The organism is Amycolatopsis sp. NPDC004169, assembly GCF_040610315.1.
Classification (GTDB): domain Bacteria; phylum Actinomycetota; class Actinomycetes; order Mycobacteriales; family Pseudonocardiaceae; genus Amycolatopsis.
Genome location: NZ_JBEXMD010000007.1, coordinates 53,458 through 106,762 on the forward strand (window position 1 = coordinate 53,458; position 53,305 = coordinate 106,762).

Below are 53,305 nucleotides of genomic sequence, written 5' to 3' on the forward strand. Positions count from 1 at the left end.
TTGCGGCCTGCCATGGTTCCTCAGCCTACACATCTTGCACCGATCGTTCCATCATGGCTATGGTCACCCCCATGACAAGTCGTACCGAACGTTCCAAGATGACGGCGGACCTCAGCTCGCTGCCGCTGCCCGAGGGATTCACCGACGTCTTCACCAGCAGGCTCGTGGAGCTCGACGGGCTGCGGCTGCACGCGGTCACCGGCGGCGACGGCCCGCCGCTGCTGCTGGTCGGCGGCTGGCCGCAGACGTGGTACGCCTGGCGGAGGGTGATGCCCGCCCTCGCCCGCCGGCACACCGTCGTCGCCGTCGACCCGCGCGGGGCCGGGCTCTCCGGCAAGCCCGACGACGGCTACGACGCCGGCACGATGGCCGCCGATCTGGCCGCGCTGATGACCGCGCTCGGGCACCACCGGTTCGACGTGGTCGGCCACGACGTCGGCATGTGGACCGGGTACGCCCTCGCGGCCGACCACCCCGAGCGGGTGGGCAGGCTGACCGTCGTCGACGCCATCATCCCCGGCCTCACCCCGGCCCCGTCGGTGTTCGGCACCGCCGCGGTCAACCAGCGGCTCTGGCACTTCGGCTTCAACCGGCTCGACGGCCTCAACGAGGAACTGGTGCGGGGGCGCGAGCGGTTGTTCTTCGGCTCCCAGTTCGCCACCAAGGCCGCCACCCCGGCCGCGATTCCCTCCGACGCCGTCGACGTCTACGTGGACGCGATCGTCGCGGACCCCCGCGGGCTGCGGGCGAGCTTCGGGTACTACCGGGCGTTGGACGAAACGATCGCGCAGAACGAAAAGCGCAAGGAAACCCCGCTGACGCTGCCGGTGCTCGCCGTCGGCGGCGCGCGGTACTGCGGCCCGCAGGTCGCCGAGACGATGCGGCCGGCGGCCGGGGACGTCACCGAGGTGGTCCTCGACGATTGCGGTCACTACGTGGCCGAGGAACAGCCGGCGCGGTTCACCGAGGTCCTGGAAGACTTCCTCGGCAGCACGACCGCGGGCGCGCTTCGCACGGCCGGGTAGCGGCGAGCCGGCCGTGGGTCCTCCTCGGTGGCGTCCGAAGAGGACCCACGGGACCTCAGCGGGGCAGGACGAGGTGGTCGGCGATGGCGTACAGCTCCGCCTGCGTGCCGGCCCCCGCGACGGCGATCGGCGTGTCCCGGACGGCCTTGAGGACCCAGAGCGTGCCGTAACCCTTCTCGTCCTCGTAGCGGGTCGCGTGTCCCTGGACCGGCCGCCCCGCAGTGCCGCGCACCTGGCTTGCCTCGCCGGTGTGCACCTGGATCGGCGGCATGGTGCTGCACGTGCCCACCGAGTAACCCGTCTGCGTCCCGCCCGAGATGCCCCTTTCGACGTCGAACGTGCACATCCGCAGGCCGCCGGGCAGCTGGCCGAGGCCGAACGTCGGGGTGACCGTGGTCTTGCCCGGGAAGGCGACGTTCTCCGCGACGCGGCGGCCCGCGTCGGTCAGCTGCTGCGCCGTGGCCGTGCTCCCCGGCTGCGCGGCCACGTTGACGTACAACGAGCCACCTCCGGGGTGGGTCAGGTACACCTCGTAGCCGCCCGGGCCGCCGGAGTGCGAGCTCTCCACACCGGCCCGCCCGGCGAGGGTGACGGGCCGGCCCGGGCCGGACTTGAAGGAGGCCTCCTCGGGCGGCATCATCCGCATTTCGGCCACGTCCACGAGCAGCGTCCGGGACCCGGACGTGACGGTCAGCAGGTATTCGCCGCCGTACACCGGCTTGTCGGGGTGGCCGGCAGTGCCACCGGTGTTGATCCGGCGCGCGAGGTAGTCGACCTCGCCCGGCGGCAGCCAGCCGAGCGAGAAGGGCATGGGCAGCTCCGCGACGGCGGGCTTGGCCGGTGCCTCGACGGCGGGTTCGGCCGGTGCACCGGCTCCGGTGGCGACCTGGTCGTCGGGTGTGGGCCGGTTCAGCGCGACGACGGCGCCGGCGGCCAGGACGAGCAGCGCCACCCCGGCGCCGGCCACGAGGGGCGGGCTCACCGCGGCGCGCTTGCGGTCGAGGCGCTGACGCGTGGCGGCCAGCACCCGGTCGCTGTCGGGGGCATCGGGCTCGTGGGCGGTGAAGGTGTCCTTGATCAGGTTCTCGATGTCCATCAGTTCTCCCTCGCCTGGGCCATCCGGTCGATGCTCAGGCCGTGTCGCAGGGTCGTCAGGGCTTTGCGGGCGTGGGCCCGCACGGTGGCCTGGGCGCAGCCGAGCAGGTCGGCGATGTCGGCGTCGGCGAGCTGCTCGTAGTACCGGAGCACGACGACCGCGCGCTGCCGCCGGGGCAACCGCGCCAGCCGCTGCCACATGTCCTCCCGCGCGGCGTGGTCCGACGCGAAGTCGTCCGGCCCGGCCGCGTCCGGCGGCTCCCCCACGGCGATCAGCCGGGCCGACCGGCTGCGCCGCCAGGACAGGTAGTCGTTGGTCACCATCCGCAGGACGTACCGCTCGGGGTGGTCGGCGTCGCTGACCCGCGACCACCGTCGGTACACCTTGACCAGCACGTCCTGCACCAGATCAGCGGCCTGTTCCCGCTCCCCGGCCAGCATCGTCGCGTAGCGCAGCAGCCGTGGCAGGTGCGCGCGGACGAAGTCCTCGTAGTCAGCCATCACTACCAAGACGACGGCCGCGGGCGTCCCGTGTACCTCAGCCCGGAACTTTCTCGCGCACGACCTACCGGCGCGCCCGCAGCCAGAAGGCGATCCGGGCCGGGAACAGCAGAAGCAACAGGACGTAATAGCCGAAGGGCGGCTTGATGAACCCGACCACGACCGCGAGCGCGAAGACGACCGAGCTCAGCGCGTGGTTCCAGAACACCTCGTCCGACACCGGTTCGGCGTCCCCGCGGATGTCCGGGTCCCGGCGGATGAGGAACACCATCGTCGTGTGGCACAGGCTGCTGGCCAGCAGCGTCCCGAGGTAGAACAGCACGGTGAAGCGCTCGGACTGGTAGGCGCCGATCAGCTCGGTCGGGAAGGGCAGCAGCGCGATCGTCAGCAGCCAGCAGAAGTTGACGCGGATCAGCGCGGGGCTGTACGACCGCACGTGCTCGAAGATCCGGTGATGCACGCCCCAGAAGCGCCCGATGACGACGAAGCTGAGCAGGAAGCTGACGATCTTCGACCAGTTGTGCGTGACGGCTTCGACCGCCGGCTTGTGCTCGGCGACCAGCTCGGGCACGAGGTCGGTGAGCGGCAGGACGAGCAAGGTCAGGGCGATGGCGACCACGGCATCGGTGAAGAACACCAGCCGCTCGGACGACTTCTTCTGCTCCACGCGGACATCAAACACCACTGCCGCGGGGCTGTGATCACCGCCGCGCCGCCGATCACCAGACGAAGGGAACGAGCCGCGCCCGGCTCGCGGCGAACTGCCGGTAGCGGTCGCCCAGAACCGCTTCGAGGGCGCGTTCCTCGATGCGGACGCGGTAGAGCAGGGCGACCAGCAACACAGCGCCGGCACCCGCGGCGCTGACCCAGTTGTCCGCGATCAGGCCGCCGCCGGCGAAGACGAGCAGCAGGCCGGTGTAGCTCGGATGGCGCAGGACCCGGTAGGGACCGCGTTGCACGACGGGCTGGTCTTCGCTTGTCTGCAGCGTCACGGTGAAGTGCTTGCCCAGACTGACGAAGCACCACCAGCGCAGGACCAGGCCGAGCCACCCGATCACCGTCCCGAGCGGGAACCGCCATGCTCCGCCGATGCCGGCGTCCGGGAAGACCGCGCGGCCGACCGGCCACCACAGGATCGCGCCGAAGAACATCACCCTGAAGACGATCTCCGCGCGGACATCGACGAGTTTCGCACCGCGACGCGTGCGGAACGCCTGCACCAGCTCGCCCGTCGCGAAGGCGCCGACGCTGATGAAGAAGACCACCCGGGTCACGTCCGACGACTCCCCGAAGGTTGCCAGCACGGTTGCCATTGTCGCACCGAACGCACTGTTTGCGCGGAAGCTCAGCGCACGAGGAGGCCGATGGCGGTGGCCAGCCGGCCGAGGTACTCCTCCCGGGTCTCCACCTGGTGCTTCAACCCGACCGACGCGCTGATCAACGTCTGCGCGACACCGGTTGCCGCCTCGCCGCCCACCGCGGCGACGACGAGTTCTTCGAAACGCTCCGGCGCCGTGCGGGTGATCGGCCCCAGCAGGTCCGGGTTCTGTTCGATCACCTCCGGGACGTCCCGGCTCATCGGCCCGACGTAACGGCCGGCCCACCGGTCGAACGCGCCGAGCAGCCGCTCCCGCAACGGCTTTCCGGGGTCGGCGAGGATCTCCTCGGCCGCGGCGAGGTCCTGCTCGATCGCCCGGGTGGCCGCCGTCCGGAACAGGTCCTCTTTGGACGCGAACAGGAAGTACAGCCCCGGCCGGGAAATCCGGGCCGCGCGCGCGACCTCCTCCATGGAGGTCTTCCGGTAGCCGTGCCGGGCGAACGTCAGCAGTGCCGACTCGAGCACCGCCTCCCGGCGGCCGGCCTCGGCCGGAGCTTCGGAAACGCTCATCCGGCCACTCTACGGCCTCTACCCTCACTATACAAGTTTTGTTCAGTCTGTATAGTCGGCCACGTGACCACTCCCCCGCTCATGACCACCCCGTTCAATGCGGCCAGCACCGCGGACGACGTCCTGGCCGGTGTCGACCTCACCGGCGTCCGCGCGATCGTCACCGGGGCGTCGTCCGGGATCGGCGCGGAAACGGCGCGGGCGCTGGCCGCCGCGGGAGCCGAGGTGACCCCGGCCGTCCGGAACCCCGCCGCCGCGGGACCCCGTGCCGTCCGGCTCGACCTCGCCGACCCGGAGTCCGTCCGCCGGTTCACGCGCGAGTGGGAGGGGCCCTTGCACCTGCTGGTGAACAACGCGGGCATCGTCACCGGCGGGCCGGCCTACACCGCAGGGGGTTGGGAACTGCAGTTCGCCACGAACCACCTCGGCCACTTCGCACTGGCCACGGGTCTGCACGCGGCCCTCGCCCGCGGCGCCGCCGACCGCGGCGAGGCCCGGATCGTCTCGGTCAGCTCCACCGCCCACATGCGTGCCGGCGTGGACTTCGCCGACCTGCACTTCAGAAACCGCGCATACGACCCTCAACTCGCTTACGCACAATCGAAAACGGCGAACTCGTTGTTCGCGGTGGAAGCAACCCGCCGCTGGGCGGCCGACGGAATCTACGCCAACGCGGTCAACCCTGGCGGAGTCGCCACCGGACTGCAGCGAAACTTCACGCCGGCCCAGAAGGAATCCCTGGCCGCGGCCGAAGCAGCGGGAATCTTCACCTACAAGACGGTCGAACAGGGAGCGGCCACGAGCATCGTCGCGGCGGTCGCACCGCAGTTCGCCCACACGGGTGGCCACTACCTCGACGACGGCCGGGAAGCGTACCGGGTGCCGGATGACGCCGAACTCGCCGACCACCCGCACGGGGTGAAGGAATGGGCCCTCGACCCGGCTACCGCAGAACGCCTCTGGACGGTGTCGGCGGACCTGACCAGAGCCTGACCGCAGCCTGACCGCAGCGCGGACCGCGGCCGGTTCGCGTGGCACGGCGGAATACTCCGGCAAGCGAAACGTTCACGACACCGTGGCGGTGGGTGGCGAGGTGAGACGCCGCAGGAGCGCCCGCACTGCCTTCGCCCGCGCGAATTCCGCCGGTGTGAACGGCAGCTGCGGCCTGCGCACCACGAGATCACCGTCGAGATCCGCCAGCCGCATCACCGTTCCGTCGATGCCTTCACCAGCACCCTTCCCACGGCGCCCCCACGGTTTCCTCTCGACGTCGCACTCGCCCAACACCGCCAGGAGAAGCTGCACCGGATCCGGTTCCCGCGCGGCCGCGATCGTCAGCACGCGGGTCGGCAGGTCGACGAACTCGTGCACGTCCGCCGGGACGACGCGGACGTCTCGGCCACCTCCCAGTTCGATGACCGTGGCGATGTCCGCGGCCGTGGCCGCTTTCGGTGCGCGGACGAAGAACTCGTCCACCACGCCGCCCGGGACCGCCAGTACCTGCAGCGAAATGATGTCGTAGCGGTGGGCCGCCAGTGCGGCCGTCACGCCCGCCAAGCTGCCCGGCACGTCACGCATCGTGGCGCGCACCCGCCACGCCACCCCGGCCCGCAGCGGATCAGCGCCGCCGCCCGGCTCCCGTTGCGCCCGTGGGCGGTGGGTCCACCACCGCCGCCACGCCGCGGTGACGACCATGAGCCCGCCCAGCGCGAACAGCAGGACCGGTCCGACGCGGTTGTGGGACAACGTGCTGACGAACAGATCGGCCACGCCGGTGGCCACGAACAGCGCCGCCAGCTCGATCAGCTCGCGGCTCATCGAGCCCCTCGCCCGCTGGGCGGTCTTCGGCGGTACCTCGGCTTCGCTCATGCAGCCAGCATCGGCCGCTCGCTTTACCTCCGGTCTCGCCCTCCTGTCACGATCCAGTTAACCGGACGAGCGCCGGATCGAGGCGGCGCAGGTCGATCACGGGGCCGTCATCACCGCTCGCCGCACGGTCTCCCGCAGCAGGGCGCGGCGTTCGTCGTGCCGCTCCCGGGGCTCGTCCGCGGTCGCCGCGTAGACGTTGCTGACCGGCGACCACGCCATCGACATGGCGATGACCACCGCCAGCACGTCGAACGGGTCGCCGGGCCGCACGAGCCCCTCGGCCTGCGCCGCGGCGATCGCGCGCAGCTTTTCGTCGTCGAGCCGGTCGGCGTCCGCGACCAGGTGACCGGCCGGGCGCCGTTCCAGGCGGGCCCACGTGGCCAAGCGGATCAGGTCGGGGCGGCGCAGGTACTCGTCGTAGAGGCGCACGGCCCAGTCCGCGAGGTCGGTGGCGTCGATCGGGACGACGTTCACGATCCGCTCCAGCGAAGCGAAGAAGATCGCGTCGAACAGCCCGTCCTTGTTGCCGAAGTACGCGTAGAGCTGCGCCTTGTTGGTCCGGGCCGCGCTCACGATGCGTTCGATGCGGGCGCCCGCGATCCCGTACTCGGCGAACTCCCGGGTCGCCGCCTCGAGGATGCGGTCGCGAGTCGCCGTGCCGCGAGCGGTCGTGGGGTGGTCGGCCATCGGGCGACCCTACCAAACAGAACGGTTGGTTTGCTTTCTCCCGAAGCCGTCGCTACGGTGAAATAGACCGAACAGTCTGTTTGCTGGAGGAGAAGTCATGCGGATGACCACGGCCTGGGGAACCGACGGCGGTGCCGCGGTGCTGCGGCAGGTGCGCCTGCACCGCCGGGACCTGCGCCCGGACGACATCGCGGTCCGGGTGGACTACTGCGGCGTCTGCCACACCGACGTCCACTCCCTCGACGCGCACACCGGTGGCCTGCTCGTCCCGGGGCACGAGTTCACGGGCGTCGTGACGGACGTGGGCTCGGAGGTCACGCGGTTCACCGTCGGAGACCCGGTCGCCGTCGGCAACATCGTCGACTCGTGCGGGGCCTGCGTCATGTGCGAAGCCGGCCAGGAGAACTTCTGCCGGGAGTTCCCCACCCTGACCTACGGCGGCACCGACCGCCGCGACGGCTCGACGACCGCGGGCGGGTACGCCCGCGAGTACGTCGTCCGCGACCGGTTCGCCTACCGCTTGCCCGCCGGGCTCGACCCGGCGGCCGCCGCGCCCCTCCTCTGCGCCGGGATCACCGTGTGGGAACCGTTGCGCAGCCTGGAAGCAGGCAAGGGCACGCGGGTCGCGGTGGCCGGCCTCGGCGGTCTCGGGCACCTCGCGGTCAAGTTCGCCGTCGCGCTCGGCGCGGAAACGACCGTCATCAGCCGGACGGCGGGCAAGGCCGCCGACGCCCGCCGGCTGGGCGCCGAGGACGTCGTCGTGTCCACGGACGCGGAGCAGCTGGCCGCCGCCCGGGACCGGTTCGACGTGGTGATCGACACGATCTCCGCACCGCACGACCTCGGTCCCTACCTCGGCCTGGTCGCCGTGGACGGCATCCTCAGCCGGCTGGGTCACCTCGGACCCGTCACGGTCGACACGATGGACCTGCTGGTGGGCCGCAAGAAGCTGACCTCGGCCGGCAGCGGCGGCCGCCCCGCGACCGCCGCCATGCTGGACTTCTGCGCCGAGCACGGCATCACCGCCGACGTCGAAGTGCTCCCGTCGGCGCAGGTGAACGAAGCCCTCGATCGGTTGCGGCGCAACGATGTCCGCTACCGCTTCGTGCTCGACCTGTCCGATCTGCCGGAGTCGCCGGACTGACCGTCAGCGCCGCAGCCGCGCGAGCAGGAGGTCCGGGTTGTCACCGGCCAGGTTGGCGCCGTTGGTGACGTGGACCCGGTTCCCCCGCACGACGACGGCGGTGGTCCCTTCCATGCCGTCGTCCGCGTCGAGCAGGGTCTCCTGGGCGCCGTCCGGCCCGACGCGCACGAGCTTGCTGCTCTGGTTGATCGCGGCGAGGATCTCGGTGCCCCGGCCGGTGAAGTCGAAGTCGTCGATGCCGGCCAGTCCCGTGGCCCGGACCCGGGCCGGGCCGGCGCCGCCGCCCGCCACCACCGGGACGCGGACGAGGGTGCCGCGGTCGGAGTTGCTCGCCCACACGGCGCCGTCGTGGACTTTCAGGCCGTTGGCACCGAAGAAGCCATCGGGCGCCAGGGCCGGGTCCGCCGACCACACCGACGCCGCGCCGCCGCGCAGCGGGGCCTGCCAGATGCGGCCGCCGGTGGAATCCGTGACCAGGAACCGGTCCCGCTCGCCGTCGATGACCAGGGCGTTCGGCATCGTGTCGGCGGGCAGCGGCACGACGAGCCGGGGCGCACCGGCGCGCACCTGCCAGATCCCGGTCAGCCCGCCCTCCCCCGCGGAGTAGAGGAAGTACACGTCGCCGCGGTCCGACCGGGCGACCCCGGTGACCACGGGTATCCCGACGACCGGGGTGGTTCCGCCACCGCCGGGCGGCAACGGCATCGTCACGAGCACCCGCACTGCCCCGTCCGGCGCCACCCGGACCACTTGGCGGGCGGGGATCATGCCGATGACCACACCTCCCCCGGGTTCCACGGCGATGCTCTCGGCCGCCTGGCCCGCTGACCGGTCGAAGCGGGCGACGACCCGCACCTCACCCAGGTGGGTGCGGTGCGCCGCCAGGGCATTCGGAGCGGTGGCGCCCGCGGCGAGCAGGGCGAGGCCGAGCGCGGCGGTGAGCCGCCGCAGAGGAGACACGGCTTCCTCCGGCCGGGCGTGCCCGGTCACGAGGTGAACTGCTTTCGGCCGAGCACGGCCAGCAGTTCCAGCCGGGAGGCGGCCGCGGTGCCCGGCGCCGGTGAGAACACGATCAGGCGCTGGTCCTGCCGGTCGGTGGCCAGGACGTCGAAGTCGAGCTCGACGAGGCCGACCGCGGGGTGCAGGATGCGCTTGCGGTCGCTGCGCCGGACCGCGACGTCGTGCCGGTCCCAGAGGACGGCGAACTCCGCGCTCTCCCCGCGCAAGGCCTCGACCAGCAGTGCCGCCGCGGGATCGGCGGGACGGGCCGCGAGGGTCGCCCGCAGGTCGTCCACCTGCGCCCGGCTTTCGTGCTCGTGGTCCTCGGCGGGGTACCGCCCGCGCAGGTCCGGACCGGTGAACCACCGGTAGGTGCAGCTGCGGGCGAGACCACGGAACCGCGTGTGCTCCCCCAGCAGCGCATCGGCCATCGGGTTCTGCGCGAGCACGACGTTCAGATCGGAGGCGACCAGGGCGGGCAAGCCCTCCAGCCCGTCCAGCAGCCGCAGGAGGCCGCGGCTGACGTGCTCGTCACCGCCGGCGCGGGGCGGCGCGTGGTGACCGGCGAGGCGGAAGAGGTGGTCGCGTTCGTCGATCGCCAGCCGCAGTGCCCGGACCAGCGCGGTGAGCAGCGCGACGGACGGCTGCGGGCCGCGTCCCTGCTCGAGCCGGGCGTAGTAGTCCGCTGACATGCCGGCGAGCTGGGCGACCTCGCAGCGCCGCAGCCCGGGTGTCCGGCGCCGGGCACCGGCCGGCAGCCCGACGTTCTCCGGCCGCAGCAGCGCGCGCCGGCGCCGGAGGAAGTCCGCGAGTTCGTTCCGTTCCACCGATCCAGCATGATCTTCGGGCTCGGGGCCAACCAGGACTTGCCGATACCACCTTGCCCGGGCGAAAGTGCGTCTCCGGGCGTTCCCCGGTGTACCGCCGTGAGGGCGGCACACCCACGGCGTCAGTCGGCGGGCTGGGAACGGGAGTTCTGCTGCCTGGCTTCGTGCAGCTGGTCTTCGAGCGACACGATGCGGCACGCGGCGTCGATGGCGGTGCCCTCGTCGACCAGCGCCCGCACGCGGGCGGCGATCCGCAGCTGGTGGCGGGAGTACCGGCGGTGCCCGCCGGCGGACCGCTGCGGGGTGATCAGCCCGGCTTCGTCGAGGCTGCGCAGGAATCCTTGCGTGGCGCCGAGCAGGTCGGCGGCCCGGCCCATCGTGTAGGCGGGGTAGTGCTCGTCGTCGAACTTGTCGGCCGCACCGGGCGCAGCCGGTCTTGGTCGGTCAGGAATCATTCCACCTCCGCATCACAGAGGACCCCGGGCGCCACTGCGGCACCCGGGGTCCTCGAAGGTAGGGATTTTCACCATTGTCAGCCGACGCGACCGCCGGCGTTCTGCACCCGCTTCCGGCCGGGAACCGGCCCTCGCGGGGATCGCTCATTCGTGACCGAGCACCACCTCCGAACTCGATGGGACTGCGGCACCCGCGCGGCACTACTCCGCCGCCGCGGGCGATCCAATGATGTTCCCGTTCCCTTCTCTCCGGTACTTCCCACTTACTCGGTACTGCTGCTCAACTTCGCGGGCAGTTTCGTCCTCTCCCGCGCCTGTATGACCTTTTCTCTCTCACTACGAGCAGAAGATTACACCCGCCTGTCATCGAATGTCTACTCCGGCCAGAGGAGATTTTCTGCCACGGACGGGTGCGGCCAAGACGACAACCCTCCGCGCCCTCCGTTCACCCGAACGTGTGGCGACAGCCCTCTGCGGCTTCCGCCACTGGCCACGCCGGTGATCCGGGGAGCAGAATGGCGGCAAGTCGCCAGGCAGTGGCCCTCAGGCCCGAGTTCCGGAGGCCAGGTCCGTGGCGGTTCAGACCAGAGCCACCGCAGACCGCCCACCGGACCCGACGGGGTGAACGGCGGCAGACCGACGCCGGAACGCGTACCGCACGCCCGGGCGCCCGTCCCCGCCGGCCGCACCGGCCGCCCGGCACGCGCGTCGATGAAGTTCACCGCCCGCCGCAACGCCGCCGGCGCCACCTACCCCGGCCCCGCCGGGATGGCCGGTCATCTCACGGCGAACAGCACCACCCCGCCGGAGAGGGACCGGCCGCTTCGCCCGGCACCGCCGCGACCTCCGGACACCTGGGACCGGTTGCGGAGGCCTGTCCGGCGGGCCGAGGTTTCGCCGTTCGCGAATCCGGGTAGGCGTGTAGTTCCGGCGTCAGGAGATACGCGTGGACCGAGCTGAGCGCGGGGTGCGGACTCCGCTGTGGTCGGCCGAAGCCGTTCCCGCCGGCGAGCGGCCGGTCATCGTCGTGACCGGTGAGCTGGACCTGAACGCCGGACCCGGGTTCGGCGACCGGGTGCGGGACCTGGCCGCCGGCGTCCCGGACCCCGTGCTCGACCTCAGCCGGGTCACCGTGCTGACCGCGCCCGGCGTCCGGCAGCTGCACGCCGTGGCCGACGCCCTGGCGGCCGACGGCCGGTGCCTGCGGGTGGTGACCGGCGCCGGCACCGTGCTGCGGGTCCTGCGCGCCGCACAGGCCACCGACGTGCTCGACACCTACGTGACGCTGGAAGCGGCGGAGAAGGCCTTGCGCAGCCTCGCCCCGGACGGACCGGCGGAGCTCGACCGGCTGCGGCAGGAACTCGCCGACCTGCGCACGAAGCTCGCCACGCGGCCGGTCATCGCGCGGGCACTGGGCATGGTGCAGGAGCGTTACCGGCTGGCCGACATGGACGAGGCGTTCCGGCTGCTGCGGTACGCCTCGCGCCACCACAACATCAAGCTGCTCGTCCTGGCGAAAGCGCTCGTGGAACTGCCTCGCCCGCGCGACCGGACCTGGCTCATCGGCCCGTTGCAGCGCCCGGCGCCGCCGTTGCGCTTCGACGGCGACCGGCCCGGGAAGACTCCGGCCACCGTCCTGGAACTGCTGCTGCACGCCACGCTGGACTGCACCGGCGCGGCGGCGGGGTACGCGCAGCTACCGGGGGATACCGACACCGGGTTGCGCCTGGCCGCCTGCCACGGGCTCGGCGCGGAGTTCGCCGAAGCGTTCGCCCACCTCGAAGGCGAGCAGTCGACGTGCACGGCCGCCTTGGTCAGGGGCGCGACCGTGACCAGCGCTCCCATCGCCCGTGACCCGCTGTACGACCGGCCGGCCACCCGCCGCGTCCTGCTCGGCGCCGGGTTCGCCACGGCCCGCAGCATCCCGCTCCAGCACCGCACCGCGGGCTGCGCCGGCGTGCTGACCACGCTGCACGAGGCCCCGGGTCCGGCCCTCCGCGGTCCGGAGTGGGACCGGGTGCACGAGCTCTGCCGGGAGGCCGGCGCCTGGTTGCACTGGTACCGCCGGCACGAAGTGCTCACGGCCCTGCAGCACCTCCACGCCCGGGTGACGACGGGGCAGCTCGGCTGAACCACAGCGCCCTTCCGGCGGGCCCGGTGAACCGGTCGATCCCGTGCGTCGCGGCCCAGCGCACGATGTCCACTGCGGCCGGCACGCCGATTTCCGGCTCTCGCAACGAGTTCCGGTAGTGCTGACCGGACTTCGGGGGCCGGCCGCCTCATCGCCGGATTACGAACGCGCCATGCCGGGTATCCGGCCCCTTTACCAGGATGGGCAGGTGAACCATGAGTACCGGAGCCGAGGTCGTGGCAATGGACGCCGAGCAGGCCCTCCTCCTGCGGGTGAGCGGGACGCTCGGCGCCGAAACGGCGCAGGCGACAATGGGCAAGCTGCTCGACGCGACCGTCACCCTCCCATCGCCGCACCTCGTGGTGCTCGACCTGCGGAACGTGGACTTCCTGTCCGCCGCCGGGGTCCGGGCCCTCGGCGAGTTCGCGGCCCGCCGCGCGCAGGACGGCGTCCACGCGGCGGTCCTGCTCGACCCCGGCGCGCTCAACGCCACGATCCTGCACCGCAGCCTGCCCGCAGGCGCACTCCCGGTGCACGCCAGCGTCGAAGCGGCCCTCGCCGCCGCCCCGGCCCCGACCGGCGAACGGCACCTCGGCGAACAGCTGGCGGAGCTCACCCGGATCCTGCTGGACGCCACCAGCGTCGGCCAGGCCATGCAGCACGTGGTCGCGGCGACGACGATCGTCGTGCCGCACGCCCGTCTGGTCAGCATCACCCTGCGCGACCCCGGCGGGCGCTACTTCACCCCGGTCGAAATCCCCGACATCGCGGCGGACCTCGACGGCGTCCAGTACCGCACCGGATCCGGGCCCTGCCTCGACGCCGCCCACCCCGGCGGCCCCGCCTACGCCCTCGAGCAGGACCTCGCCCGGACCTCGGCCTGGCCCCAGTTCGCCGCGGTCGCCACCGCCCACGGCCTCGGCGCCGTGCTCTCCACCGCCCTGCTGCCCACCCGGCGCGCGGGACTCGGCGGCGCCCTCAACATCTACGCCCACCGGGGCGGCATCACCGAAACCGACCGCCACCGCGCCCTGCTCATGGCCACCCACGCATCGCTGGCCCTCCAAGAAGCCCGCGGCGCCGAGATCGCCGACCTCGAACGCACCCACCTCCGCCGCGCGATCGCCTCCCGCGACGTGATCGGGCAGGCCAAGGGCATCCTGATGGCACGCCAGGGCATCGACGCCGACGCCGCCTTCCACCTGCTGCGCCGCGCCTCCCAGGACCTCAACGTCAAACTGGCCGACATCGCCGCCACCCTCGTCCGCAAGCACACCACGCTCGCGCCCGTCGAAAGTGAGTGACGCCGCGGATCAGAACGCACGCATAGTCGGGCTGGAACCGGCTATTCTGGATCGGACGAAGACGACGACGTGCCACTCCCCTGGCGTCCCGCTGCGGCCGGATCGGACGGCTGCGGAAAGGCGAGGGTCATGGCTGAAGTGCAGCTGGAACTGATCCGGCGGGAGTGTTCGACGGTGCTCACCCTGACCGGCACCCTCGACCTGGGCTCCCACTCCGCCGTGCGCGACGGCCTGCTCAAGGCCGCCACCGAGGCACCGGACGGCCTGATCGCCGACGTCTCCGGGCTCGGCTTCGCCCACGACGCGCAGCTGAGCGTCTTCGCCCTCGTGGCCATGCGGCTGGGCGACTGGCCGGGCATCCCGCTCGCGCTCGTCACCGAGCGGCCGGAACAGCACGCGCTGCTCGCCCGGTTGCCGATGGCCCGCTACGCACCGGTGCACCGGAACGCGGCCGAAGCCGAGCGCGGATTCAGCGATCCGGAGCGCCGGCGGGTGGTCCGGAGCTTCCCCCGCTCCGAGAAGACCCCCGGTCTCGCCCGCGACTTCGTCACCGAAATGTGCGAAGCGTGGAGCATTCCCGAACTGATCGACAACGCTCTCGTGCTCGTCACCGAACTGGTGGAAAACGCTCTTCAGCACACCGGCTCCTGCCCCGAGGTCCGCGTCGACCTCCGCCGGGGCATCTGCACGATCGCCGTCGCCGACGACGATCCGCGGCCGGCCGAGCTGCACGAGCGGTACACGCCGACAGAACCCGGGCTGGGCCTCAAACTCGTGGCCCAGTTCGCCCGGGCCTGGGGCTGCGGCCGGACGTGGGCGGGCGGCAAGGTCGTCTGGGCCACCCTGCTCGCGCCTCGGACCGTCGCCGGAATGACCGGCACCCGTCCCGGAGAAGAGCCCCGGTTCCCCTGAAACGGTGAGGCGGGCATTCGTCGGCTCCGATTCACTTCTTCGCCGGACGAGAATCGCCTATGGTGAGCCATTCGGTTCAAGCACGAGCTGTCTCACATTCCTCGAGGCCGTTCGACGGAATTGGAGCGTTCCATGCCGCAGAAGAGTCCTTCCGGCGCCCCGCTTGCCGCCGCGGTCGCGGTGCCGTTCGACGCTCGGATCACCGAAGACGAGCCCGGTGTGGTGACCGTGGCGGTGTCCGGGGAACTGGATCTGGCGACCAGTCCCGAATTGCGGGCCAAGGTTCGTGAAGTGCTGACGGCCCGGCCGTGGCGCCTGACGATCGACCTGACCGCGGTCACGTTCTGCGGCTCGTCCGGACTGCGCACCCTGCTCGCCCTGACCACGGCGGCCGGTGAGGCGGGTACCCGCCTGAAGCTCCGGCCGACCGCGGCGATCGCCCGCTTGCTCGCGATCACTTGCTTGGACAGCGTTTTGCCGCTCACCGAGCCCGCTGCGAAGAACACGCGGAACTAGCGCGGTCAGGACTCCGTGCGTTCGGACTTCAAGACCGCCCACACGATCTTCCCGCCGGACCAGCGGTGGCTGCTCCCCCACGCGCGCGCGGCGTCGGCCACGATGCGCAGCCCCAGGCCCGGCTCGCGGATGTCGGCCCGCTCGATGAGCACCGCGGGCCGGTCGCTGTCGTCGGCCACGGACACCGACAGCAGCCGGCGGCGCAGGTCGAGCCGGATGTCGGGGTCGGACGTGGTGTGCTCGAGGACGTTGCGGACCAGCTCGCCGGCCACCAGCGTGCCGGCGTCGATGAATTCCGGCACCTGCCACTGCAGGGCGTGGTCCCGCACGAACGTCCGGGCCAGCGTCGTCGCGTCGTCGACGCGCGGCAGGACCCGGCGCGCCGTGCACCGGATCGGTGTCTTCTGCGCGGTTTCCGCCGCGGCGACATCCGGGTGAACCGGGACGAACCGCTCGATTCCGTGGCGGTGGAAGGCGTCGAGCTGCTGCGGCTGCCGGGTGACCACGGCGAACGGGATGCCCGGCCACTCCGCGATCCGCTTCGCGACGAACGGGAACACCGTCGACGGCGACAGTTCACCGATCGCCAAGGCGTCGAGATCGGCGACCAGGCGCGGCGGGCCGTCCGCCGCGACCTTGAGCAACCCGTCGCGGAGAAAGCCGTAGCCGGCCAGGTCGAGGGCACCGGACACCGTCACCAAGGCGCTCGCCGGTCGCTTGCTCACCTCGAGCGCGACCCCGATCTCCACTGCGCCTCCGTCTCGCCGCGGGCCGCCGGCGGGACGCAGGGGGCCGGAAGTCCGCGCTGGCCGGCACCGACGCCCCCGATGACCCGACGCTAGCCCACCGGACCACCTCCGGCCAAGGTCGGAGGTGCCATTGCCCCGCACCCGTGACATCGAAGGCGGTACCTACGAGGGCCGACCGGGGCAGGGTGCCGCAAAGGCCCGCCGCGAAGCTTTTCCTGGCTTTGATCAACGGATCCGCTCCCCTGACAGCGTTTTGCGCCACCCCCGATCGGGTAGTCCAAGCCGACGACCTCCATACCTGACTCAGGGACGGTGTGGCACCATGACCCACGACTTCGCGACGAGCGCCGGCGCCAGACCGAAGGAGTGGCGGCCATGACCGGGCCCAGCCGGCACGAACGGCTCGATGTGGTGCAGTCGCACCGCGACTCCCACGGCGTCGTCCTCGTGCTCTACGGCGACCTCGACGCGGGCACGGCCCTCAAGCTCGAACAGGCCGCCGCCCAGCTGTTCAACACCACATACCCGCCAGAAGTGCTGTTCCTGGACCTGTCCGGGCTGTCCTTCCTGTCCGTCGGCGGGGCGCGCGCGATCCTCGCCGTGCACGAAAGCGCCGGCATGTCGCGCGTGCGGGTGGTCACCGGGGACCGGCCCGCCGTCCGGGAGTTCCTGCACGCCACCCGGTTCGACGCGGTCCTGGACTGCTACCGCACCCGGATGGGCGCGATCGCCGCGGGCAGCCGTTCCGAGTTCATGAGCCGCGTCAAGACCATCTGGGAAGCCGGCTGACGAGGCTCAGCCCAGGTCTGCCGGTCGAGCAGGACTTCCCGGTCGCCCGGCCCGCCGAGTTCGGGGAAGCGCTGCTCCCGGCCATCGCCGAAATCCAGGCCGAGACGTGATTGAGTTCCCGGCAACCTGGGCAGTACCCGTTCGGTCTGGAACACGCTTCGGGCGTTCCAGGCCGCGGTTGAAACCACCAGCCGCCCCCGAACCGGTCCGGCCTGCCCACCCCGCGGGCCGCCACCGCGGGAGGCGCGGCGTACCAACCCTCTCGCACCGACGAGAGGTCCCCATGCCCAGCACCGTCACGAGCCACCACCGCGACATCGAAACGGGCCGGCACGCGCGCACCCGCATCACCGTGACCACCACCGCGGACGCGACGGCGGTGACGGTGACCGGCGACCTCGACCTGGCCACCTCACCGCGTCTGCGAGACAGACTGGACGACGAACTGAAGCTCCGGCCCCGCGCGCTGATCATCGACCTCGACGCGGTCGGCTTCTGCTCCTCCGGCGGCCTGTCGGTCCTGCTCGAAGCCGTCACCAACGCCCACGCCCGCGGCATCCCGTGCGCGATCATCGCCACGCAGCGCGCGATCATCCGGCCGGTCAAGCTGCTGCAGCTGGACCGCGTCCTGCCCCTGCACAGCGACCGCGCCGAAGCGGAAACCTGGCTGGCGCTGGTGGCCCGGCTCCGCTGACCCGGAAGCGAAATCACGCGCATGGCCCGCCCGGCCACCGGGTAATCCCCGCGACATCGGCTCCACGGAACGCGTGCGGCCGCGATCAGGAAGAGGTCCCGCCCCGATGCCGACCGAACAGCAGACGACCGACGTCGACGACTCGTTGCGCGTCATCGCCCTCGAGGTCGCCGACGACCTCGCCGAGCTGGCCAGGGTGCGCGCCTGGGCCGGCCGGCTGCTGCAGGACCTGCCCGAAGTCCAGCGAGCCGACGCGCTGCTGGTGGTCGACGAGCTGACGTCGAACGCGCTCCGGCACGGAAAGCCACCCCGTCAGGTCCGGCTCCTGCGCAAACGCGACTGGCTGTCCGTCGAAGTCGACGACACGTGCGTCGACCCCGCCTGCCCCCGCCCGGCCGCGGTCGACGGCGGGCACGGGCTCAAGCTGGTCAACGCGATGAGCGTGTCGTGGGGTCAGTGGCAACGTCCGACCGGGAAGACGGTGTGGGCCGAGATCGACCTCAGCCGCGCCGCCGGCTGAGGAGGCCGCCCTGCACGCCGAAGCACCCCGGCTGCCGACGGTGGGCGAGCGATGACCGGGTGGGACCTGCTCATCGGCCTGGCCGCCGCGTTGCTGCTGGCCTGGCTGGTGCTCGTCGCGGCGCTGCTGGTGGTCCGGCCGCGCGGCGGGCTCCTGCGGGAAGCACTGCGGCTGCTGCCCGACGTCCTGCGCCTCATCCGGCGCCTGGCCGCCGACAGAACCCTCCCCCGCGGCGTCCGCGTCCGGCTCGGGCTGCTGCTGGCCTACCTCGCCCTGCCCGTCGACCTCGTGCCGGACTTCATCCCCGTCCTCGGCTACGCCGACGACGCCATCATCGTCACCGCCGTCCTGCGCAGCGTCGTCCGCCGCGCCGGACTCGAGGCCGTCCGCGCCTACTGGCCCGGCACCGACGACGGCTTCGCCGCCCTGACCCGGCTCACCGGCCTGCACGAGGCGGCCCCTTGAGCTCACCCGAGGCCGTGGACCTTCTTGTACTCCAAGGCGTAGGCGAGCTTGCCGGGCTTGGCGTCGGTGTAGGGCTTGCTCAGCTTGCCGAACTCGCCCTTGGCCTCGGCCGCGCCGTCGTTCCAGGCGTCGAGGGCGTCGAGGTCCGCGGCCGTGAAACCGCTGTCCACCACGGAGTCCTTGGGCAACGCGACCATCGCCTTGGTGACCGACTGGACCGTCGCCAGGTAGCTGGCCAGGTCGCCGGGGTGCCACGTGCTCAGGTCGACCGGTTCGGCGTCGCGCAGCCAGGCGCCCCAGTAGAACTCCTGGAACGGCAGGGTGTTCTGCGTGTACCCGATGTCGCGGCCGAAGTAGAGCAGGCCGCGGAACCGGTCGTCGCCGAAGTTGTGCAGCCCGACGGATTTCGGGAGCTTGTTCACGGTGATCGGGTTGCCGTCCGCGTCACGCAGCCACACCCACTTGTGCTCCTGCATCCGCGCCCAGAAGTCCCGGCGGGTCAGCGTGCTGTAGTTCGCCAGCACCCGCAGGCGGACGTGCAGGTTCAGGCCGCCGTCGGGGGTTTCGGCGAAGGAAGTCAGCGTGTGGTGCCCGTCGGTCAGGAACGGCTCCCCGCAGGGCCCGATCACGACCGTCTTCATCGCCGCCACGCTGTCCGCCGTCTCCGCGCCGACCGCCAGCTGGCAGGTGAACGACGAGGGGTCGTCCAGGCGAGCCCCGGGCGACACCGACGCCGCGGCGATCCGGCCGTCGGCCTCGCACCAGTCGTCGAACTTCTTGTTGACCGCGTCCTTGCCGAGCGTGTAGCGGCCCAGCTTGTAGTAGACCTCGTCGTAGCCCAGTGACGGCTGCGTCGGATGCACGTCCCCGATCCGCACGTCGAGCAGGTCGCCGGCCCGGGCGCACAGGTACCCGGCGTTCGGCGTCGACCGGTGGTCGTGGCCGCAGAACGACGGTCGGCCGCCCGGGGCGGCGGTGGCCGCCGGGCTCAGCAACGCGGCACCGGCGGCCGCCGCGACGACGACGGTGAAGAACCGGCCGAACTTGGCGCGACTGCGCATTTCCACCCCAGGGCGTGCGACGGACATCGGCGAGATCCTGCGTTGCCCCAGGGAACACCGTCCGACCTCCAGGTGTCCATCCTCCGACACCGCCGTGAACGGACAACCTCGGATCAGGCCGCGAGCCGCCCCGGGAACCCGAACGTGCCGACCAGCGCCGGATCGTGGAATTCGACCACGCGGGAGATGCCGGTGGCGGTCGGCGTCAACACCACGATGCCGTGCGCCCGGAGCACGCCGCCGGTGTCCCGGTGGTACACCGCGGCGGCCGGCTGGCCGTTGGCGGTCGTGGCGCTCATGCGCCAGTCGCCCGGCTTGCCCAGGACATACGTGTCGAGCAGGTGCAGGCACCGCACCCGCCCGGAATACCACTGGCGGAACGGTGTCGCCTCCAGCGTGGCGTCGGCGCGCAGCACCCGCTCCAGCAGGACGGCGTCGGAGCGTTCGAACGCGGCGACATAACCCTCGAGCAGCGCCCGTGCCCGCTGGTCGGCCGGTTCGAGCAGGTCCTCGGGCGACGGTTCGAGCTCGGCCAGGCGCGCGCGAGCGCGCTGCAGACCGCTCTTGACCGCCGCCGTGGTCGTCCCCAGGATCCGGGCCGTTTCGGGCGCGGTGAACGCCAGCACGTCGCGCAGGATCAGCATCGCGCGCTGCCGTGCCGGCAACTGCTGCAGGCTGACGACGAGCGCGAGCCGGAGTGACTCGCGCGCGACCACGGTCGCCGCCGGATCGGCGACCCAGTGGTCCGGCACCGGTTCCAGCCAGGACACCTCCCCCGGCGCGGCCGGGACCGGCGGGCGATCGGGTCCGTCGTGGGGACCGGCCAGGCCCGAGGGCAGCACCCGGTTCCGCCGCGGCTCCAACGCGGTCAGGCAGACGTTGGTGGCGATGGCGTAGAGCCAGGACCGGACCGAGGACCGGCCCTCGAAGCCGGCGTAGGACCGCCACGCGCGCAGGTAGGTCTCCTGCACCAGATCCTCCGCGTCGTGCGCCGAACCCGACATGCGGTAGCAGTGCGCCAGCAGCTCCCGGCGGAACCCCGCGGTCTCGGCCTCGAACCGGTCTTGGTCGCGCGCCGTCGCGGATCGTCTGCCTGCCATGCGTTGCTCCTCGTTCCCGTGGGTCGACGTCATCCTCCGGTATGACCGGCACTCCACGGAAAAGGAATCGACGCGCGGGTCAGGGCAGCAGCGCCAGCTTGCCCGTGGTCGTCCGGGCGGCCAGTTCCGCGAGGGCCGCGGGCCCGTCGGCCAGCGCGTAGGTGACCGGGCGCGCGGGGGCGAGCACCCCGGCGGCGACGAGTGCGGACAGCTCGCCCATGAGCTCACCGAACATCCCGGGCGCGCTCCGGATCAGCGTGCCGATGTTGAGCCCGATGACCTGCACCGGGTACCGGTACACCAGCTCCCAGTTGGTCAGGGAGGCTTCCCCGCCGGCCAGGCCGTAGACAACGACCCGGCCGGTCACCGGCTTGGCCGCGGCCAGGCTCGCCGCGAAGCCCGGGCCACCCACCGACTCCAGCACCAGGTCGACGCCGGCACCGCCGGTCAGGGGCAAGACGTCGGCGGCGAGGTGACCTCCGCGCGAGTCCAGGACGTGGTCGGCCCCCAGCGCCCGCACGGTGTCGTGCTTGCCCGTCGACGCGGTCCCGATGACGGTCGCGCCGTAGTGCTTGGCCAGGGTCACCGCGGCCTGGCCGGTCGCGCCGGCCGCGGCATGGACCAGCACGGTCTGCCCGGCTGCCACCCGGCCGAGCGGCTTGAGGGCGGCGAGCGCGGTCGGCCGGTTCACGACCAGGCCCAGTGCCTGCTCGGCACTCCAGCCCGCCGGCACCGGCATCGCGGCAGCGGCGGGAAGGACGAAGTACTCGGCGAAGGCCCCCTCGCCGACACCGGCCACGCGCGTCCCCGGTGGCAGGCCGGTCACCGCCTCGCCCACCGCCACGACCTCCCCGGCCGCCTCGAAACCCGCCCGGTACGGCGGCTGCGGGCCATTCCCGAAGGTGCCGCAGGCTCGGGAGAGATCGGCGAAGTTGACCCCGGCGGCCAGGACCCGGACCAGCACCTCGCCCCGGCCGGGCACCGGCACGGGCGCGTCGGTGATCAGGCGCATGTCCTGCGGGCCATCGAGGGAGGTCTGCTGCAACGCGCGCATCGTGGCGGGAAAGTTCACGGCTGTCGGCTCTCATTCCGGGACGGCCGCCTTGGTGGGCCGTCGGGGTCCACAGGAAGACCCCGGGGAACCCGGAAAGGAATCGGCTGCGATCAGCAGCGCTGTCGGACCGGCCGCGGCGATACGGTACGACGTCCGGGTGAACCTTCGGCCGCCGAGTTGCATATCCCGAACGGTCGGCGGTTCACAGCCGTGGCCATCGAACCCAGCAGGCGAAGATCCGACGACGAAGGCACCACGCACAACAGCCATTTCCGGCGCACCGCGGCGTGGATCGGCGGTATTGTCGGCGCCGCCCAGATGATCGTCTTCACCTTCCCGGTGGCAGTCGCGTCGTGGCGTCGAGAGCCGTGGGTCATGGACCTGGTCGATCACCACTTCCCGGCCATCATCGGGCTTCCCGCCGCCGCGGTGGCGTCGTTCCTGATCATCACGGCGTTCGAATCGAGGTTCGACAAGATCAAGATGAAGATCGGCAACCTGATCGAGTTCAGCGGGGCGTCCGGACCGATCGTCCTGTGGGTTCTCTGTTTCTGCGCAATGGCCTCGTGCATCAGAATCGTCTGGTGACGCGGGCGCCGTTGCCCGTCCTCCCGTCCGCCGCGGAATTCGCCGAATGCTCCTCGATCGGCCGAGGCCGGGTGCTCAGATCGGCTCCGGAACCCACACCCTGAACGTCAGGCGCGAGCACGGCATCCCGATCGGGCCCGTCGAATCGGTGCTCGACCGCCGCGGTGAGCAGCTCCACCTGCCGGTCGAGCGGCGGATGCCGTTCCGGTGGTGCGACAGTCTTGAGGTCCTGCAGCGCGGCGAAGATCCGGCGTGGGATCTGCGGCGACGCGGCGCCGGCGAGCCGGAGCTCGTCGAAGGCGAGGCGGACGTAGCCGTCCCAGCCGAGGACGCGCTCGATGAGCCGGACGTCGCCGTGGTCGTCGTGGTGCCGTCCGGTCGGGAACGTCCGGGTGGCGAGCTGGCGGAGGCCGTCGTGCAGGCGGTGGATGACCATGACCGCCGTGGTCGGATCGGTGAACGGCTGGGCGATGCTGCGTTCGGCGATGTCGACGAGCTTGCGGAAGCCGTACGCGGGGTCGTCACCGTGCGTGCGTTCGGCGGCCAGGACGACGTACCCGGCGAGCTGCGCGTGATCCGGCCCGGCAGCGGTCCCGTGAATCCGGAACAGAGGCGCGCCGGCGGGCACGAAGTCACCCATCATGGGAACCAGTTCGAGCACGCAGCCGGCGTCGCGAGCGGCGGCGACCAAGGCTCGGCGGTCGAGGTCGACCACGCTCCCGGCGCCGGGGCAGACGACGACGTCGCGCGGGGCTGGCGCGGGGTCGTCGTCGGCGTAGAGCCGGTCGATCTGTTCGTGGAGGTGGTCCCCGACCAGGTCGATCAGGCCGGCGGCCCGCAACGAGTTCCCCGAGTGGTGCATGTAGACGAACAAGGTGACGATGCTGGCCAGCATCAGCAGGTAGGCCACCAGGACCGTCAGGCCGGGCACGGTACCGCCGCCCGCGACGTCCAGCTCGCGCAGCGCCAGGATGGCGAAGGTGAAGGTCGAGGCGAACAGGCCGTAGGCGAGCTGGCTGGCCCGGTCCTGGAGCAGGGCCCGCACGATCCGCGGCGAGAACTGCCCCATGGCCAGCTGCACGGCCACCGTGGTGATGGTCAGCACGAGCGTGGTCAGGGTGACCATGGCCGACGCGATCGTGCTGAGGATGGTGGACACCGCGTCCGGTTTGCCGGTGATGGCGGTCGGGACGAGGCGGTCGCCGAACGCCCGGTCGATTGCCACGGTGATCAGGGACAGCGCGATCGAAGCGAGCACGCAGAGCAGCGGAACGATCCAGAGCTCGCCTCGGAGACGGTGCCGGGTGCGCAGCGACAGCATGGTCGGTTCCCTCTCGGTCGGCAGAACGGGCTTCGACCGGAAGGCCTACCCGTGCCGGAGTGGGATAACCCCGAACGGAGGACACGCTTCTTGGTAGCCGGGCCGGAGGCTTCGGCGCCGTTGGCCGTTCCGGCGCCGGGCGCGTCCCCGAACAGTCCAGTTCGGACACACGGGATCGTGCCGTCGGAACTGCTGCCGTTGTCACCGCGTGGCGGTGGTCGAGGCCGGGCCGCTCCACTTCTGGTTCTGGCCGCCGTTGCACGTGCCCAGCCGGACGGCGGTCCCGTTGGCCGTCGAGCCGGCCGCGGCCTCCAGGCAGAGCCCGGACTGGGTGCCGGTGATCGTGCCGTCGGCGTTGGTCCGCCACTTCTGGTTGGTCCCGCCGTGGCACGCCCAGATGATCACCGCCGTGCCCGGGCTGGTGGCACCGCCCTCGGCGTCGAGGCAGCGCAGCGTGTCTCCGGAGTAGACGGTCAGCTCGGTGGCGTCCGTCGCCGTCCACGTCTGGTTCGTCCCGCCGTTGCAGTCCCACAGCTGCAACCGGGTGCCCTGCGTCGTCGACCGGGCCGGGACGTCGAGGCAGCGCCCGGCGGCGACCGAGCGCACCGGACCGCTGCGGCTTCCGGTGCTGCCGCCGCTGTCGAGGCCGAGGAAGGAGATCGCGTACGCGAGCATCCCGGCCTGCGGCAGCGTGTGCCCGGTGCCCGCGATGACGACGCCTTCCACGGTGGCGCGGGTGCCGATGTCGCCGTAGCGGGTCCGCGTCCAGGACGACTGGGGGTGGTCGGTGAAGGACGGCGTCGTGGTCAGCGAGTGCAGGGCGGTCCACTGCTTCAGCTCTTCACCGAAGTTGCGGTACGCCAGGGTGGTGTCCTGGTCGCCGTGCCACAGCTGCATCCGCGGGTAGGCGCCGGTGTAACCGGGGTACATGGCGTGAGCCTGGTCGGCCCACTGCTGCGCCGTCTTGACGATGTTCCCGCCGGAGCACTGGCTGTTCCACAGCGAGCCGTCCGTGGTCGCGAAGCAGCCGGCGGGCACGCCGGAGAACGCGGCCCCGGCGGAGAAGACGTCCGGGTATTCGGCCGCCAGGACGTTGGTCATCATGGCCCCCGAGGAGAACCCGCTGACCACGATGCGGCCCGGGTCCACGTTGTAGCGCTGGCGCGCCCAGGCCACCATCGACATGATGCCGGTGGAGTCGCTGCCGCCGTTGCGGGTCAGGCCCGCCTTCGTCGACACGTCGAAGCAGTGCCCGTCGCGGGTGGCCTCGGGCACGACGATGACGTAGCCGTACCGGTCGGCCGCCGTCACGTAGTCGTGGCCGTTGCCGTTGAAGATCGCGCCCGCCGAGCCACTGCAGTAGTGCACCAGCAAGAGCAGGGCCGGCTTCGCCGCCACCGTGTCGGGCACGTACACGTACATGCCGAGGTTGGTGGGGTTCGCGCCGAAGTCGGTGACCCTGGTCAGGGTGGCGGCCGCGGCGGACCCGGTGTTCAGGAACGTGACCGCCAGCGGCAGCATCAGGACCAGCGCCAGCAGGCCGCGGATCAGCCGTTTCATCATTTTCCTCCGCCGTCGTCGCCGGATGCGCTGCTTCAGGAATGCGGCTGCTCCGCGCCGTGAATCGGTCCGATTGCCGAACCGGAGAGACGTCATTCACGATAAGAGCGGGCGACGAGCAGGTCAATGATCACCCGATTCGCCGATGAAAGTTACTTTTCGGCCCGATTCCGAAGTGCCCGATTCGGCGTTGTCAAGGATTATCGGAAAATGCCGCGGACGATTCCGGTCCCCGTCGTATCCGCCCGTGCAGCTTTCCTGTCCGTCCGTGCACCCGGGTGGGTCGCTCTTCTCAACGCGGCGGGCATTGGCCAGGATGGACACCCTGGGCGGCGAGGAGGACCTTGATGGCGACGGTGCGGAACGAGGCCGACGCGCGGCGGCAGCTGCGCGCCGAGCGGCAGCGCGAGACGGACGAGCTGGTCGTCACGGGGCCGGTGACCACCGTGAGCGCCGGCCGCATCGAACTCCACTACGACGGGGTCGAGGGCCTCAAGAAGGCGATCGACGAGCGCTACGACGAGCTGAGCCGTCACCTCGAGACGGCCCGCGTCCTCGACACCGACCTGGCCGACGGCAAGGGCCCGGTCGCGCACTGGATGCGCCGGTCGTTCGCGGTGCGCGGCGGCGCCGAGGCCGGCGGGGTCCAGGCCGCGCTGCAGTCCTACCTGGCCGAGCTGGCAACGCTGCGGCAGACGCTCGAGACGGTCGTGACGATGCACCAGGGCAACGACGCAGAGGCCGCCGCGGGCCTGCCGACGGGGGACGTCGATGCCTGAGTTCCACTCGACGCACCACGCCCCGACCGCGCGGCAGCGGGCGAAGGCCCGTCGTGTCCGCCGCGAAAAGGCCGTCAACGACCGCGAAGCCACGTTCGGCCGGATCAACTGGGACAGCTACGAGCACCGTGAGCTGTGGGACATGGTGCAGTCGGCCGTCCCGGCGAAACTCGACCAGCACGCGGCCTGGTGGAAAGAGGTGGCCGCCGGCGTCAGCGCCGCGACCGACGAGGTGTCGGCGCTGGTCGGGAAGCTGAAGGAGTCGTGGCAGGGGCCGTCGGCGGACCAGGCCGTGGCCTCGGTGGATCGGCTGACCGGCTGGGCGGCGACGGTGGGGGAGAACGCCCACCGCGTCGGCTCCGGCCTCGACGAGTACACGTCGGTGGTCAGCGAAGCCCGGCACCGGATGCCCGAGCCGGTGCACTACTGGGCCGAGCGGTGGTTCCGGCAGGGGTACGCGGTGAAGCGGCTCGACGGCCCCGAGGGGACGTACATGCTGGACCAGCTGCTCGACGACAAGCTGCCGACGAAGAAGGAAGCCGCCGACGCCAAGGCCGCGGCCGTCCGGGTGATGGAGCAGTACGAGAGCGCCAGCCACGAGGTCCGCCACCGCCTGCCCCCGGAGTTCGACACGGCCCCGCCGGTGACCACCGGCTCCGGACCGCGGCCACCGGTGACCCACGACCCGGCTCCTCCGGTCGCCCACGACCCGGGCCCGCCTTCGGTCCCCCACGAGCCAGGGCCGCCGGACCGGCCTGGCACCGGACCGGACGACTCGACGTCGACGGCGTCCGCGCTGCCGCCCACGTTCACCGGCGCCGGGGTCCCGGGCGTGCTCGACGGGGTCATCGGAGCCGCCGGGCCCGCCGGCTCCGGTTCCGGCTGGGGTCCCGGCTTCACCGGTGTTCCGGTGGCCGGAATACCGGGTTCCGGGACACCGGGTACCGGGACACCCGGCTCCGGGACGCCCGGCGAAGGCGGCCGAGCGGGGGCGGGCCGGTTCGGGGCCGGGACGTCGGGCTTCGGCCCGGGCGGGACGAACGGCCGCGGCGCACCGGGCGGGTACGGCATGTACCCGCCGGGCCAGGGCCCCCGGCGCGAGGAGGACACCGAGCACCGCGACAAGTACGCGAAGGGCTACGACCTGCTCGACGACCTCCCGCCGGCGTATCCCCCGGTGTTCGGCGAATGACCGGCTTCCACGCGGACCCGTCGGCCCTCGACGCGTTGGCGCGGCGCTTGGCGGACACCGCGGACGAGTACCGTTCGGCCGCGGACTCCCTGGAGCCACCGGAAGACCTCGGACCGGGCCCGGTCCCGGCGGCGCTCACCGCGCTGACCGCCACGTGGTCGGGCAGGATCCGGGCGGTGGAGCAGAACTTCGCCGACGCGGCGGCCGGAGTCCGGAAGGCCGCGCAGGCGTACCGCGCCACGGACACCGCGGCGGCCGAGGAGCTGGGCCGGGCCGATGACTGACCGGATCCCCGAACCCGGCGCCCCCGCAAACCGCCATCCGGCCCACGTGCCCGGCCGCGATCCCGGCCGACGGGACCGCACCCATGGCTGAGTTCCGCGGCCTCGGCTTCGACCCCGCCCCCGGCCACCCCGACTCCGTGGCCGAAGCCGCCCGTCGCTGCGCCGCCGTCGCAACCAGCCTCGCGGAAATCCCCACCCCCGCCACGATCCCCGAGTGGGCCGGCCGGTCCGCGCAAGCCCTCGCGGACCGCGCCGGACGCGCCGCCGCCGGTCTCTCCGCCACCCGCGAAGCCCTTCGCGCCGCCTCCGAAGTCCTCGAAAGCTGGGCCGGCACCCTCCTCGCGAACCGCCGCCGGGCCGAGGACCTCGACCGCCGGGCGACGAATGCGCGCCGAGCCGTCGCCAGTGCGCGCGACGATGTCGAACAAGCCGAAACCGAAGCCCAGTTCTCCCCCGTCACCCAGCCGAACCTCGCCGCCGCCCGCAGCCGGCTCGCGGACCGCCAGGACGAGCTCGATCGCGTCCTCACCGAAGCTCGCGACCTGGAACGTGCCCACCACGTCGAAGCGACCCGCGTCGCCGAGCGGCTGACCGCCCTCGGCGACGGCGGCCCCTCGCCGGAAACACCCGACCTCGCCGGAATCGCCACCCACCTGGAGACCTTCTCGGCCGTCGGGCGCGAGCTGGGCGCGATCGTCGCGAAGACGCCCGCCGTGCCGGTCACGCCGCCGACGGGGGCCGTCGGTGCCTTCGCCGCCGCACTGGGTGGCCGGTGAAACTCCCCGCCGTTCCGGGGATCACCCCGGTGAACTTGGACTCGCTCGAGCGCACCACCGCCGAGCTGCACGCGCTGATGGCCCGCCTGCGCGGCCCGGACGCCGCGCGCGATCTCGGCCTCGAAGCCGCCGCCGTCCAGTGCGCGGAGGTCGCCCACGAGCGGCGGGCCGGGCTGCTCGCCCTCGTCGAACACCGCGACGCCGATCCCGCGCTGCTCATCGCCGGGGTCGTCCCGGTCGCCCACCCCGGCGAGGCCGCCGACCTCGGCTACTTCATCGCCGACACCACGCCCGGCATCCGCGAAACCAGCTCCGCGCGGACCGCCCGCGGCTACCCGGTGGTGATCGTCGAGCGCATCGGCCTGTCCGGCGCGCAGCTGCAGGCCGTCGTGCTCGACCCGGACCGGCCGCGCGCGGCCGTGTTCACCCTGCACTCCCCCGGTGGCCGCGGCTGGCTGGAGGTCGCTGGCCTGGCCGGGACGCTCGTCGCCGGCGTCGACCTCACCCCCGCAGCGCCCGCTCCCGGAACTCGCGCGGAGTCCGGCCGGTCGCGTGGCGGAACGTCCGCGAGAAGTGCGGGGCGCTGGTGAACCCGCAGTCCCGCGCGATCTCCGCGATCCCGCGTCCCGCCTTCGCCGGGTCGGCCAGCAACGCCTTCGCGCGCTCGACCCGCAGCCCCTTCAGCCGTTCCGACACGCCTTGGCCGTCGTCGAACAGCTGGTACAGCCGCCGGCGCGAGATGTACAGCGCTTCGGCGATCTTGTCCGCGCTCAGCGACTGCTCGCCGAGGTGCGCGCGCATGTACTCGAGCGCTTCACGCCTCCGCGCCGCCAAAGCGTCGACGCGGTCCAGTTCGACGCGCAGCGCGCTCCGCAGCACCAGTTCGGCCAGGCCCAGCAGGTGGTGGGCGAGCCCGTGCGGGTCGAGCCGCGGACCGGCCGCCACGACGTGCGCGACGGCGCCGGCGAACAGCGAACGCAGCGGCGCGTCCACCTCGACCGGCCGGAACATCAGCGGCCGCAGCTCGGCGAACGAGATCGACAGCTTCGCCGCCGCCACGGTCAGCATCACGACGCCGGACGGCTCCAGGTGCAGCGTCGCGTCGGCGAACGTCAGCTTCGCGCCGGCCTCGGCGACCGCCCGCGGGACGGGACAGCGCACCAGCAGCTGGACGTTCTCGGGGCCGCCGCGGCCGCCGAGGATCGCCGCGCGCGCGGCCGCCGCGCCGGACGCGCGGACGACGAGGTACCCGCTCGCGGGGACGTCCATCGACTGCGGCTCGGCCATCGGCACCATCGTGCCCGACGGCGGCCGCTCGGCACGGGAAGGGGGACCATGGCGCGGCGCACCGCGACGGCGGCGGGAGTGATCCTGTCGCATCTGGAATTCGATCTCCTCTGGGAGGACCTGGGACCGGGCGGGCCGCCGCCGTACCCGTTCGACGTGCCGTCGCACGGCGCGACGCACGCCGAGCGCGACGACCTGGGTGTCCAGGTGTTCGCCGGCCTCGCCGACGCGGGCCTCACCGACGGCGACGACGTCGACCCGGAATTGGCGGACCTGGTCGTGCTGCTGGGTTCACCGTCGCTCAGCGTCGACGGGCTGGTGCTGGGCGAGGCACCGTGGCGGCTGCTCGCGGCGGCCGGGGACGGCTCCGGCGTGCTCGCCGTGCTGGACGACCGCGACCTGGTGCTGGAGCCGGTCCGCCCGGACGGCCTGGTCCCCGCGGTGGCCCGGATGGTCGGCGATCTCGAAGCCGGGCCCGGTGACCAGCTGCGTCTCCCCCGCGCCGCGTACTCGGCGGCGATGGACGCATACGCGCGCAGCGGCTACGACGCGTTCGAGCGGGCGTTGAGCACGGCCGGGATCACCGGCCGCGCGGTCCGGCCGCTGGCGACGCTGGTGACGGCGCAGCGGTACGCGGCCGGCCAGCTGGCGGCCACCGGCCCGGCGGGCCGGAGCCCGGTGCTGGCCTGGTTCGACACGGCGGCCGGCCGGTACGCGGTGACCCCGGAGGACGTCGGCGGCGAGCCGTGGGTGATGATCACGCCCGCCGACGGCGCCTGGCTCGCCGACCGCCTGGCGCGCCTGGTCGACGACGTCCGCTGAGCCGCGGCTCGTCACGTCGCCCAGGTCGCCGGGGCCCAGGACTCGGGTTCCGGAGGGCGGTGCGGCCGCGCGGCCGGCTCGGGCTCGTCCGGGAGCAGGCCGCCGAGCAGCTCGCGCCCCTGCCGCAGGGCGTCGGCGCCGGCCTCCGCGGCCAGGCGCCGGATCAGCCCGGCCAGCTCCCCCGGCGGCTTGGTCAGCGCCCGCCGCTCGAACCGCAGGTCCACCAGCGCGCCGTGCAGGTCGACCACCACCGCGACGCCGTCGTCCGCGGCCGCCGCGCGGATCGCCGCCAGCCGGGTGCCGTAGCCGGGGTCCGGCGCCGCGAACGCGTCGTCGGCCGGCTCTGCCGCCGTCCGGTTCACTGGGCCCGCCAGCTGTCCGGCGTGGTCTCTTCCGCGGCCTCCCCCGGCTCCGGCAGGCCGAGGGCCTCGACGCCGTCGTGGGCGTGCCACAGGGACGCCGTGGCCCGCGCCGACGCGGCCGCCGTCAGCAGCAGGATCCGGCGCGCCAGCTCGTCCGGCTCCAGCCGCAGCGCCGCGGCTTCCAGGGTCAGCTCCTGCAATGCCCCGCCGGGCGCGACCTCGACGGCGACCGTCCGGTCGGCGGCTTTTCCGGTGATCACGGGTGCACCCCTCCGTAGAACGTCGACGCCGAGAGCGTGTGCGTGTTCCGGCGGACGGCGTCCCCGGAATTGCCCTCGATCAAGGTGACGCGGTTTCCTTCGACCTTTTCGACGATGCCGATGTGCGTGCTCGTCGACGTGTTCTGCGGGCCGGTGCCGAAGATCAGCACGTCCCCCGGCTTGGCTTCGTGCAGGGAATTCTTGCCGTAGGCGTGGCCGTTGCGCTGCCCCCAGTGGTAGACGTCGCCGCTGAAGGGCAGCACCGGGATCCGCACGCCGGCCTTGCGCCACATCGCCGTCGCGAACGACGAACACCACGCGGCGGTCGGGCCGTAGGGGTTCCGGTTGCTGCCCGGCGGGTTCTCGCGCGTGCCCAGTTCTTTCCGCGCCGCGTGGACGATCTCCGTGCCCCGCCCGGAAACCTTGGTGTGGTGCGTCTTCTTCGTCGCCTGGTCCACGACCCCGTCGTGGGTCAGGTCCTGCCGCAGCTCGCGCAGTTTCTTCGCTGCCGCCTTGAGTTCCGCGTCGACGTGCCGCAGGGTCGACGCCGACTGCCGGGTGTACCGCGGCGCCAGATCGGCGGCGTGCCCGACCGCCCGCATCAGCGCCGCCTGCGTCCCGGCCGCGACACCGGCGTCGAGCACCTGCTTGGCCTGGGCGGTGTACTCGTCGACCAGCCGCTGCACGGCCGTGTGCCCACTGTCCACTGTGGACGCCACGTGCGCGACGACCTTCTCCGCCGCCGCACCCGCCTCACCGGTGATCCGCAGCTCCTTGGTCAGCTTCGCGCTGTGGTGGCGGAAGCCGTCGGCGCCGCGGCCGTGCCAGTGGTCCAGGACCGTGGCGCTTTCCTTGTGGTAGGCGTCGTGCTGGGCGTCCAGCACCCGGGCGACCTGGTGCAGGGCGTATTCGGCGCGGACGGCGTCTTCGGCCTTCCCGGCGAGCTTGTTGCGGTGCGCGATGAGGTCCTCGGCGAAGGAGCGCGCGAGGGCGGCGGTGTCCATGTCAGCCCTTTCCGTTCAGCGCGGCGGCGGTGGCCGTTTCGTGGTCGCGATAGGACTTCGCGGCTTTCCCGGCCGCGGACGCGAGCCCGTCGGCGTGCGCGCCGACGCCCTTGACCTGCCGCTGCAACGCCAGGCCGAACCCGGCCAGCGCGTCGGCGAACCCCGACTCCTCGCCGATCTTCCCGAAACTGTCCCGGGCGATCTCGCGGACGTCACGCAGCTGCCCGGTCGCGGTGCCCAGCGCGTCGGCGACGTGCCGGGTCCGGTGCACGTAGGAGTGCAGCACCGCGTCGTCCACCCGCAGCGGGCCGCCACCCGAGCTCGCCCCGGTCTTCCCGTGGTGCCCGGTGACGTCGCGGGCGGCCTGGCGGGCGGCCGTCAGGTGGTGCTTGTACGCGCCGTTGGTGTACGTCGACCAGGGCGTGAAGTCGTGGCCGTCGCCCGAAATGCGGTTCGCGACCCGTGCGTTGGTGTCCGGGTCGAACAGCTGGTCGTCGGACTTCAGGTGGTACTGGCGGCGGCGCTCCGGGCCGAGGGCACCCAGCATGTTGATCTGCCAGAGGCCGTAGGAGTCGTCCGGCGGGGTGGCGTTGTGCGCGGTCGTCCGCCCGCCGGACTCGGCCAGCGCGACCGCGACGGCGGTGGTCAGGCCCTGACCGCGGAACCCGGCCGCGTAGGCGTGCCGGGCGATCTGCTCGGCGCTCAGCTTCGTCATGGTCCGAGCTTGTCCGTCCGGGCAGGCCTTCCGGTAGGCGCGCTGCACGCAGGGACAACCCCGGTGCACGCGCGGCCCGCTCCCGGCTGATCGGGGCGGGGAAGCCCACCGATCGGGCGATACGTGCCTGCCGCTGACCTCAGGGCCGGCGCGAAGTCCCGCCGGAGAACGGCGGCCCGAGGTTCTCCCCCTCGACCTGGACGGCGATCTGGCGGCCGATGGCGGACAGTTCGGTGACCTGGCCGGGCCGGAGCGCGTCGAACACGTACCGCCGGACCGCCGCCACGTGACCGGGTGCAGCCTTCTCGACCACCGCCATCCCCGCCTCGGTGAGGGTCGCCTCGATGTAGCGGCCGTTCTCCTCGCTGGGCGTTCGCTCCAGCCAGCCGCGCTGCTCCAGCCGTTTGGCCACATTGGACAGCCGGGACACCGAACCGTTCACGTGCTGGGCCAGTTCGCTCATCCGCAGCCGCCGGCCGGGAGACTCCGACAGGGTGGCGAGCACCAGGTACTCGAAGAACGAAAGGCCGCTGTCCTGCTGCAGCTGCGCGTCGATCGCGCCCGGCAGCCTGATCATCAGCCAGGCCAGGGCGAACCAGGCGTCGCGCTCGTCCGGCGACAGCCACCGGGTTTCGTCCTGGTCGTCCACACGGGGATCGTACCCATCGGCCGACCGGCTCCGGGCGCACCCGCCGAACATATTTCAAGCTTGATTTCACGCTTGAACTGTCGCTACGCTCGACGTCGGATGTTCCGCCCTACCGCAGGAGAGTGGCTGTGAAGCTCGGCATCATGCTGCCCGTGTCCGGAGTCCACGCGTCGCCGTCGACCATCAAGACCGTCGCGCAGGCGGCCGACCGGCTCGGCTACGACTCGTTGTGGACCTACGAACGGCTGCTGCGGCCGATGGCGCCGCTGCTGCCCGGCCCGGACGGCACCCTGGAACGGGCCCCCGAGATCTACCGGAGCGTTTTCGAGCCGCTGGAGACGTTGAGTTACGTCGCCGCGTTCACCAGCCGCATCGCGCTGGGCACCAACATCGTCATCCCGCTCCTGCACGCACCGGTCGTGCTCGCCCGCCGGTACGCCACGCTCGACCAGCTCAGCGGCGGCCGGGCCATCGCCGGGTTCGGGCAGGGCTGGATGCCCCAGGAGTTCGCGACCGCCGGCGTGCCGCTGAAGCGGCGCGGCGCGGGCTTCGACGACGTCATCGCGGCGATCCGCGCGTGCTGGGGACCCGATCCGGTCGAGTACGCGGGGCGCTTCTACTCGATCGAGGCGTCCGAGATCAACCCGAAGCCCGTGCGCGGCACGATCCCGGTCGTCATCGGCGCGAACACCGACGCCGGCATCGACCGGGCCGCGGCCACCGCGGACGGCATCACGCCGCTGACCTGGGACCTGGACGCCGTGACCGCGCAGGCCGAACGCTTCCGGACCACCGCCGAACGCCTCGGGCGCAACCCGGCGGCGCTCACGGTGACGGCGCAGACCAACCACGCCATGCAGGCCAAGCCGATCGGCGACGACCGCCCGTTCCTCGCCGGCTCCCCGCGGCAGCTCGCCGGCGACATCGAGCGGTTGCGGGACCGCGGGTTCGACGGGGTGCTGTTCGCGATGCCGTCGGCCGAGGAGATCCCCGTGCAGCTCGAAATGCTCGACGAACTCCGTTCCCTGGTGCCCGCCCGCTGAGCACGGGCGGCGCCGATCGCGCGATTGTGGAGGCAGACCGATGACCCAGCTGGCAGGCAAGGTTGCCGTGATCACGGGCGGGTCGGCCGGCATCGGCCTGGCCACCGCACGCCGGTTCGTCGCCGAGGGCGCCCGGGTGTTCCTCACCGGCCGGCGCGCGGAGCCGCTCGCCGCCGCGGCCGGCGACCTCGGTCCCGCCGCCACCGGCGTGCCCGGCGACGTCACCAGCGCCGAACACCTCGACCGCCTCCACGCCGCGGTGGCGGAGCACGGCCGGGGCCTGGACGTGCTGTTCGCCAACACGGGCGGCGGCAGCTTCACCCCGTTCGGCGAGGTCACGCCGGACGCCTTCGACGAGACCATGGCGAGCAACGCGCGCGGGGTCTACTTCACCGTGCAGCGCCTCCTACCGCTGCTGAACCGGGACGCCTCCGTCATCCTGATGTCGTCCGTCGGCGGCACCGTGGCCGTGCCCGGGCTGAGCGTGTACTCCGCGGCCAAGGCGGCGATCCGGTCCTTGGCCCGCGGGCTGGCCGCCGAGCTGGGCGAGCGCGGGATCCGCGTGAACGCCATCAGCCCCGGCTACATCCGCACCAAGCCGGGGCAGGCCGACGTCGACGCCTTCCAAGCCGCCGGTGCCGCCGGCACTCCGCTGCGCCGAGTGGGCCGCCCCGAGGAGGTCGCCGCCGCCGCCCTGTTCCTCGCCTCCGGGGAAAGCAGCTACGTCACCGGCACCGAACTGTTCGTCGACGGCGGCCGCACGCAGGTCTGAGGTCAGGTCCCGTACCGGGCACACGTGGTGGTGACCGCTTCCGCCACGGCTCGCTCGATCGCGGCCCGCTCCGGTGCCCAGTCGGTGAGCAGGAGCGTGGGCCAGAAGACGAAGTTGGAGATCATCCCGAGGAACTGGGTCGCGGCGAGGTCCGGGTCGTCGACCTCGGCCGCGCCCGCCTTGTGGGCATCGGCCAGGTAGCGGCTGACCGACTCGAAGTAGGGCATCTTGCCCCGGCTGAACTGCGCCTCTCCCAGTTCGGGAAAGCGCGGCAGCTCCGCGATGACGATGCGGAACAGCGCCGTCATCCCCGGGCGGGTGAGCAGTTCGACGTACCGGTGGCCGATCGCGGTCAGGCCGGCCCGCAGGTCCGCGGCCGACGGCTCCGGCCCGCCGGAGTCCTCGGCCTGCCAGGACTCGGTGACGATCGCGTCGAACAGCGCCGCTTTCGTCGGGAACTGCTTGAAGAGCGTGGCCTTCGAGACCCCGGCCGCCTCGGCGATCCTGGCGAGCGAGGTTCCGTCGTAGCCGGAGGCCAGGAACAGGCCGGTGGCGGCCTCGAGGATGGCCGCGCGCTTCTCTTCGGCCACGCGCCGGTGATACGCCGAAGGTTCGGTGCCCATGAACCGCAGTATGCCCGATGGCGGGGTGAGTCACTTGACTCACCCCTTAGGCCACAGTACGTTCGATGGCGAGGTGAGCCGGTCAGCTCACCATAACCATCCCCCAGAGGACACGCCATGCCACGTTTCACCCACCAGACAGCGCTGATCACCGGCGGCACCGGCGGACTCGGCGAGAGCCACGTCCGGGCCTACCACGCCGAGGGCGCGAACGTCGTCATCGGCAGCACACCGAACGGCCTGGGCAAGGCCACGGAACTCGCCGCGGAACTGGGCGACCGCGCCCTCGCGGTCCGCTTGGACGTCACCCGTGAAGACGACTGGGCCGCCGCCGTCGCCACGGCCGAGCGGGCCTTCGGCCCCCTGACGATCCTGGTGAACAACGCGGGGGTCCAGCACCCCGCCACCACGATCGAACAGACCGACCTGGCCCTCTGGGAGCGCACCTTCGCGATCAACACGACCGGCCAGTTCCTCGGCACCAAAGCCGTCACCCCGGCGATGCGGCGAGCCGGCGGCGGCGTGATCGTGAACATCGGCTCGACGATGGCGCACGGCGGCACCGCCCTCTACGCCCCTTACGTCGCGAGCAAGTGGGCGACCCGCGGCTTGACGCGGAGCGCCGCGCTCGAACTCGGCCGGGACGGCATCCGGGTGAACGCCATCCACCCCGGCGTCATCTCGACCAAGCTGATCCACGAGCCCGCCGCGCCCGGCGAGCGGCCGATCTCGGACTTCTACGACCCGAAGCCGTTCGCGATCCCCCGCCTCGGCGACCCCGTCGACGTCACCGCGGCGCTGCTCTACCTCACTTCGCCGGAGGCGTCGTTCGCGACCGGCACCGAGCTGGTGCTCGACGGCGGCCTGCTGCTGGGCCCGGCCCTGCCGGCCGGGGTCGCCTGATCATGGACGCCGTTCTGCGGACACTGCGGCTGACCCCGGCGTCCCGGCACTGGAACACATCCGGGTGCTGCGCGCCCTGTGAAGCCCACTGGCGCCACGCTTGATGTATATGCAACACTGTGGCCGTGAAGCTTTCCACCGTCGACGAGATCGTGGGCGACTGCCTGGCGGTCCGGACCCGACTGATCAGCCGGGCCGTCACCAGCCTCTACGACGGAGCTCTCGCCGGCCACGGCGTGACCATCGCCCAGCTCAACCTGCTGGCGGCCGTGGGCAAGGCGGGTCCGTGCCCGCCGTCGGCGCTCGGCGAGGTGTTGCAGTTGGAGAGGTCGACGGTCAGCCGCAACCTGAACCTCCTGCTCGGCCACGGCTGGATCGAGGCGGTCTCCGCCGACGCGAAGGGAATCCGGGAGGTCGCCCTCACCGAGGCCGGGCGGCGCAAGATCGAGTCCGTGCTGCCCGCCTGGCGGAAGTGCCAGGAGCAGGCAGCCGACCTGCTCGGGGCCACGGGAACCGATGCGATCCACGAGATCGCCCGCGGCATGGGTTATCCACCCGGCAGCTGAGTGCGTGAAGCGTCTTCGGCCGCTGCTTCTGACCATATGTTGCATATACAACTTCAAGGAGGAGACATGAGCAGGTCTTTCGCGGGCAAGGTGGTGCTGATCACCGGCGCCTCACGAGGAATCGGCAGGGCGGTCGCGCTGGCGTTCGCCGCGGAGGGCGCGCGGCTCGTTCTCGCGGCGCGCTCGGCCGAGCGGCTGGCCGAGGTGGAGCAGGAAGTGCTGGCCCTCGGCGCCGAGGCGCTGTCGGTGCCGACCGACGTGTCCGCTCCCGAGGAGGTCGCCGCCCTGGTCGGCTCCGCGGTGCGCCGGTTCGGGCGCATCGACGTGCTGGTCAACAACGCCGGTATCGGCAAGGTCGGCGAAGTCGCCGACGGCAGCTTCGCCGAAGACCTGCGGCTCACCCAGAGCGCGAGCCTGTTCGGGATGATCAGCGTGACGCAGCAGGTGCTCCCCGTCCTCCGGCGGCAGGGGTCGGGGGCGATCGTCACCATGTCGTCCGTCATGGGGCGCAAGGCTTTCGCCCGCTTCGGCTCGTACGCGATCGTCATGCACGCGGTCTCCGCGTTCTCCGACGCCCTCCGCCAGGAGGTGGCCGCCGACGGCATCCGGGTCTCGGTGATCCACCCCGCGCTGACCGCCACCGACCTGTTGCGGGACGCGGACGTGGCCGAGATGCCGCCGCCGTTCCGCCACATGACGCCCCTGTCACCGGACGCCGTCGCGAAAGCCGTGGTGACCGCAGTCCGCCGTGGACAGCACCGGGTGGTTCTCCCGCGGAGGGCGAACACGCTGCTGCTGGCCGAAGCGTTGTCGCCGCGGATCGGTGACCTGGTCGCCACCGCGCTGACCAAGCGGCGCATTGCCGCGCTGCTCGGGATGAGCAGCGGAAAGACCTACCACGAAACGATTTCCGTCCCCTCGACCTGATCCCTGAAGACGCGATGTCCGATCCCCAGACGAAGATCTCGCGCAGCCCGCCGGAGACGGTCGACCGAGCGGGTGACCCGGACACCGGTACCCGCGCGCCATGGTTGGCGGCCCGGGATTCGGGGTACCTGCGCAGTCCGCGGTCACCGATCACTCCGACCACTCGAGGACGAGCATGCCTGAGCCGACCACGCCCGAGCCCCTGCCGGCCGAGCTGCGTGCGCTGGCCGCCGACGCCGAAGCGCTGGCGGCGCGGACCGCGGAGGTGGCCGCGCGGCTGCAGACCGCGCCCGACGGTCACCTGCAGCGCCTCGCCCGGCCCATCGCGAAGGCGACCCACGACCTGAGCGACTACACCGCCGAGGTGTCCCGGACGGCCGAAGACCTGGCCCGGGTCCGGGTGGCCCGCGACCCCGGCCTGTGCGACGTCCCCTGGGGCGTCTGCCCGGCCCACGGCGTCACGCTGCACTCGAGCGGAGGACGTGCCTGGTGCACCGATCCCGGGTGCGCCGGCGCGTGGGACTACGACCGGCTGCACACCCCCTGCACGGAGCCCGTCACCGCGGTGATCACCGACCAGGACGGCGTGACCGCGCGGCTGTGCGCAGCCCACGCGCGCGACGCGAGCGACCGGCTGGCCGGCTGCACCGTCTCCCGGCTCGATCACCAAGGCTTCGCAGACTGACCCCCCGTCGACGTTTTCCGGAATATCGGGAGCACTACCCGGCAGATTCCGAAATGAACGCCGACGTGTCCGTTGTCAACGTTGACAACGAATGTCGTCCGGATAATTTCCTGTCATAGCGTGGTATTGCGCAGCGCAGTAACATCCGGCGCGGAAACCGGCGCCGGTTTCGCAGGTGTCCGCACCACGAGGGAAAGGGACGGAAATTGCGCAAGACCACCAAGTCGCTCGCCGTGCTGGCCGCTGCCGCCGCGCTTCCCCTGACGATGAGCGGGACAGCGTGGGCCGACATTCCCTTCGACCAGCCGGTCGACGGGCGCGCCACCTACTACGACGACGCCGGCTTCGGCGCCTGCGGCACGCAGATCGACGCCGCCACCCAACTGCTCGTCGCGGCGCCCGCCGCGTACTGGACCACGGCCAACCCGAACAACGACCCGCTGTGCCGCGGCGTGTCCATCCGGGTCTCCTACGACGGGCGGACCATCACCGTGCCCGTCGTCGACAAGTGCCCGAGCTGCGACAGCGCGCACATCGACCTGAGCGCACCGGCGTTCGCCCAGCTCGCCGACCCCGGCCTGGGCAACATCCCGGTGACCTGGTCGTTCGTCCGTTCGTGACCCGGCGGAACACCGGAGGAACGGCATGAACCGGCTCAAGAGAATCCTGCTCGTCGCGACCGTCGCCGCCGTCGTCATCGCCGGCGGGCCGGCCGCACCGGCGACCGCGGCCGGCACCAAGAAAGGGGTCAGCGCGGCCGCCTTTTCCGGCGTCACCACCGCACTCGCCGACGTCGGCGCCCGGTGGTTCTACACCTGGGCCGCCGACACCCAGGGCATCACCGCACCGGCCGGGACGGAGTTCGTCCCGATGATCTGGGGCCGCGGCTCCGTCACGCCGGCGCAGCTGCAACAGGCGAAGGCGTCCGGGACGACCCTGCTCGCGTTCAACGAACCCGATCTGGCCGGCCAGGCCGAGATGTCGGTCGAGACCGCGCTCGACCTCTGGCCGCAGCTGCAGGGGACGGGCCTGCGGCTGGGCGCGCCGGCGGTGGCCTACGGCGGCGACACCCCCGGTGGCTGGCTCGACCGGTTCATGAGCGGCGCGGCGGCGCGCGGCTACCGCGTCGACTTCATCCCGCTGCACTGGTACGGCGGCGACTTCTCGACCGCCGCCACCGGGCAGCTGCAGTCGTACCTGCAAGCGGTCCACAACCGTTACCACCGGCCGATCTGGGTCACCGAGTACGCGCTGATCGACTTCTCCGGCGCCACCCCGCGCTACCCGTCCGCCGCGGAGCAGGCCGACTTCGTCAGCCGGTCCACCGCGATGCTGAACGGGTTGTCCTTCGTCGAGCGCTACGCCTGGTTCTCGCTGTCGACGTCGACCACCCCGACCGGCCTCTACACGGGGACCACCCCGAACACCAGCGGCGTCGCCTACCGGGCCGCCGGCTGATCCCCCACCCGCACCGGAACCGAACGGAGGTCCATTGCGCATGGTCAAGCGGCTCTTCGCCACGGCCGCGGCGCTCGTGGTCGCCCTGACCGTCAGTTCACCGGCGAGCCCGGCCACCGCGGCGGGCAACCACACGGTGACGTTCGTCAACCGCACCGGCCAGCCGAGCAACCAAACGATGTACCAGTGCGCCTCCTGCACCGGCTTCACGATCACCTTCAACCGCGTTTAGGTCGCGAGCCGCGACGGACCCCGGCGGCGGAGAAAGCTCCGCCGGGGACAGGTTCCGCTTCAGCCGGGCGTCGATGTCGTCACCGCCCCGGCGGCGGCCTGCAGGCCGAGGAGGCCTCCCAGCGCGGCGGACGGTGGCACCCGGCGAGGCTGGGGGGATCCGACACGCGGACCGGCTCCGGCCCCGAAGCCCGTCGAAGTCGCATCGGCCGCTCCCCACCCTGATGCCGCCCCGGGTGGTCCTCGCCGGTTCCCCCTCTCGCGGGTTTCCGCGCGGCGCCCGAGGGAACCCGGATCGCGAACCGCACCCCGATCCGAGGAGGCCCCCGTGGCCATCGCGTCCGTCAACCCGGCCACCGGAGAAACCCTGCGCACCTTCGACGAGCTCACCGACGACCAGGTCGAGCAGAAGATCGCGCGGGCCGCGGCCGCCTTCCGCGACCACCGCCGCACGTCGTTCGCCGAGCGGGCCGAGCGGCTGCGGCGCGCCGCGGACATCCTCGAAGCCGAAACCGACGAGCTGGCGCGCCTGGCCACCCTCGAGATGGGCAAGACGCTGGCCTCCGCCAAGGCCGAAGTCGCCAAGTGCGCGAAGGGCTGCCGCTGGTTCGCCGATCACACCGAGGCCCTGCTCGCCGACGAACCCCACGTCGTCGCCGGCCACGAGGACGCGAACGTCTTCACCCGGTACGAACCGCTCGGCCCGGTGCTCGCCGTGATGCCGTGGAACTTCCCGTACTGGCAGGTCTTCCGCTTCGCGTGCCCGGCCCTGATGGCCGGCAACGTCGGCCTGCTCAAGCACGCGTCCAACGTGCCGCAGGTGGCGCTGGCCATCGAAGACGTCCTGCGCCGCGCCGGCTTCGCCGAGGGCGTCTTCCAGACCCTGCTCGTCGGGTCGAAGAAGATCAACGCGATCATCGACGACGACCGCGTCCGCGCGGTCACCCTCACCGGCAGCGAGCCCGCCGGGCGGCAGGTCGGCGCCCGCGCCGGGCAGAACGTCAAGCCCAGTGTGCTGGAACTCGGCGGCAGCGACGCCTTCATCGTCATGCCGTCGGCGGACCTGGACGCCGCCGTCGACGGCGCGGTCACCTCGCGGATGCTCAACAACGCCCAGTCGTGCATCAACGCCAAGCGCTTCATCGTCCACGAGCAGGTCGCCGAGGAGTTCACCCGCCGTCTGGTGTCCGAACTGGAGGCACTGCGGATCGGTGACCCGATGGCCGAGGACACCGACCTCGGCCCGCTGTCCTCACCGGACGCCGTCGAGACGCTGGCCAAGCAGGTGTCGGACACCGTCGCGGCGGGCGCGCGCCTGCTGACCGGCGGCCACCCGATCGACCGGCCCGGCAACTACTTCGAGCCCACCGTGCTGACGGACATCCCCGAGGGCTCCCCCGGGCACCGCGAGGAGTTCTTCGGCCCGGTCGCCCTGCTCTGGACCGCCCGCGACGCCGACGAAGCCATCCGCATCGCCAACGACTCGACGTTCGGCCTCGGCGGCAGCGCCTGGACCCGCGACGAAGCCGAACAGCGGCGGTTCGTCACCGAGGTCGAAACCGGGATGATCTACCTCAACCGGTTCACCGAGTCGACCCCGGAGGTCCCGTTCGGGGGCATCAAGAACTCCGGCTACGGCCGCGAACTGGCCGGCTTCGGCCCGCGCGCCTTCGTCAACGCCAAGACCGTCTGGATCGATTGACCTTCGCGCGCGGGTCCCGCGGTCGACCGGCGTCCGAGTTTCCCCGGCCGTCCATCCGGGGTAGGAAGGCGGCATGGCCGACATCACCAGCCTCATCCTCGACGACCACGACTGGTTCCGGCGCCAGTTCGCCCGGCTCGACGACCTCACCTCCCCCGCCGACCTGGCCGAGGTCTGGCAGCCACTGGCCGACCTGCTCGACGTGCACGCCCGCGCCGAGGAGGAGATCTTCTACCCCCACCTGCTGCGCCGCGGCGAGGACGCCGAGGCCGAGACCCTCGACGCCATCGGCGACCACAACGACATCCGCGACGGCGTGCACGAAGCCGCCTTGCACCCCGTCGGCAGCACCGCGTGGCACGAAGCGGTGAACAAGGCCCGGTTCGCCAACAGCGAGCACATGGCCGAGGAGGAGGACGAGGGCCTCGCCGACTTCCGCCGGCACGCCGACCCCGGGCTGCGCGAGGAGCTCGGGCGGCGGTTCCTCGAGTTCAAGCGGCAGCACGAAGGCGCCCGTGACCTCGACGTCAGCGACCTCGATCCGCAGGAGTACGTCGAGCAGGAGCTCGGCGACCGTCCCGCCGACGCCTCGCTCGGTATCGGCAGCCTCAAGGAACAGGACTGACATGAACCACCTGATGCGCGGTCTGGCCCCGATCACCGACGCGGGCTGGAAAGAGGTCGACGCCGAGGCCAAGGAGCGCCTGCAGACCCACCTCGCCGCCCGCCGCCTGGTCGACGTGGCCGGCCCGCACGGCTGGCGCCACTCCGCCACCGACCTCGGCCGCACCACCACCCTCGCCGCCGCGTCCCTGGCCGACCTCGGCGACGGCGCGGTGGTCCGGCAACGGCGGGTGCTGCCGCTGACCGAGGTGCGGGTGCCGTTCACGGTGTCGCGCGCGGAGCTCGACGACGCCGAGCGCGGCGCCGACGACCTCGAGTTCGACGACCTCGACCGTGCCGCGAAGCAGATCGCGATGATCGAAAACCGCGCCGTCTTCCACGGCTGGGCCGCGGCCGGCATCACCGGCATCACCGAGGCCTCGCCGTACGACACCGCCTCGCTCGGCGACGACCCCGACGCCTACCCCGGTGTCGTGGCCCGTGCGGTCGACACCCTGCGCCAGGCCGGGATCAAGGGCCCGTACGGGCTCGCCATCGCCCCGGACGGCTACACCCGCATCGTGGAGAGCACCGAGCACGGCGGCCACCTGCTGTTCGACCACCTCCGCCGGGTCCTCGGCGGCGGCAAGGTGGTCCGGGCGCCCGGTCTGGACGGCGCCCTGATCGTCAGCCTCGACAGCGGCGGCTTCTCCCTCGAACTCGGCCAGGACCTGGCCGTCGGTTACAGCCACCACGACGCCGAGACGGTCACGCTCTACCTGGAGGAAAGCTTCAGCTTCCGGGTCGTCGAGCCGGACGCCGCCCTCACGCTGGCCCCCTGACCGGCGGGTACCCGTCACGGTCCGACGGCGGCCAGCAGATCCTGCGCGCACGCCCGTGCCGCGTACACCGCGGCGCCGCGGTAGCCGGGGCCGGCGTGCCGCGCCGGGTCGAGGAGGTCCCGGGCCCGGGTGGCGGCCGCGACCGCGCGTTCCCGGTTGCCGCCGCTCGCCAGGACGTCGCAGGCCTGCGCGAGTCCGGCGACCGCTTCGCCCAGCGGCCGCGGCAGTTCCTCTCCGGCGTCGACGGCGGCCCGGGTGACGCGGACCAAGGTGAGGACCGCGTTGGCCTGCAACGTCAGGTGCCGGCTGCGGGCGATGGCGCGCTGCACGCTCGCCCGAGCCTTCCAGCGGCGCGGGGCGACGAGCACCGTCTGGCGGGCGGTTCCCCTGGCCTGCTCCAAGGCGGCCAGGCGCGCGTGGATCCGCTGGCCGGTCGCCAGTTCGCGGTCGACCTCGTCGCCTGCCGAAGACGGGCCGTCGAGCCGGAGATCCTTCAGCGCGTCGCGCAGCTCGGCGAACAGGTCCCCGGTGGCCTCCCGGAGCAGCCGGTGCGGGTCGGCGGGCACCAGCAGGACCCCGATCACCACCACGACTCCTCCGCCGATCAGCGCGTCCACCAGCCGTTCGGTCCCCGAGCCCGGCCGGTGCAGCGCGAGGACCAGGATCGCCGACGCCGCGGTCTGGTTGACGAACATCAGGCCCTGGCCGAACGGGCCGCCGCCGAAGGCCAGTGCGCCGTACACCGCCAGGAGCGCGGCCAGCGCAAACGCCGGGGCGCTCGTGCCGGCCAGCGCTTCCACGGCCGACCCCACGACGATGCCCAGTGCCACCCCGCACATCAGCTGCACCGCCCGCTGGCCCCGCAGGATGTCGCTGGCCGACAGCGAGACGGCGGCCGCGATCGGCGCGAAGAAGGGCTGCGGGTGGCCGAGCAGGTCGTGCGCGATGAACCAGGAGGCCCCGACCGCCACCGCGGTCTGCGCGACCGACCACCGGGCCCGCCGGAACCGCTCGCCGGCCGCCGCGGCCGCCGCTCGGAGCGGTCGAGCCCGCTCCATCAGCTGAGGTCGAGGATCGTCTTTCCACGGCCGTGCCCGGAATCCAGCCGTTCGTGGGCTTTGCGCACCTGGTCCAGCGGCAGCACGTCGTCGACGACCGGCCGCACCTGGCCGCGCTCGAACACCGGCGTCAGCTCCTCCAGCCGGCGGCGTTCCCGGGTCAGCATGATGCCGTGCAGCTGCTGGTTGCGCTGGTACAGCGGGCTCAGCTCGCCCTGGGGCGGCAGCACCGTGGCGATCCGGCCGAACGCACGGGTCGCCGCGCAGCTCTTGACCAGGTTTTCGCCGCCGACGAGGTCCAGCACGGCGTCGACGCCCGTGCCGCCGGTGTGCTCCAGGGCGACCTCGACCGGGTCGGCTTCGTGGTAGTCGATCGGCTCGGCGCCGAGGTCGCGCAGCAGGTCCTGGTTGTCCGGCCCGGCCGTGGCCAGCACCCGGGCGCCCGCCACGGTGGCGAACTGCACGGCGAACGTGCCGACCCCGCCGGCGCCGGCGTGCACCAGCACCGTCTCACCGGGACGTACCGCGAGCCGCCGGACGATGGCCTCCCACGCGGTGCCCCCGGCCAGCGGAATCGCCGCCGCCTCGACGTGGCTGAGCCCGCGGGGTTTGGGGGCGACGATGGCCGCGGCCACGACGTTCAGTTCGGTGTAGCTGCCGCATCGCGAAGTCAGTTCCGGGGTGTAGAACACTTCGTCGCCCTCGGCGAAATCCGTCACGCCGGGGCCCACGGCTTCGACGACCCCCGAAACGTCACCGCCCAGGACGGCGGGCAGCTCGAGGTCCGGGATCGCCACCCCCTGCCGGATCTTCGCCTCCACCGGGTTGGTCCCGGACGCGAGCACCCGGACCAGGAGCTCCCCCGGCCCCGGCTCGGGCCGGTCGACCTCTTTCAGCGTCAGGACTTCGGGGCCACCGAATTCCGTCATCACGACGGCTTGCACAGACATTCCGTCCGCGTACCCGGCAGCGGCCGGCAGAAACCTCGTCTGTTTGTCCCCCACTCGCCCGGGTATCCACTCCGATGCCGTACCCGACCGGAAGGAACCGACGTGCCCGCACGCACCGCTGACGGCCCGAAGCTGATGCCCGAGACCGAAGAACTGGCGACCGGCAAGAACTTCGCCGCGGTCACCACCGTCCTGCCCAGCGGGCGGCTGCAGACGCAGATGATCTGGGTCGACGTCGAAGACGGCGAAATCGTGCTCAACACCGAAACCCACCGGGCCAAGGCCCGCAACGTCGCCCGCGACCCCCGGATCACCGTGCTGATCCGCGACGAGGCGAACCCCTACCGCTACGCCGAGGTCCGCGGCAAGGTGACGGGAGTCGAGAACGGCGAGCGAGCCCGCCGCCAGGTCGACCGGCTTTCCCGCAAGTACACCGGCGAGGACTACCCGCCGGAAAACATCAAGAGCGAGCGCGTGATCCTGCGCGTGACTCCGGAGCGGCAGACCTACATCGACCAGGCCAAAGGCGTCGCCGACTAACGGGACCGCCGCCTACAGTCCCCGCCGCACCGTGTTTTGCCGGACGTTCGCCCGGTGCGCCCTGTACGCCAGGGACCTCGTCCGCCATCTGGCCCTTGTGGACCACACACCCTTCACCAGCCTTTGAAAGCCCCGCACTGGGCGGCGGCCGGCCCCGTAAATTCCTCTTGACCCGTTCTTGACCATCACTGGGGCAGTTGGACGGCCGGCGTTCGCCTCGACGTCGAGAGCCGGGCACGTGCGTCAGCAAGCATCCGCACATGGAAATCCCCAGAGTCGGCGTCCCGGACGCACTGGCCACCCGCCTCAGCATGGCCGAACAGCACGAGTTCCTCTCCCGCCGATCGCTGCTCAAGGGCGCAGCGGCGACCGGTGCCCTGCTCGCCGCCGGCCCGCTCCTGCTGCCCGGGACCGCCTACGCCGACGGCGCGAAGGTGGCGCCCGCCGGCCGTCACCTCGCGTTCGGCCGCAACCCGCGCACCGACATCCGGGTCGCCTGGCAGGTCCCGACCCGGGTCAAGAACCCGTTCCTGCGCGTCGCCGAGCACCACGACCGGCACGGGATCCAGTGGGGGCACCGCATCCCCGCCGAGACCCGCGCCCTGCACTCCGAAGTCGCCGGCGTGATCGCGCCGTACGACCAGTACTACCTGCACGCCGAGGCGAACTGCCTCACGCCGGGCCGCACCTACACCTACGCCGTCGGCCACGACGGCTTCGACCCGGCCAAGGGCGACGGCGGGGCCGCCGCGATCTCGACGTTCACCACCGCGCCCGCCCGCGGCTTCCCCACCGGGAAGTTCACCTTCACCGCGTTCGGCGACCAGGGTGTCTCCACCACCGCGCTGGCCCAGGACGGCGCCGTCGCGAAGCAGAACCCGCGGTTCCACCTGCTCGCCGGCGACATCGCCTACGCCGACCCGAGCGGCGCCGGCCTCCCGCCGGGGCCCGTCTCGGACGGTGGCCACGACCTGTTCGACCCGAAGGTCTGGGACGCCTACTACACCCAGATCGAGGGTGTCGCGGCGTCGGTGCCGTGGATGGTCACCACCGGAAACCACGACATGGAGGCGCTGTACTCGCCCGACGGCTACGGCGGCCAGACCGCGCGCTGGGACTTCCCCGGCAGCGGCCCGGCGGACTGCCCGAGCGTGTACTCCTTCATCTACGGCAACGTCGGCGTGATCTCCCTCGACGCCAACGACATCTCCTACGAGATCCCCGCGAACCTCGGCTACTCGCGCGGCTCGCAGACCGCGTGGCTCAAGCGCCGCCTGCGGTACCTGCGGCTGCAGCCGGACGTCGACTTCATCGTCGTGTTCTTCCACCACTGCGCCTACTCCACGACCAACCAGCACGCCTCCGAGGGCGGCGTGCGGGAGGAGTGGGTGCCGCTGTTCGACCAGTTCCACGTCGACCTGGTGGTCAACGGGCACAACCACATCTACGAGCGCACCGACGCCCTGCGCGGCGGCCGGGTGACGCGCAAGGTGGCGATCGGCGACACCGTCGACCCGGACCGCGACGGCACGGTCTACGCCACCTGCGGCGGCGGGGGCCGGAGCGTCTACAGCTTCCCGGTCCCCGACAGCTTCGACGGCGAATTCACCTCCTACCACTGGGTGAAGGGCGGCGGGAAGGAGACCGAGACGGTCGGCTGGTCGCGCGTGCGCTACACCGGCTACTCGTTCCTCGCGATCGACGCCGAGCCGGCGTGGTTCGGGCGGAAGACCACGCTGACGGTGCGGACCCTGCGCAACGACGGCGTGGAGATCGACCGCTTCACACTGCGCCGCACAGCGGGCTTCCACACGGCGGCGGCGCACTCCGCCACGTCGGGAGCCGGCACTTCGGGAGTCGGCGCCGACCCCGGTGACGCCTGAACTCGAGGTTCGTTGACGGGTCCGGAGCCGAGGAGGACCTCGGCTCCGGACCGCACGGGCGCACCACCGGGGTTCCTCAAGTCGCCGGCACGACCGGGAACGTGGTGCCGGTCAGCCGTTCCGACAGCTCCCACAGCCGCGCCGCCAGTTCCGGGTCGCGGGCTTTCTTCGAGCGGGCGATCAGCTGGGCGCCGCCTCGCATGTGCCACAGGTGCCGAGGGCCCGTGAAACTGTTGCCCGGCAGGTCGGCCGTGGCGGCGTGGAGGACGGGCAGGGCTCCGTCCTCAGGAGACTGGGCGAGCAGGCGCACGGCGAGCCCGGCCGCTCCGGTCAGCTCGCCGGTCATGCCGCTCGCCACGAGCCCGGGGTGGGCGGCCATGGCCAGGACCGGGGATCCCGACGCCGACAGACGGCGCTGCAACTCGGCCGTGAACAGCAGGTTCGCCAGCTTCGTCGCGTTGTAGACGCGGTGCTCGCGGTATTCGCCGCGCTCGCCGTTGAGGTCGGCCAGGTCCAGGCGGCCGGCGCGTTCGGCCTGGGAAGCCAGGCTCACGACCCGGCCGCGGATGCGGGGCAGCAGCAAGTTCGTCAGGGCGAAGTGCCCGAGGTGGTTGGTGCCCATCTGCAGCTCGAACCCGTCCCGGGTCTGCCGGCGCGTGCTGCTCGACACGCCGGCGTTGTTGATCAGCAGGTCGATGGGGCCGGTCAGGTCCTGGGCGAACGCGCGGATCGAAGCGAGGTCGGCGAGGTCGAGGCGGCGGACCTCGGTCGATCCCGGCCGGGCCGCTTCGGCCGCCCGCCGGCCGGGGTCGGCCAGGCCCTTGGCGACGTCGCGGACCGCGTAGACGACGTGGGCGCCGGCACCGGCGAGCGCGGCCGCGGTGGCCGCGCCGACACCGCTGGTCGCCCCGGTGACGATCGCGACGCGGCCGGACAACGACGAAGGAGGCAATGGCAGGTCCATGCCCCTCAAAGTAGTCACCGACTACATTGTAGTCAATGACTACTTCACGGCAGGCTGCGCGCCGACGCCGAACAACTGCCCGACGCCGTCGATGAGCTCGTCGACCTGCGAGGCGTCGAGGCGGCCGGCACACAGCAGCGAGGCGATGCCGTGCAGGGTCGACGCGAGCAGCAGCTGCGCACGCAGCGCATCGGACAGCACTCCGGACGGCGCCGGAGCCGAGGGACTCGGGACGACCGCGGCCACGATGGTGCCCACCGCGGCGAAGAACCGGTCCGCGGCCGCGGACACCCCCACGGCGGCCGTACCGTTCTTGGCGGAGAACATCAGGGTCATCAGGGCCCCGTCCCGGATGGCGAAGTCGATGTAGCTCCGCGCCACGGCACGGAAAGCGGTGACCCTGTCCCCTCCGGCCCGGTCCAGCTGCTCGGCGATCGACGCGGTCAGTTCGTCGAAGCCCTGTTCGGCCAATGCGTTCAGCAGGTCCTGGCGCTCCGGGAAGTGCCGCCGCGGGGCGGCGTGGCTCACGCCCGCGTCGCGCGCCAGCTGCCGGAGCGACAGGCCTTCCTCGCCCGCCTCCCGCAGGGTGGCGCGTGCGTGCCCGAGAATCTCGGCGCGGAGATTGCCGTGGTGAAAGGCCCTGGCCGACATCGGACCATGGTAACCGGCATCGGCCCGTTCTTCCCCGGCCATCCGGCGAGCCCTGGTGCGTATCTTCGACGGCGCCGCGGACCAGCCTGCTCGCGGCCTTCGGCGCAGTGCGGGGCCGGCACCGGTAGGTCACCAGACGCTCCTGGTGACCTACCGGCTATCGACCTCGGCGGCCGAAGCCGCTCACCACGAAATCGTGGACGGACGGATCACAGCAGGCCGAAGACGGAGTCCAGGAGACCGCCACCCGCGTTGCCGCCGATGCCGTCGTCTTCGGCGTCTCCCGTGCCGTCGCACCCGACGCTGCTGTTCACCTCGGTCCCGCCCGACCCGTCCGGTCCCGCATGGACGTTCGACGCGTGGTAGTCGGCGCAGGGAGCGTTCGTGCCACCGGCCGAGACCGTCTCCGCCGACGCGACGCCGGCCGCACCCAGGATGAGCGGCGCCGCCAAGGCAGCACCGACGACACCGAGCCGCAAACTCTTCCGCATGTGAAGGTCCTTTCTCGTTTTTCTTGTTGTGCGAACGCCCCGCCGGAATCCCGGGGGACGGAATGCAGATAGCCGAACCGGAAGCGGATATGCACGATACGACCGACAAGATCGACAAGTGATTCGATCAGGGCACCGGATTGTTCGTTCTTCGCGTTTGCGGGCGGGTTCCGGGCCCGTGTCACCACGCGGGCACGGCCTGATACCCGACGCCTCGCACGGTCCGGAGCAGCCGGGGACGCCGGGGGTCGGCTTCGATCTTGTTCCGGAGCCGGCACACGTGCAGGTCGAGCAGCCTGGTGTCCGCCGAGCGCGACAATCCCCACACACGCCGGAGGAGCTCGCTGCGGCTGACCGCCACGGGCGCCACCGCGGCCAGCTCGGCCAGCAGGCGGAACTCGGTGTCCGTCAGCCGCACTTCGCGTCCGGACCGGCGAACCTGCCTCTCCGCCAGCCGGATCTCCAACTCGCCGAGACGCACCGTGGCCGGCTCCGCCGTGATCGTCCGGCGCCGGAGCGAACCCTGGATCCTCGCGGCGAAATCCCTGGCCGCCAACGGTTCCACCACGCATTGATCGGCACCGGCAGCGAGCGCCGCCGTCGCGTCCGCGACGGTCGGCCGGTGCAGGATGACAACGATCGGCGCCTCGCTCCGCCGGCGAACGGCCCGGCAAACGGTCAGGCCGTCGGCCCCGGGCAACCCGAAGTCCACCAGCACGACGTCGACGCGATCAGCCAGGAGGACGTCGAACGCGTGATCCGCGGACGAGACGCAGCAAAGGGAAATCCCCTCCGCGAGGAGCGCCCGCGCCAGCGCTTTGGCCGGCGAGCGACCGTCGACGAGCACCGTTCGGATCATTGCTGGTTCACGACTCCAGGGGTTCGCGGCCGCCGGCGCGGGACGGCACCGGCAGGCCGCCTGCGGCGCGCGGCGGCCTACCGGCCGACGGCGGTGGCGGGGCAGGCCATCCGCCGTCCGTGGCAGCGCGAACGTCGCCACCACGTGATCACACGGTATGCCGCAGAAGCGCAGCCGAGCACGGCCGCAACGCGAACGAGTGTCCCGACTGTTCGATTTGGACAGCAGCCGCCGGAAACACCGGTGCGCAATCGTTTCCGGCGGTGGTTAACGGGTTCCAGGAAGGGTAAACAAGTTTTTCCGCATGCGGAAATTCCAGATGGGAACCACGATGACCCACCGCGCGCTCCACCGAGCGAGCTCCGCTCGCTCTCGCCGGTCCACGGAACCACGGAACAGCGGCCCGCGGCACCGGCTGCACAGATCGAACGGCCTTGGCCGGCTCGCCCTCGAAGTGTTGTGCGCGGGCCTGCTCCTGGGCGGGTTGGCGACGACGGTCACGGTGATCACCGCGATCACCCTGCGCTGACACACGAAAGCGCTATCGGAGAACAGTTGTTTGAAGACAACAGAAACGGCCGGCGCGATTGCCCGACACCGGGCGAACCCCTCCGATGGACCGGGGCTGGCGAAAATCCCGCTTTCCTTTGTTGAACACTGGACAACAGCTTGTCCTCCGCCCTATAGTCCGCGAAACGGATGATCTCCGGCTACCACGTCAACAGCAGTGCGAATGCCGCCGTTCCGCACGCCTCGCGCATCGGCGGGGCCTCGGCACCGCCGCGTGACCGTGACCCGGGAAGGAAAGATGACCGTACCGACTCCCCACCTGGGAGCACTCCCGCGGCCGAGCACGTCGCTTTCGGTGCCGGAACTCGCCAGGGCCCGGTTCGCGGCGGACAGCATCGCCGGGCGTCCGGGGTACAGTGCGGACGCCGAGGCGGGTCTGCTCACCTTGCTCGCCCAAGACCTGATCCAGCAACAGTTCTCCGCCGGCGACGAACTGTGCCGTCTGGACGGCTGGTGCGCCGGCATCTGGATCATCCAGTCCGGGGCCGTCGAACTGACCATGGCGAACGGACATGATCGTCTAGTCCTGCAGACGGTGTGCCGAGGCGAGGCGTTCGGCCTGGTCCGGCTCCTGGACGGGCAACCACGTCCGTATGCGGTCCGCGCGAGCACCGCGGTCACCGCGCTGCTCCTGCCCGTCACGAAGTTCCCGCAACTGCGCCAGCAGCGATCGTTCATGGAACTCGTGGTCGCCGGACTGAGCCGCCGGCTGGTCCGGGCGTGGGACCACCTGGCGGCCGTGCTGGCCGACGACCTGCACACCAAAGCGGCGCGGATCCTGCTGGCCGAAGAGCGCGAGGGCGTTGTCCCCCTGTCACAGGCGGCTCTGGCCCATCTCCTGGGCGTGTCACGGCCGGCGCTCAACGTCGCACTGGGCAGTCTCCGGGACGCCGGTTTCGTCGAACTCCGCTACCGGAGAATCCTGATCCTCGACCACGACGGCCTCGAGTCGGCGGCACGGATACCCTCGATCACCGGCCCCGGCACGGACCTGCTCTGACCACGTCAGGGCCGGATCATCATCCCGGTCGGCAGCTCGTCCCACAACACGCTCGCGATGCGGAGCAGTCCGGTCGAGGGCGCGTGCACGACGAGGCTGAGGCCGATCGTGTTGAGCTGACGGGCCGTCCGGGCGAGAGCGGCGACCGCCGGCCCGTCCGGATCACTCAGGTCGCGGACGTGCAGCTGCACATCGGTCCGGGTGCTCAGGGCGCGGTCGACCACGGCTGTCAACGCCCGGGTGAACACCGCTCGATTCCGCGGGTCGACTCGGCCGATGACGCGCATTCCGCTCTCCACGGGCACAATCTGCAGGTTTTCGTCGCGATAGGACAGTGCGGGATCGATCCGGTCACGGTGCGCCGCCGCCCAGATGTGCGCCTCCGTACCGCACCGGCGCCGATCGTAGGCGCACAGGAACGCGCCCGGCCGGTCACCGGTCAGCCGGTCGATGCCCGCCTCGAACCCGTCGGCTTCGGGCGGGCGCAGCTTCTCCCGGATCCAGTTGGCTTCCAGCATGATCCGGAGACCGGAGAACCCTTCGGCTCTCGTGTTGTCGGCGTATCGGGCGAGCCAGGCGAACAATCCCCCTGGTTCGTCG

64 protein-coding genes (2 of these 64 running past the window's edge) are annotated in these 53,305 nt (G+C 71.9%); 33 read left to right on the forward strand and 31 right to left on the reverse strand.

What is annotated here, in order from left to right:
- Positions 1–14 carry the beginning of a TetR/AcrR family transcriptional regulator gene (locus tag ABZX11_RS11400; RefSeq protein ID WP_354912166.1) on the reverse strand. The gene continues 619 nt to the left of window position 1, outside the view, so the window shows 14 of its 633 coding nt (coding positions 1–14); it begins with the start codon at positions 12–14; its stop codon lies off the left edge, out of view.
- 84 nt (positions 15–98) lie between these two features.
- Between ABZX11_RS11400 and ABZX11_RS11405 the strand changes: the two genes are divergently transcribed.
- Positions 99–1,025: an alpha/beta hydrolase gene (locus ABZX11_RS11405; RefSeq protein ID WP_354912169.1), complete on the forward strand. Its 927-nt coding sequence runs from the start codon at positions 99–101 to the stop codon at positions 1,023–1,025.
- A gap of 55 nt (positions 1,026–1,080) precedes the next feature.
- Here ABZX11_RS11405 and ABZX11_RS11410 read toward each other — a convergent pair whose 3' ends face one another.
- The 5 genes from ABZX11_RS11410 to ABZX11_RS11430 form a co-directional block, all read right to left on the reverse strand.
- On the reverse strand, positions 1,081–2,121 hold the full coding sequence (locus tag ABZX11_RS11410) for a hypothetical protein (RefSeq protein ID WP_354912172.1): 1,041 nt from the start codon (positions 2,119–2,121) through the stop codon (positions 1,081–1,083).
- A complete protein-coding gene (locus ABZX11_RS11415; protein WP_354912175.1) occupies positions 2,121–2,621 on the reverse strand; it encodes a SigE family RNA polymerase sigma factor in 501 nt (166 codons plus the stop codon). The genes ABZX11_RS11410 and ABZX11_RS11415 overlap by 1 nt, the downstream gene beginning before the upstream one ends.
- Before the next feature lie 64 nt (positions 2,622–2,685).
- Positions 2,686–3,288 carry a TMEM175 family protein gene (locus tag ABZX11_RS11420; RefSeq protein ID WP_354912178.1) on the reverse strand — a complete coding sequence of 201 codons (603 nt, stop codon included), beginning with the start codon at positions 3,286–3,288 and terminating at the stop codon, positions 2,686–2,688.
- Positions 3,289–3,340: 52 nt separating this feature from the next.
- Complete coding sequence (locus ABZX11_RS11425) at positions 3,341–3,925, reverse strand: isoprenylcysteine carboxylmethyltransferase family protein (RefSeq protein WP_354912180.1); 585 nt, start codon at positions 3,923–3,925, stop codon at positions 3,341–3,343.
- A gap of 41 nt (positions 3,926–3,966) precedes the next feature.
- Positions 3,967–4,509, reverse strand: coding sequence for a TetR/AcrR family transcriptional regulator (locus tag ABZX11_RS11430; protein ID WP_354912183.1), 543 nt, complete (start codon positions 4,507–4,509; stop codon positions 3,967–3,969).
- Between the two features lie 63 nt (positions 4,510–4,572).
- Between ABZX11_RS11430 and ABZX11_RS11435 the strand changes: the two genes are divergently transcribed.
- Positions 4,573–5,502 carry an SDR family NAD(P)-dependent oxidoreductase gene (locus ABZX11_RS11435; RefSeq protein WP_354912185.1) on the forward strand — a complete coding sequence of 310 codons (930 nt, stop codon included), beginning with the start codon at positions 4,573–4,575 and terminating at the stop codon, positions 5,500–5,502.
- A gap of 72 nt (positions 5,503–5,574) precedes the next feature.
- On the opposite strand, the gene ABZX11_RS11440 is transcribed toward ABZX11_RS11435, so the two are convergent.
- Together ABZX11_RS11440 and ABZX11_RS11445 are read right to left on the reverse strand one after the other, a co-directional pair.
- Positions 5,575–6,378 carry a hypothetical protein gene (locus ABZX11_RS11440; RefSeq protein WP_354912188.1) on the reverse strand — a complete coding sequence of 268 codons (804 nt, stop codon included), beginning with the start codon at positions 6,376–6,378 and terminating at the stop codon, positions 5,575–5,577.
- 96 nt (positions 6,379–6,474) lie between these two features.
- Positions 6,475–7,065, reverse strand: coding sequence for a TetR family transcriptional regulator (locus ABZX11_RS11445; RefSeq protein ID WP_354912191.1), 591 nt, complete (start codon positions 7,063–7,065; stop codon positions 6,475–6,477).
- Between the two features lie 97 nt (positions 7,066–7,162).
- Here ABZX11_RS11445 and ABZX11_RS11450 point away from each other — a divergent pair, with 97 nt between their 5' ends.
- Positions 7,163–8,209, forward strand: a complete 1,047-nt coding sequence (locus tag ABZX11_RS11450; protein WP_354912194.1) for an NAD(P)-dependent alcohol dehydrogenase — start codon at positions 7,163–7,165, stop codon at positions 8,207–8,209.
- Positions 8,210–8,212: 3 nt separating this feature from the next.
- On the opposite strand, the gene ABZX11_RS11455 is transcribed toward ABZX11_RS11450, so the two are convergent.
- The 3 genes from ABZX11_RS11455 to ABZX11_RS11465 form a co-directional block, all read right to left on the reverse strand.
- Positions 8,213–9,199: a hypothetical protein gene (locus ABZX11_RS11455; protein ID WP_354912196.1), complete on the reverse strand. Its 987-nt coding sequence runs from the start codon at positions 9,197–9,199 to the stop codon at positions 8,213–8,215.
- A complete protein-coding gene (locus ABZX11_RS11460) occupies positions 9,196–10,035 on the reverse strand; it encodes a helix-turn-helix transcriptional regulator (RefSeq protein ID WP_354912199.1) in 840 nt (279 codons plus the stop codon). The genes ABZX11_RS11455 and ABZX11_RS11460 overlap by 4 nt, the downstream gene beginning before the upstream one ends.
- Before the next feature lie 122 nt (positions 10,036–10,157).
- Positions 10,158–10,490: a helix-turn-helix domain-containing protein gene (locus ABZX11_RS11465; RefSeq protein WP_354912202.1), complete on the reverse strand. Its 333-nt coding sequence runs from the start codon at positions 10,488–10,490 to the stop codon at positions 10,158–10,160.
- Between the two features lie 946 nt (positions 10,491–11,436).
- Here ABZX11_RS11465 and ABZX11_RS11470 point away from each other — a divergent pair.
- The 4 genes from ABZX11_RS11470 to ABZX11_RS11485 all read left to right on the forward strand — a co-directional run bounded on the left by ABZX11_RS11470 (position 11,437) and on the right by ABZX11_RS11485 (position 15,353).
- The gene (locus ABZX11_RS11470) at positions 11,437–12,621 is read left to right on the forward strand and encodes an ANTAR domain-containing protein (protein WP_354912205.1); all 1,185 of its coding nucleotides are present in this window, start codon (positions 11,437–11,439) and stop codon (positions 12,619–12,621) included.
- 215 nt (positions 12,622–12,836) lie between these two features.
- Positions 12,837–13,925: an ANTAR domain-containing protein gene (locus ABZX11_RS11475; protein WP_354912208.1), complete on the forward strand. Its 1,089-nt coding sequence runs from the start codon at positions 12,837–12,839 to the stop codon at positions 13,923–13,925.
- A gap of 129 nt (positions 13,926–14,054) precedes the next feature.
- Positions 14,055–14,837 carry an ATP-binding protein gene (locus ABZX11_RS11480; protein WP_354912211.1) on the forward strand — a complete coding sequence of 261 codons (783 nt, stop codon included), beginning with the start codon at positions 14,055–14,057 and terminating at the stop codon, positions 14,835–14,837.
- Between the two features lie 132 nt (positions 14,838–14,969).
- Positions 14,970–15,353, forward strand: a complete 384-nt coding sequence (locus ABZX11_RS11485) for an STAS domain-containing protein (RefSeq protein WP_354912214.1) — start codon at positions 14,970–14,972, stop codon at positions 15,351–15,353.
- A 5-nt stretch (positions 15,354–15,358) separates the two neighbouring features.
- Here the strand turns inward: ABZX11_RS11485 and ABZX11_RS11490 are convergent, their stop codons facing one another.
- Positions 15,359–16,102, reverse strand: coding sequence for an ATP-binding protein (locus ABZX11_RS11490; RefSeq protein WP_354912217.1), 744 nt, complete (start codon positions 16,100–16,102; stop codon positions 15,359–15,361).
- Between the two features lie 375 nt (positions 16,103–16,477).
- Between ABZX11_RS11490 and ABZX11_RS11495 the strand changes: the two genes are divergently transcribed.
- From ABZX11_RS11495 to ABZX11_RS11510, 4 genes are all read left to right on the forward strand, one after another.
- Positions 16,478–16,891 (forward strand): STAS domain-containing protein, encoded by a 414-nt coding sequence (locus tag ABZX11_RS11495; RefSeq protein WP_354912220.1) that lies wholly within the window; start codon positions 16,478–16,480, stop codon positions 16,889–16,891.
- 283 nt (positions 16,892–17,174) lie between these two features.
- A complete protein-coding gene (locus ABZX11_RS11500; protein WP_354912223.1) occupies positions 17,175–17,585 on the forward strand; it encodes an STAS domain-containing protein in 411 nt (136 codons plus the stop codon).
- Between the two features lie 106 nt (positions 17,586–17,691).
- A complete protein-coding gene (locus ABZX11_RS11505; protein ID WP_354912226.1) occupies positions 17,692–18,105 on the forward strand; it encodes an ATP-binding protein in 414 nt (137 codons plus the stop codon).
- Between the two features lie 51 nt (positions 18,106–18,156).
- A complete protein-coding gene (locus ABZX11_RS11510) occupies positions 18,157–18,570 on the forward strand; it encodes a YkvA family protein (RefSeq protein WP_354912228.1) in 414 nt (137 codons plus the stop codon).
- Between the two features lie 2 nt (positions 18,571–18,572).
- Here ABZX11_RS11510 and ABZX11_RS11515 read toward each other — a convergent pair whose 3' ends face one another.
- From ABZX11_RS11515 to ABZX11_RS11525, 3 genes are all read right to left on the reverse strand, one after another.
- Positions 18,573–19,631, reverse strand: coding sequence for a ParB/Srx family N-terminal domain-containing protein (locus ABZX11_RS11515; RefSeq protein ID WP_354912231.1), 1,059 nt, complete (start codon positions 19,629–19,631; stop codon positions 18,573–18,575).
- A 113-nt stretch (positions 19,632–19,744) separates the two neighbouring features.
- Entirely contained in the window at positions 19,745–20,731 is a 987-nt protein-coding gene (locus ABZX11_RS11520; RefSeq protein ID WP_354912234.1) for an RNA polymerase subunit sigma-70, read from the reverse strand.
- 79 nt (positions 20,732–20,810) lie between these two features.
- On the reverse strand, positions 20,811–21,803 hold the full coding sequence (locus ABZX11_RS11525) for a zinc-binding dehydrogenase (protein ID WP_354912237.1): 993 nt from the start codon (positions 21,801–21,803) through the stop codon (positions 20,811–20,813).
- A gap of 192 nt (positions 21,804–21,995) precedes the next feature.
- Between ABZX11_RS11525 and ABZX11_RS11530 the strand changes: the two genes are divergently transcribed.
- Positions 21,996–22,373 carry a hypothetical protein gene (locus ABZX11_RS11530; protein ID WP_176170481.1) on the forward strand — a complete coding sequence of 126 codons (378 nt, stop codon included), beginning with the start codon at positions 21,996–21,998 and terminating at the stop codon, positions 22,371–22,373.
- Here the strand turns inward: ABZX11_RS11530 and ABZX11_RS11535 are convergent.
- Both ABZX11_RS11535 and ABZX11_RS11540 read right to left on the reverse strand, forming a co-directional pair.
- Entirely contained in the window at positions 22,357–23,694 is a 1,338-nt protein-coding gene (locus ABZX11_RS11535) for a DUF2254 domain-containing protein (RefSeq protein WP_354912240.1), read from the reverse strand. The two genes, ABZX11_RS11530 and ABZX11_RS11535, sit on opposite strands and share 17 nt — an antisense overlap.
- A 201-nt stretch (positions 23,695–23,895) precedes the next feature.
- Positions 23,896–25,254, reverse strand: coding sequence for a PHB depolymerase family esterase (locus tag ABZX11_RS11540; protein ID WP_354912243.1), 1,359 nt, complete (start codon positions 25,252–25,254; stop codon positions 23,896–23,898).
- 347 nt (positions 25,255–25,601) lie between these two features.
- On the opposite strand from ABZX11_RS11540, the gene ABZX11_RS11545 reads away from it, so the two are divergent.
- The 5 genes from ABZX11_RS11545 to ABZX11_RS11565 all read left to right on the forward strand — a co-directional run bounded on the left by ABZX11_RS11545 (position 25,602) and on the right by ABZX11_RS11565 (position 28,875).
- Positions 25,602–26,033 carry a hypothetical protein gene (locus ABZX11_RS11545; protein ID WP_176170483.1) on the forward strand — a complete coding sequence of 144 codons (432 nt, stop codon included), beginning with the start codon at positions 25,602–25,604 and terminating at the stop codon, positions 26,031–26,033.
- The gene (locus ABZX11_RS11550) at positions 26,026–27,225 is read left to right on the forward strand and encodes a PPE domain-containing protein (RefSeq protein ID WP_354912247.1); all 1,200 of its coding nucleotides are present in this window, start codon (positions 26,026–26,028) and stop codon (positions 27,223–27,225) included. Before ABZX11_RS11545 ends, ABZX11_RS11550 begins: the two co-directional genes overlap by 8 nt.
- Entirely contained in the window at positions 27,222–27,509 is a 288-nt protein-coding gene (locus ABZX11_RS11555; protein WP_354912250.1) for a DUF6507 family protein, read from the forward strand. Before ABZX11_RS11550 ends, ABZX11_RS11555 begins: the two co-directional genes overlap by 4 nt.
- 83 nt (positions 27,510–27,592) lie before the next feature.
- On the forward strand, positions 27,593–28,285 hold the full coding sequence (locus ABZX11_RS11560; protein ID WP_354912252.1) for a hypothetical protein: 693 nt from the start codon (positions 27,593–27,595) through the stop codon (positions 28,283–28,285).
- A 29-nt stretch (positions 28,286–28,314) separates the two neighbouring features.
- On the forward strand, positions 28,315–28,875 hold the full coding sequence (locus ABZX11_RS11565) for a hypothetical protein (RefSeq protein WP_354912255.1): 561 nt from the start codon (positions 28,315–28,317) through the stop codon (positions 28,873–28,875).
- Here ABZX11_RS11565 and ABZX11_RS11570 read toward each other — a convergent pair.
- Complete coding sequence (locus tag ABZX11_RS11570) at positions 28,787–29,572, reverse strand: AraC family transcriptional regulator (RefSeq protein ID WP_354912258.1); 786 nt, start codon at positions 29,570–29,572, stop codon at positions 28,787–28,789. The two genes, ABZX11_RS11565 and ABZX11_RS11570, sit on opposite strands and share 89 nt — an antisense overlap.
- A gap of 48 nt (positions 29,573–29,620) precedes the next feature.
- On the opposite strand from ABZX11_RS11570, the gene ABZX11_RS11575 reads away from it, so the two are divergent.
- Positions 29,621–30,394, forward strand: coding sequence for an ESX secretion-associated protein EspG (locus ABZX11_RS11575; protein ID WP_354912261.1), 774 nt, complete (start codon positions 29,621–29,623; stop codon positions 30,392–30,394).
- Between the two features lie 11 nt (positions 30,395–30,405).
- On the opposite strand, the gene ABZX11_RS11580 is transcribed toward ABZX11_RS11575, so the two are convergent.
- The 5 genes from ABZX11_RS11580 to ABZX11_RS11600 all read right to left on the reverse strand — a co-directional run bounded on the left by ABZX11_RS11580 (position 30,406) and on the right by ABZX11_RS11600 (position 33,384).
- A complete protein-coding gene (locus ABZX11_RS11580) occupies positions 30,406–30,756 on the reverse strand; it encodes a hypothetical protein (protein ID WP_354912264.1) in 351 nt (116 codons plus the stop codon).
- Positions 30,753–31,016, reverse strand: coding sequence for a YbaB/EbfC family DNA-binding protein (locus tag ABZX11_RS11585; RefSeq protein WP_354912267.1), 264 nt, complete (start codon positions 31,014–31,016; stop codon positions 30,753–30,755). Before ABZX11_RS11585 ends, ABZX11_RS11580 begins: the two co-directional genes overlap by 4 nt.
- Entirely contained in the window at positions 31,013–32,020 is a 1,008-nt protein-coding gene (locus ABZX11_RS11590) for a CHAP domain-containing protein (RefSeq protein WP_354912270.1), read from the reverse strand. Before ABZX11_RS11590 ends, ABZX11_RS11585 begins: the two co-directional genes overlap by 4 nt.
- A gap of 1 nt (position 32,021) precedes the next feature.
- Complete coding sequence (locus ABZX11_RS11595) at positions 32,022–32,735, reverse strand: transglycosylase SLT domain-containing protein (RefSeq protein WP_354912272.1); 714 nt, start codon at positions 32,733–32,735, stop codon at positions 32,022–32,024.
- 139 nt (positions 32,736–32,874) lie between these two features.
- The gene (locus ABZX11_RS11600) at positions 32,875–33,384 is read right to left on the reverse strand and encodes a MarR family transcriptional regulator (protein ID WP_254896741.1); all 510 of its coding nucleotides are present in this window, start codon (positions 33,382–33,384) and stop codon (positions 32,875–32,877) included.
- A gap of 128 nt (positions 33,385–33,512) precedes the next feature.
- Between ABZX11_RS11600 and ABZX11_RS11605 the strand changes: the two genes are divergently transcribed.
- Complete coding sequence (locus ABZX11_RS11605) at positions 33,513–34,427, forward strand: TIGR03619 family F420-dependent LLM class oxidoreductase (protein ID WP_354912275.1); 915 nt, start codon at positions 33,513–33,515, stop codon at positions 34,425–34,427.
- Between the two features lie 40 nt (positions 34,428–34,467).
- Positions 34,468–35,199 carry an SDR family oxidoreductase gene (locus ABZX11_RS11610; protein ID WP_354912277.1) on the forward strand — a complete coding sequence of 244 codons (732 nt, stop codon included), beginning with the start codon at positions 34,468–34,470 and terminating at the stop codon, positions 35,197–35,199.
- Between the two features lie 2 nt (positions 35,200–35,201).
- On the opposite strand, the gene ABZX11_RS11615 is transcribed toward ABZX11_RS11610, so the two are convergent.
- On the reverse strand, positions 35,202–35,822 hold the full coding sequence (locus ABZX11_RS11615; RefSeq protein ID WP_354912279.1) for a TetR/AcrR family transcriptional regulator: 621 nt from the start codon (positions 35,820–35,822) through the stop codon (positions 35,202–35,204).
- A gap of 117 nt (positions 35,823–35,939) precedes the next feature.
- On the opposite strand from ABZX11_RS11615, the gene ABZX11_RS11620 reads away from it, so the two are divergent.
- The 10 genes from ABZX11_RS11620 (at position 35,940) to ABZX11_RS11665 (ending at position 43,739) form a co-directional block, all read left to right on the forward strand.
- Positions 35,940–36,725 (forward strand): SDR family oxidoreductase, encoded by a 786-nt coding sequence (locus ABZX11_RS11620; protein WP_354912281.1) that lies wholly within the window; start codon positions 35,940–35,942, stop codon positions 36,723–36,725.
- A 125-nt stretch (positions 36,726–36,850) separates the two neighbouring features.
- Positions 36,851–37,291, forward strand: a complete 441-nt coding sequence (locus ABZX11_RS11625) for a MarR family winged helix-turn-helix transcriptional regulator (protein WP_354912284.1) — start codon at positions 36,851–36,853, stop codon at positions 37,289–37,291.
- 66 nt (positions 37,292–37,357) lie between these two features.
- Positions 37,358–38,218, forward strand: a complete 861-nt coding sequence (locus tag ABZX11_RS11630) for an SDR family oxidoreductase (RefSeq protein WP_354912287.1) — start codon at positions 37,358–37,360, stop codon at positions 38,216–38,218.
- 175 nt (positions 38,219–38,393) lie between these two features.
- Positions 38,394–38,903 (forward strand): hypothetical protein, encoded by a 510-nt coding sequence (locus tag ABZX11_RS11635; protein WP_176170501.1) that lies wholly within the window; start codon positions 38,394–38,396, stop codon positions 38,901–38,903.
- A gap of 206 nt (positions 38,904–39,109) precedes the next feature.
- Entirely contained in the window at positions 39,110–39,523 is a 414-nt protein-coding gene (locus ABZX11_RS11640; RefSeq protein ID WP_354912290.1) for a cysteine/serine endopeptidase inhibitor, read from the forward strand.
- 25 nt (positions 39,524–39,548) lie between these two features.
- The gene (locus tag ABZX11_RS11645) at positions 39,549–40,361 is read left to right on the forward strand and encodes a glycoside hydrolase family protein (RefSeq protein WP_354912293.1); all 813 of its coding nucleotides are present in this window, start codon (positions 39,549–39,551) and stop codon (positions 40,359–40,361) included.
- Positions 40,362–40,401: 40 nt separating this feature from the next.
- Positions 40,402–40,593 (forward strand): hypothetical protein, encoded by a 192-nt coding sequence (locus ABZX11_RS11650; protein WP_354912296.1) that lies wholly within the window; start codon positions 40,402–40,404, stop codon positions 40,591–40,593.
- Positions 40,594–40,920: 327 nt separating this feature from the next.
- Positions 40,921–42,294, forward strand: coding sequence for an NAD-dependent succinate-semialdehyde dehydrogenase (locus ABZX11_RS11655; protein ID WP_354912299.1), 1,374 nt, complete (start codon positions 40,921–40,923; stop codon positions 42,292–42,294).
- 73 nt (positions 42,295–42,367) lie between these two features.
- Positions 42,368–42,919, forward strand: coding sequence for a hemerythrin domain-containing protein (locus ABZX11_RS11660; protein ID WP_176170505.1), 552 nt, complete (start codon positions 42,368–42,370; stop codon positions 42,917–42,919).
- Position 42,920: 1 nt separating this feature from the next.
- On the forward strand, positions 42,921–43,739 hold the full coding sequence (locus ABZX11_RS11665; RefSeq protein ID WP_354912303.1) for a family 1 encapsulin nanocompartment shell protein: 819 nt from the start codon (positions 42,921–42,923) through the stop codon (positions 43,737–43,739).
- Between the two features lie 14 nt (positions 43,740–43,753).
- Here the strand turns inward: ABZX11_RS11665 and ABZX11_RS11670 are convergent, their stop codons facing one another.
- Together ABZX11_RS11670 and ABZX11_RS11675 are read right to left on the reverse strand one after the other, a co-directional pair.
- Positions 43,754–44,797, reverse strand: coding sequence for an FUSC family protein (locus tag ABZX11_RS11670; RefSeq protein WP_354912306.1), 1,044 nt, complete (start codon positions 44,795–44,797; stop codon positions 43,754–43,756).
- Positions 44,797–45,747, reverse strand: coding sequence for a zinc-dependent alcohol dehydrogenase family protein (locus ABZX11_RS11675; protein ID WP_354912309.1), 951 nt, complete (start codon positions 45,745–45,747; stop codon positions 44,797–44,799). The genes ABZX11_RS11670 and ABZX11_RS11675 overlap by 1 nt, the downstream gene beginning before the upstream one ends.
- 102 nt (positions 45,748–45,849) lie before the next feature.
- On the opposite strand from ABZX11_RS11675, the gene ABZX11_RS11680 reads away from it, so the two are divergent.
- Both ABZX11_RS11680 and ABZX11_RS11685 read left to right on the forward strand, forming a co-directional pair.
- The gene (locus tag ABZX11_RS11680; protein WP_176170509.1) at positions 45,850–46,287 is read left to right on the forward strand and encodes a PPOX class F420-dependent oxidoreductase; all 438 of its coding nucleotides are present in this window, start codon (positions 45,850–45,852) and stop codon (positions 46,285–46,287) included.
- Positions 46,288–46,547: 260 nt separating this feature from the next.
- Positions 46,548–48,170, forward strand: a complete 1,623-nt coding sequence (locus ABZX11_RS11685) for a metallophosphoesterase family protein (protein WP_354912313.1) — start codon at positions 46,548–46,550, stop codon at positions 48,168–48,170.
- A gap of 76 nt (positions 48,171–48,246) precedes the next feature.
- Here ABZX11_RS11685 and ABZX11_RS11690 read toward each other — a convergent pair whose 3' ends face one another.
- From ABZX11_RS11690 to ABZX11_RS11705, 4 genes are all read right to left on the reverse strand, one after another.
- A complete protein-coding gene (locus ABZX11_RS11690; RefSeq protein WP_354912316.1) occupies positions 48,247–49,152 on the reverse strand; it encodes an oxidoreductase in 906 nt (301 codons plus the stop codon).
- A 21-nt stretch (positions 49,153–49,173) separates the two neighbouring features.
- Positions 49,174–49,785 (reverse strand): TetR/AcrR family transcriptional regulator, encoded by a 612-nt coding sequence (locus tag ABZX11_RS11695; RefSeq protein ID WP_354912319.1) that lies wholly within the window; start codon positions 49,783–49,785, stop codon positions 49,174–49,176.
- A gap of 209 nt (positions 49,786–49,994) precedes the next feature.
- Positions 49,995–50,276, reverse strand: coding sequence for a hypothetical protein (locus tag ABZX11_RS11700; protein ID WP_354912322.1), 282 nt, complete (start codon positions 50,274–50,276; stop codon positions 49,995–49,997).
- A gap of 181 nt (positions 50,277–50,457) precedes the next feature.
- Complete coding sequence (locus ABZX11_RS11705) at positions 50,458–51,279, reverse strand: response regulator transcription factor (protein ID WP_354912325.1); 822 nt, start codon at positions 51,277–51,279, stop codon at positions 50,458–50,460.
- Positions 51,280–51,943: 664 nt separating this feature from the next.
- Between ABZX11_RS11705 and ABZX11_RS11710 the strand changes: the two genes are divergently transcribed.
- Positions 51,944–52,705 (forward strand): Crp/Fnr family transcriptional regulator, encoded by a 762-nt coding sequence (locus ABZX11_RS11710; protein WP_354912327.1) that lies wholly within the window; start codon positions 51,944–51,946, stop codon positions 52,703–52,705.
- Between the two features lie 5 nt (positions 52,706–52,710).
- Here the strand turns inward: ABZX11_RS11710 and ABZX11_RS11715 are convergent, their stop codons facing one another.
- A protein-coding gene (locus ABZX11_RS11715) for an MEDS domain-containing protein (protein ID WP_354912330.1) crosses the window boundary here: on the reverse strand, positions 52,711–53,305 show its 3' portion. Its footprint extends 293 nt past the window's final position; the window shows 595 of its 888 coding nt (coding positions 294–888); its start codon lies beyond the right edge, outside the window — the gene reads right to left on this strand; the stop codon is at positions 52,711–52,713.

Excerpts from the sequence above, each read along its gene's own strand:
- ABZX11_RS11660 (WP_176170505.1), top strand. The coding sequence starts at position 42,368 with ATGGCCGACATCACCAGCCTCATCCTCGACGACCACGACTGGTTCCGG.
- ABZX11_RS11405 (WP_354912169.1), top strand. The coding sequence starts at position 99 with ATGACGGCGGACCTCAGCTCGCTGCCGCTGCCCGAGGGATTCACCGAC.
- ABZX11_RS11495 (WP_354912220.1), top strand. The coding sequence starts at position 16,478 with ATGACCGGGCCCAGCCGGCACGAACGGCTCGATGTGGTGCAGTCGCAC.
- ABZX11_RS11630 (WP_354912287.1), top strand. The coding sequence starts at position 37,358 with ATGAGCAGGTCTTTCGCGGGCAAGGTGGTGCTGATCACCGGCGCCTCA.
- ABZX11_RS11610 (WP_354912277.1), top strand. The coding sequence starts at position 34,468 with ATGACCCAGCTGGCAGGCAAGGTTGCCGTGATCACGGGCGGGTCGGCC.
- ABZX11_RS11590 (WP_354912270.1), bottom strand. The coding sequence starts at position 32,020 with ATGGACACCGCCGCCCTCGCGCGCTCCTTCGCCGAGGACCTCATCGCG.
- ABZX11_RS11510 (WP_354912228.1), top strand. The coding sequence starts at position 18,157 with ATGACCGGGTGGGACCTGCTCATCGGCCTGGCCGCCGCGTTGCTGCTG.
- ABZX11_RS11480 (WP_354912211.1), top strand. The coding sequence starts at position 14,055 with ATGGCTGAAGTGCAGCTGGAACTGATCCGGCGGGAGTGTTCGACGGTG.
- ABZX11_RS11535 (WP_354912240.1), bottom strand. The coding sequence starts at position 23,694 with ATGCTGTCGCTGCGCACCCGGCACCGTCTCCGAGGCGAGCTCTGGATC.
- ABZX11_RS11445 (WP_354912191.1), bottom strand. The coding sequence starts at position 7,065 with ATGGCCGACCACCCCACGACCGCTCGCGGCACGGCGACTCGCGACCGC.
- ABZX11_RS11550 (WP_354912247.1), top strand. The coding sequence starts at position 26,026 with ATGCCTGAGTTCCACTCGACGCACCACGCCCCGACCGCGCGGCAGCGG.
- ABZX11_RS11465 (WP_354912202.1), bottom strand. The coding sequence starts at position 10,490 with ATGATTCCTGACCGACCAAGACCGGCTGCGCCCGGTGCGGCCGACAAG.
- ABZX11_RS11675 (WP_354912309.1), bottom strand. The coding sequence starts at position 45,747 with ATGTCTGTGCAAGCCGTCGTGATGACGGAATTCGGTGGCCCCGAAGTC.
- ABZX11_RS11575 (WP_354912261.1), top strand. The coding sequence starts at position 29,621 with ATGGCGCGGCGCACCGCGACGGCGGCGGGAGTGATCCTGTCGCATCTG.
- ABZX11_RS11450 (WP_354912194.1), top strand. The coding sequence starts at position 7,163 with ATGCGGATGACCACGGCCTGGGGAACCGACGGCGGTGCCGCGGTGCTG.
- ABZX11_RS11545 (WP_176170483.1), top strand. The coding sequence starts at position 25,602 with ATGGCGACGGTGCGGAACGAGGCCGACGCGCGGCGGCAGCTGCGCGCC.
- ABZX11_RS11700 (WP_354912322.1), bottom strand. The coding sequence starts at position 50,276 with ATGCGGAAGAGTTTGCGGCTCGGTGTCGTCGGTGCTGCCTTGGCGGCG.
- ABZX11_RS11520 (WP_354912234.1), bottom strand. The coding sequence starts at position 20,731 with ATGGCAGGCAGACGATCCGCGACGGCGCGCGACCAAGACCGGTTCGAG.
- ABZX11_RS11415 (WP_354912175.1), bottom strand. The coding sequence starts at position 2,621 with ATGGCTGACTACGAGGACTTCGTCCGCGCGCACCTGCCACGGCTGCTG.
- ABZX11_RS11685 (WP_354912313.1), top strand. The coding sequence starts at position 46,548 with ATGGAAATCCCCAGAGTCGGCGTCCCGGACGCACTGGCCACCCGCCTC.
- ABZX11_RS11645 (WP_354912293.1), top strand. The coding sequence starts at position 39,549 with ATGAACCGGCTCAAGAGAATCCTGCTCGTCGCGACCGTCGCCGCCGTC.
- ABZX11_RS11635 (WP_176170501.1), top strand. The coding sequence starts at position 38,394 with ATGCCTGAGCCGACCACGCCCGAGCCCCTGCCGGCCGAGCTGCGTGCG.
- ABZX11_RS11410 (WP_354912172.1), bottom strand. The coding sequence starts at position 2,121 with ATGGACATCGAGAACCTGATCAAGGACACCTTCACCGCCCACGAGCCC.
- ABZX11_RS11485 (WP_354912214.1), top strand. The coding sequence starts at position 14,970 with ATGCCGCAGAAGAGTCCTTCCGGCGCCCCGCTTGCCGCCGCGGTCGCG.
- ABZX11_RS11665 (WP_354912303.1), top strand. The coding sequence starts at position 42,921 with ATGAACCACCTGATGCGCGGTCTGGCCCCGATCACCGACGCGGGCTGG.
- ABZX11_RS11475 (WP_354912208.1), top strand. The coding sequence starts at position 12,837 with ATGAGTACCGGAGCCGAGGTCGTGGCAATGGACGCCGAGCAGGCCCTC.
- ABZX11_RS11515 (WP_354912231.1), bottom strand. The coding sequence starts at position 19,631 with ATGCGCAGTCGCGCCAAGTTCGGCCGGTTCTTCACCGTCGTCGTCGCG.
- ABZX11_RS11570 (WP_354912258.1), bottom strand. The coding sequence starts at position 29,572 with ATGGCCGAGCCGCAGTCGATGGACGTCCCCGCGAGCGGGTACCTCGTC.
- ABZX11_RS11555 (WP_354912250.1), top strand. The coding sequence starts at position 27,222 with ATGACCGGCTTCCACGCGGACCCGTCGGCCCTCGACGCGTTGGCGCGG.
- ABZX11_RS11650 (WP_354912296.1), top strand. The coding sequence starts at position 40,402 with ATGGTCAAGCGGCTCTTCGCCACGGCCGCGGCGCTCGTGGTCGCCCTG.
- ABZX11_RS11620 (WP_354912281.1), top strand. The coding sequence starts at position 35,940 with ATGCCACGTTTCACCCACCAGACAGCGCTGATCACCGGCGGCACCGGC.
- ABZX11_RS11505 (WP_354912226.1), top strand. The coding sequence starts at position 17,692 with ATGCCGACCGAACAGCAGACGACCGACGTCGACGACTCGTTGCGCGTC.
- ABZX11_RS11710 (WP_354912327.1), top strand. The coding sequence starts at position 51,944 with ATGACCGTACCGACTCCCCACCTGGGAGCACTCCCGCGGCCGAGCACG.
- ABZX11_RS11615 (WP_354912279.1), bottom strand. The coding sequence starts at position 35,822 with ATGGGCACCGAACCTTCGGCGTATCACCGGCGCGTGGCCGAAGAGAAG.
- ABZX11_RS11430 (WP_354912183.1), bottom strand. The coding sequence starts at position 4,509 with ATGAGCGTTTCCGAAGCTCCGGCCGAGGCCGGCCGCCGGGAGGCGGTG.
- ABZX11_RS11500 (WP_354912223.1), top strand. The coding sequence starts at position 17,175 with ATGCCCAGCACCGTCACGAGCCACCACCGCGACATCGAAACGGGCCGG.
- ABZX11_RS11670 (WP_354912306.1), bottom strand. The coding sequence starts at position 44,797 with ATGGAGCGGGCTCGACCGCTCCGAGCGGCGGCCGCGGCGGCCGGCGAG.
- ABZX11_RS11540 (WP_354912243.1), bottom strand. The coding sequence starts at position 25,254 with ATGAAACGGCTGATCCGCGGCCTGCTGGCGCTGGTCCTGATGCTGCCG.
- ABZX11_RS11595 (WP_354912272.1), bottom strand. The coding sequence starts at position 32,735 with ATGACGAAGCTGAGCGCCGAGCAGATCGCCCGGCACGCCTACGCGGCC.
- ABZX11_RS11440 (WP_354912188.1), bottom strand. The coding sequence starts at position 6,378 with ATGAGCGAAGCCGAGGTACCGCCGAAGACCGCCCAGCGGGCGAGGGGC.
- ABZX11_RS11695 (WP_354912319.1), bottom strand. The coding sequence starts at position 49,785 with ATGTCGGCCAGGGCCTTTCACCACGGCAATCTCCGCGCCGAGATTCTC.
- ABZX11_RS11560 (WP_354912252.1), top strand. The coding sequence starts at position 27,593 with ATGGCTGAGTTCCGCGGCCTCGGCTTCGACCCCGCCCCCGGCCACCCC.